Here is a 55,951-nt window from a genome sequence, read left to right on the forward strand (position 1 = left end):
TGGGGTTTTGTTTTGCCCGCAAAAAAAGCACGCTCCGCACGAGCACAAATTTGCACAGTTATTTTCGACTCAGGACACTAGAATAGGTCCAACTTTTTCGGAGTCAGTGCCTTTATGCCAGATCCGGTTGACGCCCCCGGGCTGTCAGAATTACCGCTGGACGACTTGGTGGCGTGCCATGAGTGCGACTTGCTGATGCGCAAGCCTAAGCTCGCCCATGGCGAGAAAGCCCTGTGCCCGCGATGCGGTTACGAACTCTATGCCCACCGGCACAATGTTGTGCAACGTAGTCTCGCCTTGGTCATCTCCGCGCTGTTGTTGTACATCCCGGCGAACTTTTTACCCATCATGCAGCTCAATCTACTCGGGCAGTCGTCGCAAGATACTGTCTGGAGCGGCGTTGTCGGCCTGTTCGATACCGGAATGCAAGGCGTCTCAGTGATTGTGTTCCTGTGCAGCATGGGGATCCCGTTGCTCAAGCTGCTTTGCCAACTGGCCGTGCTGCTGAGCATTCGTTTTGATATCGGCCGTAGCTACGGTTTGTTGCTCTATCGGATTTATCACCATCTACGCGATTGGGGGATGCTCGAGGTTTACCTCATGGGCGTGCTGGTGGCGATCGTCAAACTGGCAGATATGGCAGCAATCACCATCGGTCTCGGCCTGGCGTGCTTTATCAGTTTGTTGTTGGTCCAGGTCTGGTTGGAGGTCGTGATGTCGCCCCATCAGATCTGGCAGGCTTTATCAGGAGAGGATGCCCATGCGGGCGATTGATGCAGGCATTCTGATTTGTGCCGAATGCCATGAATTGAACAAGCAGGAAGCTGACACCGACGAGCAGGTCTGTACCCGCTGCGGTGCGCTGGTTCACGCCCGCCGCCCCAACAGCCTCGCTCGTACCTGGGCGTTGCTGATCACGGCGGCGATTCTCTACATTCCGGCCAACGTACTGCCGATCATGACGGTCAGTTCCCTCGGCCAGGGCGATCCCAGCACCATCATGTCCGGTGTGATCCAACTGGTTCAACACGGCATGATTCCCATCGCCGCCGTGGTTTTTATCGCCAGTATTCTGGTGCCCACGTTCAAATTGGTGGGCATCGCCTTGCTGCTGTTTTCGGTGCAGCGCCACCAGCCGCTTTCGGCTCGTCAACGGATTTGGATGTACCGCTTTATCGAGTTCATCGGTCGCTGGTCAATGCTCGATATCTTTGTGATTGCCATCCTGGTGGCGGTCGTGAATTTTGGACGGCTTGCCAGTGTCGAAGCCAATCTTGGCGCCATCGCTTTCGCCAGTGTGGTGATTCTGACGATGCTTGCCGCAGTAACTTTCGATCCCCGACTGATTTGGGATAACACGGAGTCGGACGACGACCATGACTGATTTGCCCACAGCGAAAACCCGACCGGCCTCGAACTGGTCAGCCATTTGGGTGTTGCCCCTGATCGCCTTGATCATCGGCGGCTGGCTCGGCTGGCGTGCCTACAACGAGACCGGCATCGAGATTCAGGTACGTTTTGAAAGCGGTGAAGGCATTCAGGCCAACAAGACCGAAGTGGTCTACAAAGGCATGTCGGTCGGCAAGGTGAAAACCCTCACGCTCGATGATGAAGGTGCCTCCAAAGGGGTGATCGCCACCGTTGAGATGAACAAGGACGTGGAGCAATACCTGCGGACCAGCACACGCTTCTGGCTCGTCAAGCCGAGCGTGACCCTGGCGGGTATCACTGGCCTGGAAACCCTGGTCTCCGGTAACTACGTCGCGATCAGTCCGGGGGAGGGTGAGCCCACACGCCGGTTCAAGGCCCTGGCTGAAGAACCGCCGCTGTCGGATGCCCAGCCCGGGTTGCACCTGACCATCAAGGCTGACCGCCTCGGTTCGCTGAACCGTGGCAGCCCGGTGTTCTACAAGCAGATCAAAGTAGGCCAGATCAAAAGTTACTTGCTGTCCGAAGACCAAAGCACAGTTGAGCTCAAAGTGTTCATCGAGCCCACCTACGCCAAGCTTGTACGCAAACACACACGTTTCTGGAATGCCAGCGGCATCAGCATCGACGCCAACCTGTCTGGTGTGAAAGTGCGCAGTGAGTCCCTGGCCAGCATCGTCGCCGGCGGTATCGCGTTTGCCACGCCGGAAAACCGCAGGGACAGCCCGCCCACCGATCCGAGCCTGCCGTTCCGTCTTTATGAGGACTTCGATGCGGCGGCGGCCGGTATACGGGTCAAGGTCAAACTCAGCGATTTCGAAGGCCTGCAGGCCGGTCGTACGCCGGTGATGTACAAAGGCATTCAGGTCGGCAATCTGAAAGCGTTGAAGATCGATCCCGATCTGTCCGGTGCTACCGCTGAACTGACCCTTGATCCTCTGGCCGAAGATTACCTGGTCGAAGGCACTCAATTCTGGGTGGTCAAACCGTCGATCTCCCTGGCCGGTATCACCGGGCTTGAAGCGTTGGTCAAAGGTAACTACATCGCTGTGCGTCCCGGCGATAAAGGCGCAGCACCACAACGTGAGTTCGTGGCAAGGGCCAAGGCGCCGCCGCTGGATTTGCGCTCGCCGGGCCTGCACCTGGTGTTGTTTACCGAAAATCTTGGTTCGCTGGAAGTCGGCAGTCCGATTCTCTACAAGCAGGTCAAGGTCGGTTCGGTCCAGAGCTATCAGTTCTCGCACAAGAAAAAACAGTTGGTGATCGGTGTACACATCGAAAAGGAATACGAAGGGTTGGTTAACGCCTCTACCCGATTCTGGAATGCCAGTGGCATTACGCTCACGGGCGGATTGACTGGCGGAATCCAGGTCAAAAGTGAATCGTTGCAAAGCCTGATGGCCGGCGGTATCGCCTTCGAAACCCCGCTGGCCAAAGCCCCGCTGCAAAAGAAAATCCCGCGTTTCCGTCTGTTCGCCAGCCATGACGAAGCCAACCAGAAAGGCGCCGTGATCACGATCAAGGTCGATCGCGCCGATGGCTTGCGCAGCGGCACACCGGTGAGATTCAAAGGTCTGGACGTCGGCAAGATTGAAGACGTCGACCTCACGGATGACCTGCAATCGGTGATGCTCACCGCCCGGATCACCGAAGTGCCGGAGCGTATCGCTCGGGCCGGCAGTCAGTTCTGGGTGGTCAAGCCCGAGCTGGGTCTGCTCAAAACGTCGAACCTGGAAACCCTGGTGACCGGCCAATATATCGAAGTGCAGCCGGCCGCGAAAAACCTCGGGTCGCAGAATAACTTCGTAGCGCTGGCCAATCCTCCTGAAACCGCCAAACAGGAAGCCGGGTTAAGTCTGGTTCTCAGCGCCGCTCGCCGCGGTTCGTTGAAAACCGGCGTGCCAGTGACGTATCGCGAAGTCACCGTGGGCAAGGTGACGGGGTATGAACTGGGCCAGACGGCTGACCGTGTGTTGATTCACATCCTGATCGAGCCGAAGTACGCGCCGTTGGTGCGCAGCGGCACACGATTCTGGAACACCAGCGGTTTTGGTTTCGACTACGGTTTGTTCAAAGGCGCGACGGTTCGTACCGAATCGCTGGAGACGCTGATTCAGGGCGGCATCGCGTTCGCCACGCCGGATGGGGATCGCATGGGTAACCCGGCGCGACCGGAGCAAACTTTCCCGTTGTTCGACAAGTTTGAAGATGAATGGCTGACCTGGGCGCCGAAGATATCGCTCGGTAAATAATCCATCGGCGTCATGGATGACGCCTTCGCGGGCAAGCCTCGCTCCTACAGATCAGCACCGAACCTGTAGGAGCGAGGCTTGCCCGCGAAGAGGTCCGGATAGCCAACACATAACCACCAGACAAAAAAAGGCCGCGATTGGATCGCGGCCTTTTTTATTGCCTTGGAATTAACGTCGATCAGACCGCATCCAGCTCCGGTTCATCCGCTTCAATATTAACCGCAGCCTTCACCTCATCGTGACGACGGATGTACTTCCAGTCCGCCTCATCGATGTAGATCCCGTTCGGCCCGCTACCCCCTTCCAGGTCAATCGCCACACTGGCGCAGACCTGCGGCTTCACACTCGCCAGAATCGGCACGAAGCCCAGTTGCAGACTGGTTTCCAGCAACGCTGCCTGGTTTTTCTCGTCGATGTCCGCCGCTTCGTCGAGGTAGTACGGCAGGCGCACGCGACCGGCCTGGTCGCGGTCCATCAAGTGCAGCAACAAGTACATGTTGGTCAGCGCCTTGATGGTCATCGTCGTGCCGTTGGACGCGGCGCCGTCGATGTCGGTGTGGATCACCGGTTGGCCATTGACCTTGGTGATCTCGAACGCCAGTTCGAACAAGTCCTTGAGGCCAAGCTGGTTGTGGTTCGCCGCTACCAGGCGCGCCAGGTATTCCTTGGCTTCTTCGTTCTTGTTGTCCTGATCGGCGCTTTGGCTCAGGTCGAACACGGAGAGGGTTTCGCCTTCTTCGTACTGACCAGCACTGTGGATGATCTGGTCGATGTGCTTGAGCGCTTCCTTGTTCGGCGCAAGCACGATGCGGAAGCTCTGCAGGTTGGAGACCTGACGCTTGTTGATCTCGCGGTTGAACAGCGCCAGTTGGTGCTCAAGGCTGTCGTAGTCGCTGCGGATGTTACGCAGGGTCCGGGCGATGTCGGTAACCGCGGCGCGGCGTGCCTTGCCGAGGGTCAGGGCTTCGTCGGTGCGGTGTGCATACGCGTTGATCAGCAGTTGCAGGCGACGCTCCATATCGTCCTCGCTGTCGAACTTGGCCACGCCTTTGAGGCGCACCTGAGCGTACAACGCGTCGATCTGGCCATCGCTGCGCAGCAAGCCCTGCCAGCTGTCCTGATAGTCGTTGAGCAGCGGCAACAGGTTGTCCATGGAATCGTCGATCGGGTCCATGAACGGCGTGCCGAACGGCAGGTCTGCCGGCAACAACTGACGGCGGCGCAGGGCGTCGTCGAGGGTGCGCTGCTTGGCTTCCATGTCGCCGATCTGCCGGCCGACCAGTTGCAGCTTGGCCGACAGTTGCTGGACGCGTTCGGTGAAGGCGTCGCTGGAGCGCTTCAGTTCTTCCTGCGCCGCTTCCATCTGCGCCAGTTGCTCAAGCTTGTCGTCTTCCTCGGCGCTCAGGGTTTGCGCGCGACGGAAATCTTCCAGGGCTTTCTGCGCGTCCAGCACTTGCTGGTACAGCGCTTCGGTCTGGGTCTTGCTCGCTGCGCGGTCGGCGACCACGGCAGCCTGGGTTTTCAGTTGCTTGAGTTCTTTTTCCAGGCGGTCTTTCTGATCGCGCAACGCGGCGCGGTCCGCCAGGGCCTGTAGCGCCGGAGGCTCAATGTGCGAGATATCGATGGACAGGCCCGGTACTTCGAAGCGCTCGCCTTTGAAGCCGTCGAGGATCAGTTCCATGGATTTGACCCACTGACCGTCCTCGTCCAGCGTGATGCCATGCTCGCCCAACGGCAGGCTGAACAGCGCGCTGTTGAACAGGCGCATCAGACGCTCGACATCCTGTTGCGAAAATTCTTCACGCAGACGGGCGTAACTGTTGTTGTCGGCGTGATCGAGTTGCTGTTTCACCGACTTCAGACGTTTTTCCAGATCGCGCAGACGCTCTTCCAGGTCTTCGGCAGAGAACTGCCGCGACTGTGCCAGCGCACCGGCCAGTTCATCGTGCGCGTCCTTGGCCGCGAGCAATTGCTGCTCAAGGACCTTGACGTCAGTCACCAACGCGAAGCGATGCTTGAGCACCGACAACTCGCCGAGCCAGCGCTGGATACCGGTGATTTCCCGCTCCAGACGCATCAGCTCCTGTGTGCCGCCACGCTGATCGTTTTGCAGCGCGTCCTGTTCGTTGCGGTAGTGCTCGGCCTGAATCGTCAGCTCTTCCTTGCGCGCACTGGCGTAGTCCGACCAGGTGCCGAGCAAGGAATCGAGCAGCGGCGAGATCCGGTGCAGCTTGCCGCGCAGGATATTGCGCTGGGCAACGCCTGCGGCCAGCGCTTCAACCAGCGGACCGGCGGTGACCAGCGAGTTGTAGTCCTGCTCCATGCGTCGTACATCGCGGAAGGCTTCTTCGCACGCAGCGATGTAATCGACGCTGCCGGAACGCAGGCTGTGTTCGAAAGCATCGAGGAACAATTGCTTGAGCTTGGCCGCGGTGATTTCGCGCATGTGCAGCAGGTTGATGAACAGCGCGCGGAAGGTCTTCAGGCTCTGCTCGCTGGTGGAGCGCAGAGGAATCAGGGTCAGGTCCAGCGGAATCGAGGTGTGGCCGCCGACCAGCAAACGACGCAGTTCATCCGGCTTGAGTTCGTAGGCTTTCAAGCCTTCGCGCTCAAGGTTGGTGAACAGTTCTTTCTGGCGCAGGCAGGTGTCGTTTTTCTGGTAATGGGCCAGGTCGAGTTTGCCGGCATAGGCAAAGAACTGGTGACCGAAACCACCGCCCGGGCCGCGACCGACCACGCCGATCACGTGCGGACCGTGGGGCAGCGAGACTTCAACCAGGATGTAACTGGTGTCCGAGGCGAAGTAGAAACGCCGGGATTGTTCCAGGCTGTACTTGCCGAAACTCATGTCCGACATGCGCGCCAGAATCGGGAACTGCAACGCGTTGATCGACGCAGATTTACCGAGGTTGTTCGCGCCGTAGACCGACAACGGTTCCTCCAGCGGAAACAGGCCGAGGCTGTAACCGGCGGTGTTCAAAAGGGCAAAGCGGCGAATGCCGTAGCGTTCCTTGCTCATGCGTCGGTCTCCTGTTCTTCGGCAATGGCGCGGGCCAGGGCGTCTTCTTCGCTTTCTTCAGCGAAGTCACTCAAGTCCAGCGGGTCATCGGTTTGCAGCAGTTTTTCGTCGCTGTCGTCGTCGATCAGTACCGGAACCGGCAGCGGCAGCACGCTGTGCAGGCTGGCGGCCAGGTCACGGTCCTGCTGAACCGACAGGCACACGTCGAGGAAACGGTGCATCGGCGGCAGGAAACGGTATACGCCGTTTTCTTCGCCGGCGAACCCAAGCTGTGTCATGCGGCGCATGATTTTTTCTTCGAGTTCTTCGACGGTCTGCACTTCGGCCTGGATGAACAGGTCGCGGTATTTTTCCAGCAACGACGGCAATTCATCGCGACCGAGGCTGCCGCCATCGAGCACGGCAATCGGGTCACGGCCCTGATCGGCCAGATGCTCGACGAGGATAAAGGTGAACAGCGCCAGACGCTGCGCGGTCTTGTTCACCGCAGCGGCGGCGAGGTCCGGCACAAAGTAGTAGAAACCGCGGGTGTCGCAGACCAGTTCAAAACCCAGTGCCTTGAACAGCGTGCGGTACTGGTCCTGGAAGTTCGACAGTTGCGCGTACAGCTCCGGATCGCGGCGGCTGACGTGGTAGCCCTTGAACAGCTCGCGAAAGATCGGTGCCAGCTGGGACAGTTCGGATAGATCAAGATGCATGTGGAATGCTCGCAGAATCCTCGGCGGCGGTGTCGCTGGCCGAGAGCAGGGCGAAGGAGCGCAGGCTGACCTGGTGCTCATGAGTGTGGTAATCGCGGCGTTCCAGACGCTCGCGTTTGAAGCGTTTTTCCCGCGACAGGCGCGAGAACCAGTACAGCAATTCGTCGGTGGCGCCGTTCGGTTCCTGTTCCAGCAGCCAGGTCATCAGGTCTGGCATCGGCAGCGCGTCTTCACAACGTTCAAGCATTTCGCGAACGGTACGTGGTGCGCGCGGCGCTTCGCCTTTCTGGGTCTTGTGGGCCTTGGGGAAACGCGCCGGTTTCGGCTCGAAACGGGCCAGCGCGTAGACGTAGGCTTCGACCTGACTGGCGCTGCCGAGGAAGGTGCTTTGCGGCCGGGTGAACATCGGCATCGCCGCTTGTGGCACCGCGTCGATGCCTTTGCGACGGATGGCCGACAAGGCCAGCGCTGCGCCACGGGTCACGGCGTTGTGACGGCGAGCTTCTTCACGCAGCGGCAGCAGCAGTTCGCGAGCATGACGCAGCGTCAACTGAGCGCTGGTCTGCATTTCAAGGATGCGCGCGTGGGTGCGCAGCAGCATGTCGTCGTCGACCAGGTGGCCGAGGCGTTGCTGCTCGGTGAGCATCTTCAACAGGACATTTTCGACCTTGCGCACGCCTTGTTCGAAGGCGCCGTCGGCGTTCACCAACTGAATCATCGGCTCGACGTATTCGTCCCAGGTCGCCAGTACTTCGGCGTAACGCTGACGCAGCGGAATCTGCCGGTCGCTGGTCTTGGCGCGTTCGGCGACGGCCACCAGGGCCTGTTCGTCGTTGGCGAGCTTCTTCAGTACATCGCGCACACGCATGTCGAGCAGGCGCAATTGGCGCGCCAGGTCGTGGCCGTCGCGGATGTCGAAGGCGTCCTGAATGTAACCGGCCAGGCGTTCGAGATGACGCAGATAGGCTTCGATTTCCAGGCACAGGCCCAGGCGGTGCTCACGGCGCAGGTAAGCGAGGAAGTCGTGGATCTGCGCGTTGAGCTCGAAACGGTTCGGGCTTTTCGCCACGGGAACCAGAATGTCGAGGCGGATCCACACGTCCAGCAGGCTGGTGATGTCCTGCGGCGTACTGTCGAGTTGCTGGGCGGCCAGTTGCGTGCGCAGTTCGTTGAGGCTCAGTGTGCCTTGGTCGAAGTGCTCGCACAGTGGCTCCAGAAGTGCCCAGTGTTCAGCGAGGGCGCGCAAGACGCGCTTGGGTTCGATCATCGGAATGGCCGGCTGGTTGGCGATTAAAAGCCGCGATTGTACTGCATCGGGACCGATGCGATTCACTCTCGGGACGGGCTGTAGCTGTTTCTAAGGGAAAGAGTATCGATCAAGCGCGGGCGATCTTGAGCGAAGGGCGGTAGAATCAGCGCACTTTAGTTATCCACAAGTGGCCGACCTTTGCTAATCGAGTCCCGTCGCCGCGCTTATTTGACCGCCATGCAGGTGGTCAATTGGCTGCCGCGCACCGAATTGCCCTTCGCCGCGCCCTCGCGGCCCGAGCTGCTGGAAATGCCGGAGCCGTTGGTCGTCGCGCCAGTGGCGCTGGCTCCAGTGGCCGATGCGCCTGCGGAACCTGTGGTCAAACCGGCCGAACGGGTAAAAATCGAGGTGCCGCGGCCATCGTTGGCCAGCACGCGCACCAACGCCAAGGTCGAAGAAGAAAAGGCACCGGTCGCGGTCAAGGCGCCGGACGTGCCGCCACCGCGATTTGCCCTGCAATTGCTGCGCGCCGGTCGTTGCCTGCTGCTGGTGGAGTTACCCACAGGCGAAACCTTCCAGACCCGCGATCCAGCGTATTTGCTGCTCAAGGACATGCTGCGCGCCGCCGGTCTGCCGGACAGCCCGCAAATTGTCGGCGAACCGGTGCGTTGGCCATTGTTGGTTCGCGGCACCATGGATCAAGGCCCGGAAGCGGCTCGTGACTTCGTACAAGGTTTTCTCTCGGCCCGGCTGGAAGACGCACCGTGCGTCTGCGTGTGGCTGATCGGCCTGCCGGCGGTGCGTTTTGCCGGCGAGGCCAACGCCGAATCCTTCAATCGTGAACTTCAGGTCGAAGGCCTGGGCGCGGTCTGGGCCCTGCCGGGCCTGGAATTATTAATGGAAGAGCCACAGCGTAAGGCTGATGTCTGGCAAGCCATGCGTCGGCTGATGGCGCGCTGGAAAGAATCGAATGAGTGACGCTGTATCGTTTCGCCCGATGACCGAGGCGGACCTGGACGCTGTCCTGAAAATTGAATTCGCGGCGTACAGCCATCCCTGGACCCGCGGGATTTTTCTCGATGGGCTGGGCAAGTACCAGATCTGGCTGATGTTTGAAGGTTCACAGCAGGTCGGGCACGGTGTGGTGCAGATCATTCTGGATGAAGCGCACCTGCTGAACATCACCGTCAAACCGGAAAATCAGGGCCGTGGCCTGGGTTTGACGCTGCTGGAGCACCTGATGTCGATTGCCTACAAGGCTGAGGCGCGGGAATGTTTTCTGGAAGTGCGCGACAGCAATCGCTCGGCGTTTCGGTTGTATGAGCGGTACGGGTTCAACGAGATTGGCCGGCGTCGGGATTATTATCCGGCGGTGGGTGGGCGCGAAGATGCCGTGGTCATGGCCTGCACTTTGGTGGATTGAGCCTTAAAAGCTTCGCGGGCAAGCCTCGCTCCTACGTCTGCAATGCAATTCCCCGTAGGAGCGAGCGGGCGGCGATCCGACTTGCCCGCGAAGGCGTCCTCATTGACACCCACGATCACCGATTCCCATCCAGCGGATCCAGCCGCGCCAGTTCTTCTTCATCCAACCCATTACCCCCGCCGATGTCATCTTCATCGACGATGCTCAAATCCCAATCGGCCCGGTAATCGTCACCGGCCTCATGCGCATCCCGCGCACCGTCTTCACGGATCAACGTTTCCGGGCTCATGTCATCATCGGTGGATTCATGATCAGCGGTCGAGGCGCCGGTCATGCCGGCTTCACGCACGCGCGCGCGCGGTATCAGTCGCTCGCGTTCCGTTTGCGTCAGTTCGTCGCCGATTTTCGCGCTGGGTTCTTCCTCGTCGAAATCCAGCTCCTGCAGCGAACCCATGCGGTCTTCGTTGTCGTCGATGGGCTCGGGTTGCGCCGCATCGTACGGACGTCGTGAATCATTCATGGTAATTCCTCATACTGTGAGCCTTACTACGGTAGACCCACTGGGCTGCCCGGAATTCCGCCGGCAGGGAACACCGGTAATATGCCTCATCGGCAATCTGCATCTTGCGCGTGACCCCGACGGGCGGTTGTCTGTCAAAGCAGCGCATCATTCTCGAGGCTTCATTGCATGAACGACTTACAAGATCTGATTGATAACAACGAGCGCTGGGCTGACGCGATCACCAAAGAAGATCCTGATTTCTTCGCCAAACTGGCGCGTCAGCAAACGCCGGAATTCCTCTGGATCGGCTGCTCCGACGCCCGCGTACCGGCGAACGAGATTGTCGGCATGCTGCCTGGCGACCTGTTCGTCCACCGCAACGTGGCCAACGTGGTGCTGCACACCGACCTCAACTGCCTGTCGGTGATTCAGTACGCCGTTGACGTGCTCAAGGTCAAACACATCCTCGTTACCGGCCACTATGGCTGCGGCGGTGTGCGTGCTTCGATGCAGGATCGCCAGTTCGGCTTGATCGATGGCTGGCTGCGGTCGATTCGTGACCTTTACTACGAGAAGCGCGAAGAACTCTCCAAACTGCCAACCGAAGAAGAGCGGGTCGACCGCCTCTGCGAGCTCAACGTGATCCAGCAAGTGGCCAACGTCGGGCACACCAGCATTGTGCAAAACGCCTGGCACCGCGGGCAGAAACTGTCGATTCACGGCTGCATCTATGGCATCAAGGACGGTCGGTGGAAGAGCCTGAATGCCACCATCAGTGGTTTCGAGCAGTTGCCGCCGCAGTACCGCCTGCGTCCATTCGAGCCGCTGTAAAAGCCCCCGGCGTCATCGGCGCCAATTCTGGAAGAACAACTGGCCATCGGCATTCGGCGATTCGTCGTAGCCGGTGATCCAGCCACGGCAGCAAGGACAACCGCAACGGCAGGCAAACTGCCGCTGCAGCCTGTTTTCCGTTGTGGCGAAATCCATGGTCAGCCGATCACCTTTTTTGATGTCTTTGAGCGCCCATAACCACAGCTCACTCATGTCGGGATAGACCTTGGGATCACAGGAGTGTCTGAGCAGGCCCAGGAAGCGCGGGTCATAGACATGAATGCCCGGCGCCATTTGCCGAGTGTGTCGGCAGCGATAGGGCAGCAAATGCCCGGAAATACGGCAGATTCGGCTGAACCGAGGGAATTCGCGCAAAGCGGCGACAGCGATTGGCTCTCCCTGGGCATTGTTGATGATTTGAAAGTCTTCCGTGGTAGGGAATCCCAGTCGAGGGGGCAATTCCATAAACGGATAGATGCCATTGAATGGCGGTGAGGTAATTCCTTGCTCAGCATGGGGTTTCATCACAATCCTTGTCGGCGGGGCGCTGCGACCTCCGTCAGCTGACATCCTGTCAGCCCTGCAGCACATGGGTACGCCTCAAGACTCTCGCAAAAAAAACCACCGGTCTACTGTCATAACTGACAGAGGAAAAGCGCGCGTTCCCACGTCAGCCAAGGCTCACGCAGGAACGCCGTTCAGTTTTTTACAGATGCGTAGCAGGCACTGCGGTCGCTGGCGTGGGGACCTTGAGCTGTTTGAGTTGAGCCTTGATCGGCGTCGTCGCGCATTTGGCCGTGGCTTGCCCAGGCGTCAGGTTGCGGATCGAGGTGTAGAACAGTTCGCAGGTTTTTTCTGCCTGGGCCACTTGCCAGGTCTGGGTGCAGCTTCTCAGTTCGATGTCTGGATTGCTGTCCAGGTCGCGGCCCATGGCAGCCTGCCAGCACGCGGCGCTCAAGTCCTGGCCCATGACTTTCAGGCCCGCTGCGTCGGCCTGGGCCTGGGCATCTTTACCGGTGTAGCTGTCCGGGTCGGCGGCGTACCAGATGTAGCTCGGGTGGTTGGAACCCAATACCGGCACTTTCACCCCGTCCTTCGGACTGATGGTTGCCAGGCCCAGTACGTTCACGGTCGGCCCGTATTGCTGCTTGATCCAGTTACGCACCGGCGCACCGAACGCGACCATCGGCAACGTGGCACCGCTGGCGTTCTGGCTGACTTCCTTGACCATGGTGGTCTGGTAGTCCTTGAAGTAGTCGTAGACGCCTTCCAGATCCTTGCCGGCGTTGGAGGGCGCGGCGATCGGCGCGATGTCGATGATGGTCTGGAAAGCCGGCGTCTGATCGGCAGGGATGCCGTTGATCGTCAGCAGCGTGGCCCAGCGATCGGTGGTCTTGGACTCCAGATAGTCCTGGGCCTGAGTCAGCGAGTAATCAGGCGGGAAGTGCAGCAGCTCGACACTTCTACGGTTCTCCAGGGCCATGCCCAGCGGCAGGAACAAGTACCAGCTGTAAGCCCACTTGCCGTCGGCATTCAACTTGCTGGCGCCGGTATAAGCCAGATCGCCGGCATCGAGCAGCGCTGCCAACGGCTTTTCATAGCCCCTGGGCACACCGGTGATTGCGGCATAGAGCTGATTGTTATCGGTTTTGACCTGCACCTTCGCATCGCTGTAACCATCACGCTGCACGCTCTGCGTCAGGTAATGCTCTACGGTTTGCTCCAGCGTCCAGTTGCGAAAGCAGATCACGTTGCAATTGTTGGGGTAAGCGAACAGCCGGGTGACGCGCTCGGTGCTGCCCAGCTTCAGATCGGCATCCGCCTGGGCGGCAGTGCTCAGGGTCAGGGCGGCAAGGGTGAGTGCTGCGAGTTTGAACATGCTCAGATCCTTTTCAGCGTGTGGGCCCCCGAAGCGGAGGCGAGTACAGTGCAATGCGACAGGTCAGCTTACAAGTGGCGCAGTGTTTACCTCACTCAAGCACTGCTAGACTGGCTCAATACTGCACTGGGTAAAGGTGAAAAATGAAGCCCTCCACCGCTCTTGATCTGCAACGAGCAGCCGTTCGCGAGGTTGTAGGCCGCTTTCGTACCGCCAACCCACGGGTGTTTGGTTCGGCGTTGCTTGGAACAGATAAAGAGGGGAGTGACCTCGATTTGCTGGTAGATGCACTACCTGGCGCCACTCTTTTCGATCTCGGCGGCCTTCAGGTCGAGCTTGAGGATTTGTTGGGAGTGAGTGTCGACCTGCTGACGCCCGGCGATCTTCCGTTGAAATTTCGCCAGCAGGTGCTAGAACAGGCTCGTCCCGTATGATCGAAAACCGTCTCGGCGACTACCTTGAGCACATGCGTCAGGCCGCTGTGGATGCGCTGGTTTTTGTCGAAGGATTGAGTAAAGAAGAGTTCTTCGAGGACAAGCGAACCCAGCAAGCCGTCATCATGAGCCTCATCATTATCGGAGAGGCCGCGACAAAAATCATGGACCGCTACGCCGAGTTCGCCACGCAGAACCCTCAGGTGCCTTGGCGCAGCATGCGGGGTATGCGCAATCGCATTGCTCATGGCTACTTCGATATCAATCTTGAAGTGGTATGGGATACGGTTCAGGCGGCCTTGCCTGAACTTCTGAAGGTGTTACCCACCGATCAAGCCTGATTGCACCTGCCTCACAGCAGATGCAATCAACTCCGTTTACGGCATAACCGGCGCCGTATACGTCAGCGTCGTCCCCAGCGCCCACAGCAGAAACAGCACCAGCGGCGTGTGCACCAGCAGTTGCACGAACGAAAACCCGATCAGGTCCCGCGCCTTCAAGCCCAGCACGCCCAGCAGCGGCAGCATGTAGAACGGGTTGATCAGGTTCGGCAGGGCTTCGGCGGCGTTGTAGATCTGCACGGCCCAGCCCAGGTGGTAGTTCAGGTCGGTGGCCACTTGCATCACATACGGCGCTTCGATGATCCACTTGCCGCCGCCCGACGGGATGAAGAAGCCGAGGATCGCCGAGTACACGCCCATCAGCAGCGCGTAGGTGTCGTGGGACGCGATTTGTACGAAAAAGGTCGAGATGTGGTGCGCCAGAGTCTGCGTGTCAGTGCCTTTGACCGTGGTCATCAGCGCGGCGATCGAGCCGTACAACGGGAACTGGATCAGCACGCCGGTGGTGGTCGGCACCGCGCGGGACACCGCATCGAGGAAACTGCGCGGGCGCCAGTGCAGCAAGGCTCCGAGCATGATGAACAGGAAGTTGTAGGTGTTCAGCCCGGAAATCGCACTGATCGCCGGTTTGGTCGAGAACTCGTGGAACAGCCACCCGGCCGCCAGCAGCACCAGCAAAATCGTCAGTAGCGGGCTGTGTTCCAGCCATTCGCCGGGGCGAGTGCGCGGTTGCAGCGGTGGCAGGTTGAAGCTCGGGTCGATGCCGCAGGCTTTGGCATCGCGGGCCGAGTTCGGGCCTGGGGCGGTGGCGTAGGCAATGATCAGCGAGATCACGATCAGCGCCAGCAACATGACGCCGGACTGCCAGAGAAAGATGGTTTGCGTGAACGGTATCACCCCGGTGATCGACAGAATCGACGGCGGCAAGCTGGCCGGGTTGGCCTGCAATTGCGCGGCGGACGACGACAGGCCCAGGGCCCACACCGCGCCAAGGCCCAGATACGCGGCAGCACCGGCGGCGCGATAATCCATTTTCAGGTCGACGCGGCGGGCGAGGGCGCGCACCAGCAAGCCGCCGAACACCAGCGACAAGCCCCAGTTCAACAGCGACGCGACCATGGAAATCAGCGCCACCCACGCCACGGCGGAACGGCCGTTCTTGGGGATGCGCGCCAGACGGTCGATCAGCTTGACGGCGGGCGGCGAGCTGGCGACTACATAACCACCGATTACCACGAACGCCATCTGCATGGTGAACGGGATCAGGCTCCAGAACCCGTCACCGAAGGCCATCGCGGCATCGGTGGGTTTGGCGCCCATGAACAGAGTGGCCACGGCGACGATGATCACCGCCAGCGCAGCAAACACCCAGGAATCAGGAAACCAGCGTTCGGCAAAACTTGAACAGCGCAGGGCAAAGCGGGCGGAGCGGGTATCTTCGATATCAGCGGCCACGGGAGTACCTCGAATTTTTATGATTGTTGTGGTCTTCAGGGCAGCAAAGGCCTAACGCCGTTTTTATTGTAGGAGCGAGCCTGCTCGCGATGGTCGTAAACGATGACGCGTGTTTACTGATTAAACGCGGCGTTCTCGAGTCCATCGCGAGCAGGCTCGCTCCTACAGTTTTTGATCGGCACTGGCTGCAACGCCCGTCTGGACAGGCGCCAACAGTAAATCAATCGGTCAGGATTTGTGACGAAGTTTTACCGATACGGGACTATGGTCTAACGGGTTGTCCGCTGGCGCGTTTGCGTAGACCATGGGCGCCTTGGTTTTTTGCCCATGCCAGAGTTCTTTTGATGACTGCCCTTAACGAATCGCGCCCGGCACCGTTCAGCCGCTCGGACTACAAGACCCTCGGCCTTGCGGCCCTCGGCGGCGCGCTGGAAATCTACGATTTCATCATCTTCGTGTTTTTCGCCCTGACCCTCAGTCAGCTGTTCTTCCCGCCGGAAATGCCTGAATGGCTGCGCCTGCTGCAAAGTTTCGGGATTTTTGTCACCGGTTACCTGGCACGGCCGTTGGGCGGGATTCTGATGGCACATTTCGCCGACCGGCTGGGGCGCAAGAAAGTCTTCAGCCTGAGCATTCTGATGATGGCGCTGCCGTGCCTGCTGATCGGCATCATGCCGACCTACGCCCAGATCGGTTATTTCGCACCCTTGCTGCTGTTGGTCCTGCGGGTGCTGCAAGGCGCGGCGGTCGGCGGTGAAGTGCCGAGCGCCTGGGTGTTCGTCGCCGAGCACGCGCCGGCCGGGCATCGCGGCTATGCACTGGGTTTCCTTCAGGCCGGGCTGACCTTTGGCTACTTGATCGGCGCGCTGACAGCGACCTTTCTGGCGCAAGCATTCACCCCGGCGGAGATCCTCGATTTCGCATGGCGTTACCCGTTCCTGCTGGGCGGCGTATTTGGCGTGATAGGCGTCTGGCTGCGCCGCTGGCTCAATGAAACCCCGGTGTTCATGGCAATGCAGGCGAAGCGTGATGCCGCCGTCGAACTGCCACTGCGCACGGTCCTGCGTGAGCATCGCCTGGCCATTCTGCCGGCGATGATTCTCACCTGCGTGCTGACTTCAGCCGTGGTGGTGTTTGTGGTCATTACCCCGACCATGATGCAGAAAACCTTCGGCATGACCGCCAGCCACACCTTTGGCCTGAGCGCATTGGGCATCGTGTTCCTGAACATCGGCTGCGTGCTCGCCGGTTTGCTCGTCGACCGTATCGGCGCCTGGCGCACCGTGATGCTGTACAGCCTGCTGCTGCCGCTGGGCATCGGCGTGCTTTATACCTGCCTGATCATCGGCGGCAACTGGATCGGTCTGGCGTACGCGATTGCCGGCCTGAGTTGTGGCGTGGTCGGCGCGGTGCCGTCGGTGATGGTCAGCCTGTTCCCGGCGCGGATTCGCGTCTCGGGGATTTCCTTCACGTACAACATTGCCTACGCCGCGTGGGCAAGTATCACGCCGCTGTTGCTGATCGGTCTGATGCCGTGGAGCCCTTGGATCTGCGTGATTTTCTGCGCTGTGATGGGCGCGGTGGGCGTGAGCAGCGCGCTGTATTTCGGTGCGCGTACGCCGAGCACAGGCACTTGCCCGGCGGCTGGCGCCATCTGATTGAAGGTGGCGCTGCGTCCATGACAATTATTTTTGTAGGACAACCCTGAAACACTCTTCAGAAAATATCCCCAAGGCCGATGGCTAGGCTGAATGCCGCTTTCTATCTCTGTCCATCGGTGCTTTCCCATGTTCAACAAACGCTTGAAGCAAGAGTTGTCGGCTCTTCGCGAAGAACTCTCCAGCCTTCAGCAAGTGAAGGAAAGTCTGGAAAGCGAGATGCTGGTCCTGACCCTGGATCCCGACGGGCGGATTCAATCGGTCAATCAGAATTTTCTCAGCGAGATGCTCTACAAGAGCCATGACCTGATCAATCGTCCTATCGAAGACATTGTTCCGGTTCACGTGAAGTCCGACGAATTCCATCACCGCTTCAAGGCTGCGCTGACCCGAGGCGAGCACTTTGCCGGTGCGGTGCGCTTGTTGCGTGGCGATGGCCAAGAGGCCTGGTTGCGTTCGATTGTGCAGCCGGTGCGCTCCGGGGACGGGCGGATCAAGCATTTCTCGATTTACTCCAGTGACCTGACCCGCACCATCGAGGCATCCCGTGAACACGAGAACCTGATCGGCGCGCTGGTGCGCTCGACGGCGGTGATCGAGTTCGACCTCGCTGGCAACGTGTTGTCGGCCAACGACCGCTTCCTCAACGGCATGGGTTACAGCCTCGCGCAGATCAAAGGCAAACATCACCGTCTCTTCTGTGAAGCGCAGGAGCACACCAGTGCCGAGTATCAGGACTTCTGGCGTCGCCTGAATTCCGGCGAGTTCGTGGCCGGCCGTTTCAAGCGCGTGGATAGCCACGGGCGTACGGTCTGGCTGGAGGCGTCCTACAACCCGGTGGTCGACGCCAATAACAAACTCTACAAAGTGGTGAAGTTCGCCACGGTGATTACCGATCAGGTCAATCAGGAGCTGGCCGTCGCTGAAGCGGCGAACATTGCCTACGGCACCTCGCAGCAAACCGATCAAAGCGCCCAGCGCGGCACGGCCGTGGTGACGCAAGCGGTGAACGTGATGCGCGACCTGGCCAAGCACATGCAAACGGCCGGCGAGGGCATCGAGGCCTTGAACGAGCAGTCGCTGGTGATCGGCACCATCGTCAAAACCATCAGCGGCATCGCCGAACAGACCAACCTGCTGGCACTCAACGCGGCGATCGAAGCGGCCCGTGCCGGTGAGCAGGGTCGTGGTTTTGCCGTGGTCGCGGACGAGGTCCGACAATTGGCTTCGCGCACCAGTCAGGCCACCGATGAAATTGTCGTGGTGGTGCGTCAGAACCAGGACATGGCGCGTAATGCGGTGTCGCTGATGACCGACGGCAAAACTCAGGCAGAGCAGGGGCTGGCGCTGGCGGCAGAGGCGGGTACGGTGATTGTCGAGATTCAGGATGGTGCGCAGAAAGTGGTGAACGCGGTCGGGCAGTTTGCCAACCAGCTAACGACTTGATGCCTGCGAACCGGGCGGATATCGCTACAATCGGCTCTTTTCCCAGGAGCAGATCCCATGAGCGCTTCCCATCGCCGTCCGGTTCCCTTGTCCAAGGCTTATCGCCTGCTCAACCATGGGCCGACCGTGCTGGTCAGCGCGGCCCATGACGGGCAGCGCAACATCATGGCGGCGGCCTGGGCCATGCCGCTGGATTTCGAACCGCCGAAAATTGCCGTGGTGCTGGACAAGTCCACCTGGACCCGGCACCTGCTGGAAGCGTCGGGCACATTCGTATTGAACGTACCCTGCGCTGCCCAGGCCGATATCGCGCAAACCGTCGGCTCGACCTCGGGCCTGGAGCTGACTCAAGGCCAGGGCCGGGACAAGTTCCAGACCTATGGCTTGCAGACCTTCAGCGGCGAGTTGATCGACGCGCCGATGCTCGAAGGTTGCGTGGCCTGGCTGGAATGCCGGTTGCTGCCGGAACCGAACAACCACCAACAATACGATCTGTTCCTGGCCGAAGTGATTGCGGCCCAGGCGGACGAGCGCGTGTTCAGCGATGGTCGCTGGCACTTCGAGGGGCACGATGCGTTACGCACCTTGCACCACGTGGCGGGCGGGCATTTTCTGACCATCGGTGATCCGGTGGACGGCAAAGCCTTGCAGCCGTAGGACTTCAGACCCAGAGGTCATTCTCCGCCGTGCGCTCGCCACCCTTATTGCCGGTGTTCAACACGCCCCGGGGTTCGATCAGCAGGAGTTTCACCTCTTGCTCGGCGAACGGCTTGTGCTCGACACCCTTGGACACCACGTACATTTCGCCGGCGTTCACCAGCACGTGACCATCACGAAAATCGATGCGCAACTGGCCTTCGAGCACGATGAAGGCTTCGTCGGTATCGAGGTGATCGTGCCAGATGAAATCCCCCAGCAGCTTCACCACCTTGAACTGGTAGTCGTTCATTTCGGCAATGACGCGCGGTGTCCAGTGCGAGTCGATTCGTGAGATTTTTTCGGCGAAGTTCAGGCTTTCGTAAGCTTTCATGAAGCAGCTCTCGTGGTTGATCGTAGAACCACGGTAACCAGCGCAACGGCGCGCTTCTTGTACGATTGTGCGTGGCTCAGCGCCGGTGCATTTTCATCCAGCGCGCCGGTGACAAGCCGTAGGTCTTGCTGAACTGGCGGGTCATGTGGCTCTGATCGGTGAAGCCGGCGATCAGCGCGGCACTGACCAGCGACTGGCCCTGAATCAGCAGCGAACGGACCAGGTCCAGGCGACGTATGGTCAGGTATCGATAAGGGCTGGTGCCGAACAACAGGCGAAAGTCCCGTGACAGGCTCCAGCGATCCCGCCCACTGTGGTGCGCCAGTTCTTCCAGGGTCACGGTGCGATCCAGGGCGCTGTGCATGTACTCCCGCGCGCGTTCCGCTGCCACATAGTCGAAGCTTGGGCGCGTGGTCGTCACTCCGCCCACAGTGTTCAAGGCTTGCGCCAGATCGAACAGCGCGTCCTGTTCTTCCAGCGGTTCGAGCGGGCAATCGAGACTGCGCAGCAGCACTTGGGTGGCGGCGAACAGGCGTGGATCGGTCGACAACCCGTTCTTGATGAACGGCAACGGCTGACCGCCGAGCATCTGCTGGATCAGCGCCGGTTCGATGTACATCATCCGGTAGTGGAACCCGCTCTCGGTCCCGGCCTCGCCATCGTGGACTTCGTCCGGGTGCAGCACCATCGTCCCGCCGGGCAGGCTGTGGCGCCAGGCGCCGCGGTACTGATAACTCTGCACGCCGGCCAGAGTGTGACCGATGGCGTAGGTGTCGTGGCGGTGCAAGTCGTAGCCGTGACCGGCAAAAAACGCTTCGAAACGCTGCAGGCCGGAAACGTCGGGCGCGCGGTGGAACCAGTCATTGCGAGGCGGGTGTCGAGCCATGGTGATCGTTATCTTGAGCTTGATGCCGAACACGTTAGCTCAGTGACCGGTCGTCTGTCTTCTGGCGGATGGAAGGTCTCGCGCGAGTAGAAAACCGAGTGCAAATGTTGCAATGTGTTGCGCATCCTCTGCAGCCAAGAAGGCGACCTACATTATGGAAATATCCCACGTGAGTTACGCCGCTCCGTTGTTGTCGCTGGCGCTGTTGTGGACGGTTGCGGTGGTGACTCCGGGGCCGAACTTCTTCAACATCGCGCAATTGGCAGCCAGTCAATCCAAACGTCACGGCGTGGTGGCTGCGCTGGGCGTCGCCACCGGCACGGTGCTCTGGGGGCTGGCGGGCGGGTTGGGCATCAAGTCGCTGTTCAGCGCGGCGCCGACGCTTTACCTGAGTTTCAAGATTGCCGGTGGTTGTTACCTGATCTATCTCGGCTTGAAGCAGTTCAAGCGCAAACCGCCGGTTGCTGCGGGCGACAGCCGCTTGCTTGACGGCGCGGGGCGCACATTGTGGTCGGTGTATGGCCAGGGTTTTCTGGGCAACATGACCAACCCAAAATCCGCACTGTTCGTGGCGACGATCTTCGCAACCGCCATGCCCGCGACGGTGCCCCCGACATTGCTGGCGCTGGCCGTATCGACCATGGCGACGTTGTCGTTCAGTTGGTATTGCAGCGTGGCGCTGGTTTTCTCCAGCCGTCGGATGGCGCGGGTATACGACCGTTCGCGCCAATGGCTGGATCGCTTTGCCGGCAGTTGCTACCTGTTGTTCGGTGCGCATCTGGTGGCCAGTCGCTGAGGAGTTCTGAATGAGCAAACTGCGGGTAGGCATTATTTTTGGCGGCCGTTCGGCGGAGCACGAAGTGTCGCTGCAATCGGCGAAAAACATCGTCGATGCACTGGATCGTTTGCGCTTCGATCCGGTGTTGATCGGTATCGATAAACAGGGTCATTGGCACTTGAACGACCCGTCGAATTTCCTGCTCAACCAGGAAAACCCGGCGCTGATCGCCCTCAACCAATCCAACCGCGAACTCGCCGTGGTGCCGGGCAAAACCCGTCAGCAATTGGTGGAGACTTCCAGTCAGGAACTGCTGGGCCACGTTGATGTGATCTTCCCGATCGTCCACGGCACGCTGGGTGAAGACGGTTGCCTGCAAGGGTTGCTGCGCATGGCCGATCTGCCGTTTGTCGGCTCCGATGTGCTGGGCTCGGCGGTGTGTATGGACAAGGACATCAGCAAACGCCTGCTGCGCGATGCCGGGTTGGCGGTGACGCCGTTCGTGACCCTGACCCGCGCAACCGCCAAGCGCACCGGGTTTGCCGAGGTCCGGGGCAAACTCGGGCTGCCGCTGTTCGTCAAACCGGCGAATCAGGGCTCTTCGGTGGGAGTGAGCAAGGTCAACGATGAGGCCGAGTACACGGCAGCGATCGAATTGGCCTTGGGGTTCGATGAGAAAGTGCTGGTCGAATCAGCCGTCAGCGGTCGGGAGATCGAATGCGCGGTGCTCGGCAACGAAGACGCTATCGCCAGTGGCTGTGGCGAAATCGTCGTGCGCAGCGGGTTTTATTCCTACGACAGCAAGTACATCGACGCACAGGCCGCGCAAGTGGTGGTTCCGGCTGACATCAGCACCGAAGCCAGCGAACGCATTCGTGCCCTGGCCGTCGAGGCGTTTCAGGTGCTCGGCTGCTCCGGGCTGGCGCGGGTCGATGTGTTCCTGACGGACAGCGATGAAGTGCTGATCAACGAGATCAACTCGCTGCCCGGTTTCACCCGCATCAGCATGTACCCCAAGTTGTGGCAGGCCACGGGCATGACGTACAGCGAGCTGGTCAGTCGTCTGATCGAGCTGGCGTTGGAGAAGCACAAGGCACGGCAGTCTTTGAAAATCTCTCGCTAAGTAAAACTAACTATTTGAGGAGACAACACCATGAAGGTCAGCGCGCGTAACGTTTTCAAAGGCACCATCAGTCAATTGCAACCAGGCGCGGTCAACGCCGAGGTATCGCTGAAACTGGCGGGCGGCAATCAGTTGGTGGCGGTGGTCACCATGGAAAGCGTGAAAAGCCTCGGCCTGGCGGTCGGCAAGGAAGCCATCGCATTGGTCAAAGCGCCGTGGGTCATGTTGATGACCGAATCCAGTGACATTCGCCTGTCGGCGCGCAACTGCCTCGAAGGCAAAGTCACCAGCGTCATCGATGGCGCGGTGAACGCCGAAGTGGTGATCCGGCTCGATGGCGGTGACGAGGTTTACTCGATCGTGACACGCCAGGCTGTTGCAGAACTGGGCCTGGCGCCGGGTGTGAGTGCGACGGCGGTGATCAAGGCGTCGCATATTATTTTGGGTGTGCCGGCGTAATTTGAGGTTTCAACTGCAGGCAGGATAAAGGTCAAGCCTGCTTCACAGGCTTGATCAAGCTCTCGGCAGGTATGCCGAATAGATCATGAAGTTTCCAGATCATAGGAAGCGTTAATGCACGCTTGCCGTTGAGCACTTCGTAGACTCGGTTTGTCCGGCCTATGGCGGGCGCAAGGTCTGCGGCGGACAGACCAGATTGCTCCATGCGAAATTTGATTGCATCGATCGGATTGGGCAAATCGACAGGAAACTGCTTCGATTCATACGCTTCAATAAGCGTGATCATGATGTCGAAGTAGTCACCCTCAGGGGTGCCAGGCTCTGGTTCATTGTCGAACATTGCTGACACGCTCTTAAGGGCTGCACGGTAGTCCTCGTCGGTGTGAATCGGACGAATATTCATGGGTTACTCCATCTCGACAGTGTTGGCGTCGACTGCGTCGTACTGTTTGTGGGTGCCGACAAATTTTATGTACACGGCGCCGAAGCGATAGGCCACGGCAACTACCAGTCGAAAGTCATTGCCTTTGATGTTGAACACAACTCTGCGGCTTTTGAGAATACTGGCGGTCGTAAAATGAGCCTTTATGTCCGCTGGCGTTTTCCACTCAGCGATTTTTGCCTCGTCAATCCAGGCCAGGAATGGTTGTTCCGAGTCCGGATATTTCTCCCAAAACCTTTTTAACTGGCTGATAGCGATGATTCTCATGGCACGATCCTAGTCCCATGATGGGACTGATGCAAATCTAAAGAGATTGTCGGGACGCGAGTTCGATTTCTTTAATCAAGTCTCGCTGACGCTGTTTTGATGGGGCGGGCCTGGTCGGCTTCGGGAAATAGGTCTTCAAACTCTATCTTGGAAGCATTCATCTGCGGGTAGGAAAAGGCTGCGCAAGCTGGACGATCAGGATGGGTTCTCCATAAAAAAGGCTTACCTCCCGGTAAGCCTTTTCCCTGCCATGTAGGACTCAATCCCCCAACGCTTCCCCCTCACGCCTTGGATCTGCTCCACCCGCCAGAGACGCTTTCCCCTGCGCATCCCTGACCCGGACAATCGCCTGCGTCCCGCTGGTCATGTCTATCTCGCTCACGTTGTGCCCCTTGTCCTTCAGCGCCTGAATCAGCTCAGCGCTGAACTGCCCGCGTTCCAGTTCGGTCGGGCCGTTGCGGCTGCCGAAGTTGGGCAGGTTGATGGCGGTTTGCGGGTCGAGGTTCCAGTCGAGCAGGCCGAGGGTGGATTTGGCCACGTACTCGATGATTTGCGAGCCGCCGGGAGAGCCGATGGTGGCGAGGAATTCGCCGCTCTGGCGGTCGAAGATCAGGGTCGGCGCCATGGACGAGCGCGGGCGTTTACCGGGTTCGACGCGGTTGGCGACCTTTTGCCCGTTTTCTTCGGGGATGAACGAGAAGTCGGTCATCTGGTTGTTGAGCAGAAAGCCCTGGACCATCAGGTGCGAGCCGAACGCGGATTCGACCGTGGTGGTCATCGACACTGCACCGCCCAGGTCATCGACCGCCACCACCTGAGAGGTGGAAATGCGCAGTGGCGAGCGGTCCGGCGCGTAGGCGACCTGAATGCCTGGCGGCGTGCCGGGTTTGGCCGTGCCCATGCTGCGATCACCGATCAGAGCGGCGCGGCTGGCCAGATAAGTCGGGTCCACCAGGCCTTTGACCGGGACGGGCACGAAGTCGCTGTCGGCGACGTACTGTGCACGGTCGGCGTAGGCGAGGCGCTCGGCTTCGGAGATCAGGTGCACGGCTTCAGGGGCCGGTTCGATGCCGGCGGGTTGGGGGCTTTTGACAGGCTTCAGTGGCGCCAGGGCATAACGCGGGTCGCGGGCTTCCAGTGCCTGCAAGCTGCCGAGAATCTGCGCCACGGCGATTCCGCCCGACGACGGTGGCGGCATGCCGCAGACTTGCCAGCGTTTGTAATCGGTGCACAGCGGCGCGCGTTCCTTGGCGGTGTAACCGTTGAGGTCGTTCAGCGACAGCGTGCCGGGGTTGGCGTGGCCCTGAACCTTGGCGACGATTTCCTGCGCGATGGGGCCTTTGTACAGCGCATCGGGACCTTCCTTGGCGATGCGTTTGAACACGGCGGCCAGTGCCGGATTTTTCAGTGAGGTGCCGACGGCTTTCGGGCTGCCATCCGCGTTCAGGAAGTACGCCATCATGTCCGGCGAGCGCTGCATGGACGAATCCGAAGCAATCAACTGATGCAGGCGCGGCGAGATGGCGAAGCCTTGTTCCGCGAGTTTGATCGCCGGCTCGAACAGCTGCGCCCAGGGCAGGCGACCGTGTTTTTGATGGGCCAGTTCCAGCGCCCGCAACACGCCCGGCGTGCCGACCGAGCGACCGCCAATCTGCGCCTGAGTGAACGGCATCGGTTTGCCGTCTGCCTGCAGGAACAACTTCTCGGTGGCGCCGGCCGGTGCGGTTTCGCGACCGTCGTACGTGCGCACGGCTTTGCCATCCCACAACACGATCAACGCGCCACCACCGATACCCGACGATTGCGGCTCGACCAGCGTCAGCACTGCTTGCATGGCGATGGCGGCATCAATCGCCGAACCGCCTTGGCGCAGCATCGCCCGCCCGGCTTCGGCGGCGAGTGGGTTGGCTGCTGCTGCCATGTGTTTCGAGGCGTGGCGGGTTTGCAGGTCTGTGCGATAGCCCGAGGCGGTTTCCGGTGCGACCGGTAAGGTCGAGGAGGGCGGGGCACTGCACGCCGCGAGGATTAATGCACTGGCAATCAGCGAAAGGGCTGACAGGCGATAGCGGCTCAAATGAAGGGTTGAGAACACGCGGGGCACTCCGTCCGTGGGAAAAGTTCAGGGGACTTTATCGGCCGACAGGAAGCGACGCAAACCACAGGACGTTTTGTCCTTCATCCATTGACGGATTTTCTGTAGGGTCGAGGGCAACAGGCAGGCCAGAAAACAAACAAGAGGCAGACATGCAGACCGACTTTCCCACCCAGCCCGGCTATCGCACCCAGCGTGAACAGTTTCTGGCCGCAGCGACCACGGCCGGCGCGACGCTGACTGAGTACCCGCACCCGCTCAAAGGGCCGTTCGGTGAGCCGTTGAGCACCGATGTGGCGGTGCTCGGTGATCCGGGCGCCAAACGCTTGCTGATCGCGTTGAGCGGCACTCACGGGGTCGAAGGTTTCTATGGTTCGGGCTGTCAGATCAAATGGATGCAGGAATTGGGCAAGCGTTCACTGCCGGCCGATGTCGCCGTGGTGTTCGTTCATCTGATCAATCCCTGGGGCGCGGCGTGGTTGCGTCGGGTCAACGAAGACAACATCGACCTGAACCGCAATCACCTGAACTTTGAACATCCACTGCCGGACAACCGGGCCTACGCCGCGCTGCATGAAATCTATGCCTGCACTGAATTGACAGGCCCCGAGCGTGATCACGCCGATGCGCTGCTTAACCAGCAGATCCACGATCATGGCTGGCCGGCGGTGATGTCGATTGTCGAGGGCGGCCAGCACAGTCATCCCGATGGTCTGTTCTATGGCGGGCGGGCACCGGCCTGGTCGAACCGTACGTTGCACCAGATCCTGCAAAAGCATGTCGCCCACGCCGAGGTCGCGATGTGCTTTGACCTGCACACCGGCGCCGGGGAGTACGGCCATCCGATGTTGCTGACCATCACCGAGTCGGCCTACCCGGCGCTGCCCGAGGCGCAGGCCATTTACGGGCCATGGCTCTACACGCTGCTGACCGGTGCCGATACGCTGAGCGAAACCGGCGTGGCCGCGACGGCAACCGGCTACACATCCCAGGCGCTGATCGATGCGTTGCCGCAGGTGCGCCTGATGCCCTTCGTGATTGAGTGCGGGACGTATCCGGGGGCAGAGGTTCATCGTCATCTGCGTGACGATCATTGGCTGCATCTGCACGGCAATCCGAGTGATGCGGTAGGGCGCGAGATCAAACTGAATCTGCTGGAGCAGTTCTATCCTGCCGACAGCGACTGGCAGGCGATGGTCTGGTTGCGTACGTGGCAGATATGGGAGCGGGGGTTGTCGGCGCTGGCGGCGATGCGTTCCTGACAGGCGTTGTGGTCTGGTTCAGGTTTTGTGGTGCCTGTCAGGTCGCCATCGCCAGCAAGCCGGCTCCTACAGGTTTTGCGTTGATCGAAGAGTTTGCGCACGACACATGTCCATGTAGGAGCCGGCTTGCCGGCGATGGCGTGCTCGCAATCGATACAAGGCTCGAGGCCCTCATCGCCGGCAAGCCGGGCTCCTACAGGTTTTGTGTCGGGCAAAGAATCCGTGCACTTTTCTCCGGGCATAAAAAAACGGCCTACCTTTCGGTAAGCCGTTTTTAGTACTTGGTGGCTACACAGGGACTTGAACCCCGGACCCCAGCATTATGAATGCTATGCTCTAACCAACTGAGCTATGTAGCCAAGTGGCGCGCATTATTCACCGGTAATGCAGATGCGTCAAGCGTAAATCTAAAATATTTCTCTACACTTTCAACCGCTTATCCTCCAGAGCCGAAAAACCGGACCGGGGGAGGGCGTCAACCGAGCTGGAATCTCCCGGTATTGGCACTCAGGGCCTTGCTGCCTTGGCTCAAGGTGTCCGCCGCCAGGTTCACCGCCCGCGCGCCTTCGAGCAAACGGACAGCCGCCTGATCGACCTGCTGGATGTTGCCGCTGACTTCGTCGGCAGTGGTCGCTTGCTCGTCGACCGCCGTGGCAATTTGCGCCAACGTGTCGGTGACACTCTGCACGGCGCTGGCGATTTCCCCCAGTCGTTCGCCGAGGCCAGTGACTGCTTGCGCATCGGATTGCGCCTGGCCACAGGCGGCTTCCATCAGGCTCACGGCTTCGTTCACCGTGTTGCGCAGGCTGTCGACGGTGCCGGCGATCTGCGCAGTGGACGATTGGGTGCGCTGCGAGAGGCTGCGCACTTCATCGGCCACCACCGCAAAGCCACGGCCCTGTTCACCGGCACGTGCGGCCTCGATAGCGGCGTTGAGCGCCAACAGGTTGGTCTGCTCGGCGACACCGCGAATGGTGTCGACCACCAACTGAATCTGCTGCCCTTGTTCGCTGACCCGTCCGAGTGCGGCCGCCGTGTCGTTCAAACGCTGATTGAGCTGCTGGATGCTCGCCGTTGTACGCTGGCTGTCACGGCTGCTGTCGGCGGCGATGCGCTGGGTATGCTGAGCGCTGCCGGAGGCCTGTTCGCAACTCTGGGCAACCCCTTGGGAAGTGGCGGCCAATTGCGTTGCCGCTGCCGCGATCTGACTGATCTGCAACTGCTGCGCTTCAACCTCGCCCAACGCGCCACTGGAGTGATGGTTGAGCGTGCGCACCGCGTTACTCAGCTGCAAGGTTTCATGATCGACCCCCAACAGACTGTTGCGCAGTTGCACCACCGCAACGTTGAGCGCGGTGCTGATCGCCGCCAGTTCGTCGCGGCCTTCAACCGGTACTTGCAGGCTCAGATTGCCGTCGCGCAAGGCTTCGGCCAGCAGCGTGATGCCGCTGGCGCTGCGGCGGATCGAAGCCTGCAAGCAGATAAACAGGTACAACGCGGCCAGCAGTAGGCAACCAAAGATCACGGCCACCAGAATGAACTGGCGGATCGCCGAGCCATGGTAGTAATCCAGACGCTGATCCAGCGAGACCAACGACTGCTGACGCAGCGAGGCGAGGTCGGTGAGCAGGCTGTCCAGGCTGCGTTCGAACTCCTCGGGTTTGAGTTTGATGCTGCCGCCAAACACGCCGTCATCGAGGACTTTCAGCTCGGCGTCGAGGTGTTTGAGGTTGTCATGGTACTGCCCGGCCCACGCCTGCAAGGCACTGGGCAGGCGCGCTTCCAGCAGACCAGCGGTTTTGACAAGCTGCTCACGGGCGTCGCCGATGCGGCTGCGCAGGTCGCGCAATTGCAGGCGGCTTTGCAGGGTGAATTGCCCCGACACCACCGACGCCTGGCCGACGCTGGCCAGACGGCCGACGCGCTCGATCAGGTCCGGTGCGTGTTGCGTTGAGATCTGCGTCAGCAGGTAGGTTTCCAGCCACGGCGCGAGGGTCAGGCGATTGTCCATGGCGATCTGCTCGCGCAGGGCCTGCAGGGCACTCAAGGCGTTAGTGAAACGGTCGTAACCGTCCGGCCACCAGCCGACGCTGCTCAGGCTTTTCGAGTCGAGGCCGTTGAGCGCGGTTTGCAGCGCTTGGTAGCGAGTGAGGGTTTCGCCCTCGGCGCCTTCGGTTTGCAACGCGTTGCCAAGGTCCGTGGTGGCTTGCGCGACCGCCGGCTGAACGGCATCGAACGCCGCCATCGCGGCGAGGGTGGCCGGTGTCGGTTGGCGATTGGTCTCGGTGGCACGCCAGCGCGCGGCGCGATCACGCTGGGCGGCGAGCAGGTTATCCAGCGCATCCAGCGCGAGCAGCTGCCTAACCCCGGCACGTTCGCCGGAAATCAGGTTCAGTTTGGCGCGATAGTCCTGGCCGATCATCAGCAGGCTACCCGCCAGTGGCAGGATAAACAGCAGAAACAACAACTGAAATTTACGGGCGAAGCCGAAACGCCCCAGCAACCCGATCCCCGGAGATAAAAAAGCCTGCATGCCCCATGACTCCTCTGGACACCACGCACCAATGGCGTGCGTCGAGGTCGTTGCGACCGCGACTCGTGCCCTTTTTAAAGGCCTCGAAAGTTCACCCTCGCCAGCTCTGTAGGCCGACTCTGTAGCGAAACTTCCCATTCTCGGCGCCCTTTGTAAGGGCGTCGCGTTGAAGCGGATAACAAGGCAAGATTCAGACCATGGCGTTGCGCTATTACCGGGACTTGCCTGTAGGAGCGAGCTTGCTCGCGATGGGTGATAGGCACCGCGTTAATTCAGAAGTACGCGTCATCGTTAACGACCATCGTCGGAACGCCGCCCGGAGACAAGCTCGCTCCTACAGGAAGGGGAAAATAGTTCGTTAGCTGGCTAAGGGGATGGCGCTGCTGCACTGAAAAATGGCACATTGACGCACCTGCCCGTGTGCACCCATCTGTTGTACGGAAACTCCCATGGCTATCAGCAATGCCCAGACCGGCGCGACGCCGGCATCCGCGACGTCACAAAGCAGCCCTCTGGTCATGCGCATCATCGGCGCCGTGGCGCTGGCGCATTTGATCAACGACCTGATTCAGTCGGTGCTGCCGTCGATCTACCCGATGCTCAAGGCCAACTACGGCCTGACCTTCACCCAGGTCGGCCTGATCACCCTGACCTTTCAACTGACGGCCTCGCTGTTGCAACCGTGGGTCGGTTACCACACCGATCGTCATCCCAAACCCTGGCTGCTTCCGGCCGGTACGGTGTGTACGTTGATTGGTATTTTGATGATGTCGGTGGTCGGCAGCTTTCCGATGATCCTGCTGGCGGCAGGGCTGATCGGCATTGGTTCCTCGACCTTTCACCCGGAAGCCTCCCGTGTGGCGCGACTGGCTTCGGGCGGGCGCTTCGGTCTGGCGCAATCGACGTTCCAGGTGGGCGGTAACGCGGGTTCGGCCTTTGGTCCATTGCTGGCGGCGGCGATCATCATTCCGTTCGGTCAGGGCCATGTGGCGTGGTTCGGCTTGTTCGCGGTGTTTGCGCTGTTCGTGCTCTACCGGATCAGCCGTTGGTACGCCAATCACTTGAACCTGTTCAAGCTCAAGCAAGGTCAGGCGGCCACTCATGGCTTGTCGAAGGGTAGGGTCACCAGTGCGTTGGTGGTGCTTGGGCTGCTGGTGTTCTCCAAGTATTTCTACATGGCCAGTCTGACCAGTTACTTCACCTTTTACCTGATCGAGAAATTCGACCTATCGGTGGCCAGTTCGCAACTGCATTTGTTCCTGTTTCTGGGGGCGGTGGCGGCGGGGACTTTCTTCGGCGGGCCGATTGGCGACAAGATCGGGCGTAAGGCGGTGATCTGGTTTTCGATCCTTGGGGTTGCGCCGTTCACCCTGATCCTGCCGCATGTTGATTTGTTCTGGACCAGCATTCTGAGCGTGGTGATTGGCTTCATCCTGGCCTCGGCATTCTCGGCCATTGTGGTTTATGCACAGGAATTGGTGCCGGGTAATGTCGGGATGATTGCCGGGGTGTTCTTCGGGCTGATGTTCGGTTTCGGCGGGATTGGCGCGGCGTTGCTGGGGCATCTGGCGGACGTGCACGGCATCGAATACGTGTACTTCCTGTGCTCGTTCCTGCCGCTGTTGGGCGTGTTGGCGATCTTCCTGCCAAGAACCAAAAAGGCCTGAACACCACTGACCTGTAGGAGCGAGGCTTGCCCGCGAAGAACGATGACGCGGTGATTCAGGTAAACCGCGTTATCGTTCTTCGCGGGCAAGCCTCGCTCCTACAGTATTGGGTGTTGCCCGGATTTCAGGCACAAAAAAGCCGCGTATCAAACGCGGCTTTTTCTTGGGCTGCTGTCTTACACGTTAAAACGGAAGTGCATCACGTCGCCGTCTTTAACGATGTAGTCCTTGCCTTCCAGGCGCCATTTACCGGCTTCTTTGGTGCCGGCTTCGCCCTTGTACTGGATGAAGTCGTCGTAGGCGATGACTTCGGCGCGGATGAAGCCTTTTTCGAAGTCGGTGTGGATCACGCCAGCGGCTTGCGGTGCGGTGGCACCAACGCGGACGGTCCAGGCGCGGACTTCTTCGACACCGGCGGTGAAGTAGGTCTGCAGGTGCAGCATTTCGTAGCCGGCGCGGATCACGCGGTTCAGGCCAGGCTCTTCGAGGCCCAGGGCTTCGAGGAACATGTCTTTTTCTTCGCCGTCATCCAGCTCGGCGATTTCCGCTTCGATCTTGTTGCACACCGGAACAACCACGGCGCCTTCTTCTTCGGCGATGGCGCGGACCACGTCCAGGTGCGGGTTGTTTTCGAAACCGTCTTCAGCGACGTTAGCGATGTACATGACCGGTTTGGTGGTCAGCAGGTGGAAGCCCTTGATCACCGCTTTCTCATCGGTGCCCATGTTCTTCATCAGGCTGCGCGCTGGCTTGCCTTCGGTGAAGTGAGCGATCAGTTGCTCCAGCAGGCCCTTCTGGACCACTGCGTCCTTGTCACCGCCCTTGGCGTTGCGTGCGACTTTCTGCAGTTGCTTCTCGCAGCTGTCGAGGTCGGCGAAGATCAGTTCCAGGTCGATAATTTCGATGTCGCGTTTCGGGTCGACGCTGTTGGAGACGTGAATCACGTTCTCGTCTTCGAAGCAGCGGACCACGTGGGCGATGGCATCGGTTTCACGGATGTTGGCCAGGAACTTGTTGCCCAGGCCTTCACCTTTCGAGGCGCCGGCAACGAGGCCCGCGATGTCGACGAATTCCATGGTGGTCGGCAGGATGCGCTTTGGTTTGACGATGGCCGCCAAGGCGTCCAGACGCGGATCCGGCATCGGCACGATACCGCTGTTCGGCTCGATGGTGCAGAAGGGGAAGTTCTCGGCCGCGATCCCGGATTTGGTCAGGGCGTTGAACAGGGTGGACTTACCGACGTTAGGCAGGCCGACGATGCCGCAATTGAATCCCATGGTGTTTTCCCCGAGGAGTAGAGTCAGGCCTTCTGGCTGTGCAGGTTTTTCATCGCGCGGTTCCATTCCCCGGCGAGGATATCCGGCAGCACGCCGAGGGCAAAGTCGATGCTGGCATCGAGTTTTTCCTGTTCGGCGCGTGGCGCACGACCCAGGACGAAATTTGAAACCATACTGGCTACGCCCGGATGGCCAATGCCAAGCCGCAAGCGGTAGAAGGTATTCTGATTGCCCAGTTGCGCGATGATGTCGCGCAACCCGTTGTGACCGCCATGGCCGCCGCCCTGTTTGAGTTTGGCAACGCCCGGAGGCAGGTCGAGTTCGTCATGCGCCACGAGGATTTCTTCAGGCTTGATGCGGAAGAAACCGGCGAGTGCCGCCACGGCCTGGCCGCTGCGGTTCATGTACGTGGTGGGAATCAGCAGACGAACATCCTGACCCTGATGCGAATAGCGCCCGGTCAGGCCGAAATATTTGCGGTCCGCCACAAGGTTGACGCCTTGTGCGTTCGCGATGCGCTCAACAAAAAAGGCCCCTGCGTTATGCCGGGTCTGTTCGTATTCAGCGCCTGGATTTCCCAGGCCAACGATCAGTTTGATGGCAGTCACGATAGGGGCCCTTCTTTGGAGTGGTGGATAACATCGCCGCAATCCGGGTGTGCGGCGAAAGTGGACGACAAGTGCTCATTTACCATTATGTAAACTCCGCGTTCTCGCCCGCTTTCTCGCTACGTTCCAGTCCGCGATGTTACCGGGTCACTCCGGCATCACAGAGTGAATTACTCTGCAGCGCCTTCAGCAGCTTCTGGAGCAACACGTGGAGCGTGGACGTTGGCAACAGCCTTGTCATCGCCGTGTGCCAGAGCAACAAACTCAACGCCTTTAGGGGCTTTGAGGTCGGACAGGTGAATGATCGAACCGATTTCGGCGTTAGCCAGGTCGACTTCGATGAATTCAGGCAGGTCTTTTGGCAGGCAGGTCACTTCGATTTCAGCAACAACGTGCGAAATCTCGCCGCCTTTCTTCGCTGGTGCTTCTTCGTTGATGAAGTGCACTGGAACGATAGCGGTCAGCTTTTGGCCGGCAACTACGCGTACGAAGTCAGCGTGCATCACGTGGCCTTTGGCCGGGTGACGCTGCAGAGCTTTGATGATTACGTTTTGCTTGGTTCCACCAACGTTCAGCTCGATGATGTGGCTGTAAGCCGCTTCGTTTTCGAGCAGTTTGGCAACTTCTTTAGCCAGCATGCTGATGGATTCAGGGGCTTTTTCGCCACCGTAAACTACAGCTGGTACCAGGCTTGCGAGACGACGCAGGCGGCGGCTCGCACCTTTCCCCAGGTCGGAACGCACTTCAGCATTCAGAGTAAAATCGTTCATGTTGTATCTCCAAAATAACCACATTCGCCCCAGCGTTTGCGACCAGCGCTAAAGGCGATATGGGCAAAAAAGCCCCGCCCCGACAGGAATGCCGGGGCGGGGCGCTTTTCGTCAACGAGCTGTTCGAGAAGGGCAGGGCCCTTAACGGAACATCGCGCTGATCGATTCTTCATTGCTGATGCGGCGAACCGCTTCGGCAACAACCGGCGCGATATCCAGTTGACGGATACGCGAGCAGGCTTGAGCAGCAGCGGACAACGGGATGGTGTTAGTCACCACCAGTTCGTCCAGCATGGAATTTTCAATGTTTTCGATCGCCCGACCGGACAGCACAGGGTGTGTGCAGTAGGCGAAAACCTTGGCAGCGCCATGCTCTTTCAAAGCCTTTGCCGCGTGGCACAGAGTGCCGGCGGTATCGACCATGTCATCGACCAGAATACAGGTGCGCCCTTCGACATCACCGATGATATGCATCACTTCAGAGTGATTGGCTTTCTCACGGCGTTTGTCGATGATCCCGAGATCCACGCCCAGGGATTTGGCAACGGCACGTGCACGCACGACGCCGCCAATGTCCGGGGACACGATCATCAGGTTTTCGAAGCGCTGATCTTCAATGTCATCCACCAGAACGGGGGAGCCGTAGATGTTATCTACCGGAATATCGAAGAAACCCTGGATTTGGTCAGCATGCAGATCAACCGTGAGAACACGGTCGATGCCGACTACGGTAAGCATGTCAGCAACGACTTTCGCGCTGATAGCCACACGTGCGGAACGCGGACGGCGATCCTGACGGGCATAACCAAAGTAAGGAATAACAGCAGTAATACGAGTAGCCGAGGAGCGGCGGAAGGCATCAGCCATCACTACCAGTTCCATCAGGTTATCGTTGGTCGGAGCGCAAGTCGGCTGAATAATGAAGACATCTTTACCGCGGACGTTTTCATTGATCTCGGCTGTAATCTCGCCGTCGGAAAACTTACCGACAGAGATGTCACCGAGAGGGATATGCAGCTGACGTACGACACGCCGAGCCAGATCGGGGTTAGCATTCCCCGTAAAGACCATCATCTTGGACACGCGCAGTACCTAGAGGCTGAGGGTAACCTGGATGAGTATAGAAAATGGCAGGGGCGGCTGGATTCGAACCAACGCATGGCAGGATCAAAACCTGCTGCCTTACCGCTTGGCGACGCCCCTGTATCTGTTGCAACGATTACCCAGTAATCGGTTCCTTTAGAGCAGACTTTGCAGCTTGCGATGCAACATCGAAACGTTGCTTCCCTTTGCTACAAACCCTGTAAGGGTCTCTGTAAGAAGGGCCGAGACTTTATCAGCTTCAGCTTTGCTTGGGAAGCCCCCAAACACACAACTTCCAGTTCCGGTGAGTTTTGCTTCGGTAAAATTACCTAACAAATTCAATGCGTTACGTACATCTGGATAACGCCTTGCTACCACCGGTAAGCAGTCATTTCGACTGTTTCCCTTGGGAACGGGGCGCACTTTAATGGGAGAAGAGTTACGTGTCAACAACGGATCTGAAAAAATTTCTGCTGTACTTACAGATACTTGCGGCACAAGCACGAGATACCACGGTTCTTCGGGGTCTACAGGGGTGAGTTTCTCCCCCACACCCTCGGCGAAAGCCGCGTGGCCACGCACGAAAACCGGGACGTCGGCGCCCAGCGTCAGGCCCAGTGCGGCCAGTCGATCCTCATCCCAACCCAGTTGCCAGAGGTGATTGAGCCCGAGCAAAGTCGTCGCGGCATTTGAACTGCCGCCACCGATGCCGCCGCCCATGGGCAGGATTTTTTCGATCCAGATGTCGATGCCGAGCGAACAACCGGATTGCTCCTGAAGTTTTTTCGCGGCTCGAACAATCAGATTGCTGTCGTGCGGTACGCCGTCGAATTCGGTGTGCAGTTGAATCACGCCGTCGTCGCGCACGGCGAAAGTGATTTCATCGCCGTAGTCGAGAAACTGAAAAATCGTCTGTAACTCGTGGTAACCGTCTTCACGGCGACCGAGGATGTGCAGCATCAGATTGAGTTTGGCCGGGGAGGGCAGCGTCAAGCGTGGGGTCGTCATGTTCATTGCCCCAATTTGCGCGGTTGCCATTCCTTGATCACCAGCGTGACATCAAGGTCGGTGCCATGCAGTTTGATCCGCTCAGGCAGCCAAAAACCGTTTTGCTCGGCGTAACTCAGGTATTCGACTTGCCAGCCATCCTGCTCCAGATTGGCCAGTCGGCTATCGGTATCCAGGGTCAGGCGGCTCTTGCTGTCCGGTGCCGGGAGTCCGCGGACCCACCATGCCAGATGGGATACCGGCAACTTCCAGCCGAGCTGTTCTTCGAGCAGCACTTCCGGCGTCGGCGCTTCATAGCGCCCCTGATTGGCGACTTCCAGCGAAACCTTTCCGGGGTGTCCGGTCAGGCGTGCGGCGCCGCGACCCAGGGGGCCCGAAAGGCGAATGTCGTAATAGGACTGGCGCTGCAACCAGAACAGCGTGCCGCTGCCCGAGTCTTTTGGCGCGCGAATGCCGATCTTGCCGTTGATCTGCCAGCCGTCGAGGCCGGTCAGTTGTTCTTTGTGAACGCGCCACAGGCCGGCGTCGCCCTGACCCTGTACCGATTCGCGGGCACCGAAGCCCGCACAACCGGCGAGCAGGGCGATGAAACTGAAAACGATGAAGTGGCGCAAAAACATAAGCTTAAAGAGTCTCTGATCCGGTCAGGCGCTTGATGGTGCCGCGCAGGATTGGGCTGTCGGGTTGTTCCTTGAGGAACTTGCCCCAGATTTGTTTGGCTTCGCGTTGTTTGCCATTGGCCCACAGTACTTCGCCGAGGTGAGCGGCCACTTCCTGGTCGGGAAAGCGATCGAGCGCCTTGCGCAGCAGTTTTTCCGCTTCGTCGAGATTACCCATGCGGAAATTCACCCAGCCGAGGCTGTCGAGTACCGCCGGGTCTTCCGGATTGATCTGGTGCGCCTGTTCGATCAGGGCCTTGGCTTCGGCATAACGCGTCGTGCGGTCGGACAAGGTGTAGCCGAGGGCGTTCAGCGCCATGGCGTTGTCCGGGTCGCGCTTGATGATCAGCCGCAGGTCTTTTTCCATCTGCGCCAGGTCATTGCGTTTTTCCGCCTGCATGGCGCGGGTGTACAGCAGATTCAGATCGTCCGGGTATTGCTGCAAGGCTTTATGCAGAACATTCCAGGCCTTGTCCCCCTGTTTATTGGCGGACAGGGTTTCGGCTTCGATCAGATACAGCTGAATCGCGTAATCAGGTTGTTCGTCACGCTCTGCCGCCAGGCGGCTTTGCGCTTCGGCGGTCTTGCCGTTGTTCATCAGGATATCGGCCTGGCGCAACTGTGCCGGCAGGTAGTCGTTGCCCGGGCCGACCTTGGCGTATTCGATCAGGGCGCCCTGGGGATCGTTGCGCTCTTCAGCGATACGGCCGAGGTTCAGGTGTGCCGAGTCGACATGGCTTTCACGGGCGATCAGGTCTTCCAGGTAGCCCTTGGCCTCGTCCCAGGCCTTGGCTTCCAGACACACCAGCGCCAGGGAGTAACGCAATTCGTCGTCTTCGGGGTACTGCTGAACCAGGCTCGAAAACTCGACTTTGGCGTCGTCCATCCGGTCCTGTTCGACCAGCATGCGGGCATACGTCAGGCGCAGGCGTTTGTCGTCCGGATATTTCTTGATGCTTTTTTGCAGCAGCGGCAACGCTTCATCACCACGATTGAGCGTTTGCAGCAGGCGTGCGCGCAGCAGAATCGGAGCTATTTCGCCGTCGTCCGGAGGGTTGTCTTCCAGCAGCGTCAGTGCGCCTTTGCTGTCGCCGTCCTGTTGCATCAACAAGGCCTTGCCGAAAATCAGCTGGCTGTTGTTGGGGTGACGCTGCAACAAACGGTCAAAACTTTTCATCAGGCCGTTGCGGGTTTCCTGATCGGTATCGGCCGCAGACAGGGCCAGAAAATCGAAATGCGTGTCGCCCTTGCCTTGCAGGACTTTCTCCATATAGGCCATGGAGTCGTCATAACGCCCGGCGCGCGCCAGTTGCACGGCAGCGGCCCGTTGCGCCTCGAGGTCGTCCGGGGCGTTTTTCGCCCAGATCAGCGCGGTATCCAGGGCAGCCTGATCGGCGCCCAGATACTCGGCGATGCGAAACGCCCGTTCTGAGATGCCCGGATCCTGGGTGTTGATGGCCTGGGTCACGTAGTTGTCCAGCGCAATGTCGAAACGATTGCGTTGGCCAGCCAGTTCGGCGCTCAACAGGCTGAAGATGGTTTCTTCGCTGAACGAGCTGTAGACCTTGGGCTTTTCAGGGGCCGGAGTGCTGTCTTCGACCGGCGACGTACCGTCCGACGAAACGGGTGCCAAGGCCTGGCAGCCGCTGAGGAAGACAAAAGCGAGGAGCAACGCGGAAGATCTATTCATATAGGAAGAGGACGACTAACCTGCGGTCAGATCATCATGACACAAGCCTTCGGCCAAACATAACCGGCCGGGCATTTTCCCTGACGCACGCGACAAACCCTTGTAGGAGCCGGCTTGCTGGCGATGGACTTGCAGGCGCCGCATCCTTTCCAGGAATAAATGCGTCATCGTTCACGACCATCGCCAGCAAGCCGGCTCCTACAAAGGTTGCGTGGAAGTTGTGTAAACGAGAACCGCTCGCAAGCCCGGGCATCGGCTACCAGGTCAATAGAGATCGAGTAGTTGTTCTGAATCTGTCGAAGTAGGACAATTGCCGGCTTCACGTCACCATCAGCGACCTTGAATGGCCTTCCTTGCACTCGGTATTAACCACAAGACTGCTTCAGTAGACGTCCGCGAGCGCGTGGCCTTTACCCCTGAGCAGCTGGTGGAGGCCTTGCAGCAGCTCTGCCGACTCACCGACAGCCGCGAAGCTGCGATCCTCTCCACCTGCAATCGCAGTGAACTCTATATAGAACAGGATCACCTTTCGGCGGACATCGTGCTGCGCTGGCTGGCCGATTATCACCATCTGAGCCTCGACGAGCTGCGCGCGAGCGCTTATGTGCACGAAGATGATGCGGCAGTTCGTCACATGATGCGGGTCGCCTCCGGGCTCGATTCGCTGGTGCTGGGCGAACCGCAGATCCTCGGCCAGATGAAATCCTGCTACGCCGTGGCCCGCGAGGCCGGCACCATCGGTCCGCTGCTTGGGCGTCTGTTTCAGGCGACATTCAATGCGGCCAAACAAGTGCGCACCGACACCGCCATCGGCGAGAACCCGGTGTCCGTGGCGTTTGCCGCGGTCAGCCTGGCGAAACAGATTTTCAGCGACCTGCAACGCAGCCAGGCCTTGCTGATCGGTGCCGGCGAGACCATCACCCTGGTCGCCCGCCATCTGCACGAACTGGGGGTAAAACGCATCGTCGTCGCCAACCGCACCCTGGAGCGCGCAAGCATTCTGGCCGAGCAGTTTGGCGCCCATGCCGTGTTGCTCTCGGACATTCCGGCCGAACTGGTGCGCAGCGACATCGTCATCAGTTCCACCGCCAGCCAGTTGCCGATCCTCGGTAAAGGCGCGGTGGAAAGTGCCTTGAAACTGCGCAAGCACAAACCGATCTTCATGGTGGACATCGCCGTACCGCGCGATATCGAGCCTGAAGTCGGCGAGTTGGACGACGTTTACCTTTATAGCGTCGACGATCTCCACGAAGTGGTCGCCGAAAACCTCAAGAGCCGTCAAGGCGCTGCGCAAGCGGCGGAAGAGATGGTTTCGGTCGGCGCCGAAGATTTCATGATCCGTCTGCGCGAACTGGCAGCGGTGGATGTTCTCAAGGCCTATCGCCAACAAAGCGAACGCCTGCGTGACGAAGAATTGCAGAAGGCCCAACGCATGCTGGCCAATGGCAGCAGCGCCGAAGATGTGCTGGTGCAACTGGCGCGCGGCTTGACCAACAAACTCTTGCACGCCCCGAGCGTGCAGTTGAAAAAGCTCTCAGCCGAAGGTCGCCTCGACGCACTGGCCATGGCCCAGGAACTCTTTGCCCTCGGTGAGGGCTCATCGGATAGCTTTTCGGATAAAAAACCGCAATGAAAGCGTCACTGCTCAATAAGCTGGACATCCTCCAGGACCGTTTCGAGGAATTGACCGCCTTGCTTGGCGACGGCGAGGTCATTTCCGACCAGACCAAATTCCGCGCCTATTCCAAGGAATACGCGGAAGTCGAGCCGATTGTCGACGCCTATAAACAGTTGCTCAAAGTACAGAGCGACCTCGAAGGCGCCCAGGCACTGCTCAAGGACAATGACCCGGACATGCGTGAAATGGCCGTGGAAGAAGTCCGCGAAGCCAAAGAGCAATTGATCGAGATCGAAGCCAGCCTGCAACGCATGCTGCTGCCCAAGGACCCGAACGACGGGCGCAACGTGTTCCTTGAAATCCGTGCCGGCACCGGCGGTGACGAGGCGGCGATCTTCTCCGGCGACCTGTTCCGCATGTATTCGCGTTACGCCGAGCGTCGCGGCTGGCGTGTGGAAATCCTCTCGGAAAACGAGGGCGAACATGGCGGCTATAAAGAAGTCATCGCCCGCGTCGAAGGCGACAACGTCTACGGCAAGCTGAAATTCGAATCCGGCGCGCACCGCGTGCAACGGGTTCCGGCCACTGAATCCCAGGGGCGTATCCACACTTCGGCGTGCACCGTGGCGGTATTGCCCGAGCCGGACGAGCAGGAAGCGATCGAGATCAATCCGGCGGACCTGCGGATTGATACCTACCGTTCTTCCGGTGCCGGTGGCCAGCACGTCAACAAGACGGACTCGGCGATCCGCATCACGCACTTGCCGTCCGGTATCGTCGTCGAGTGCCAGGAAGAACGTTCCCAGCACAAGAACCGCGCCCGGGCGATGTCCTGGCTGTCGGCCAAGCTCAATGATCAGCAGACCAGCGCAGCGGCGAATGCCATCGCCAGCGAGCGTAAGTTGCTGGTCGGTTCGGGTGATCGCTCCGAGCGCATCCGCACCTACAACTTTGCCCAGGGCCGGGTCACCGACCACCGGGTCAACCTGACGCTGTATTCCCTCGACGAAATTCTCGCGGGCGGTGTCGATGCGGTGATCGAACCGTTGCTGGCCGAATACCAGGCCGACCAATTGGCAGCGATAGGTGACTAAATGACGATCATTGCCAGTTTGTTGCGCGCCGCTGATTTACCCGACTCGCCGACGGCGCGTCTGGATGCCGAATTGCTGCTGGCGGCGGCGTTGGGCAAGTCCCGCAGTTTTCTGCACACCTGGCCGGAGCGCATCGTTCCAAGCGACGCCGCGCTGAAGTTTGCCGAGTACCTGCAACGCCGTCGTGGCGGTGAGCCGGTGGCTTACATTCTGGGCCAGCAAGGTTTCTGGAAGCTGGATCTGGAAGTTGCGCCGCACACCTTGATCCCGCGCCCGGACACCGAATTGCTGGTGGAAGCCGCGCTGGAATTGTTTCCCGCCACCCCCGCGAAGGTCCTCGATCTCGGCACCGGCAGCGGCGCCATTGCGTTGGCCCTGGCCAGCGAGCGTCCGGCGTGGAGCGTCACCGCTGTGGATCGTGTACTCGAAGCCGTGGCTTTGGCCGAGCGCAATCGTCAGCGTTTGCACCTGAACAACGCCACCGTGCTGAGCAGTCATTGGTTCAGCGCCCTGGAAGGTCAGCGTTTTCAACTGATCATCAGCAACCCGCCGTACATTGCATCCGCCGATCCGCATCTGGTGGAAGGCGATGTGCGCTTCGAACCGGCCAGTGCCTTGGTAGCTGGAGTCGACGGGCTCGACGATTTGCGTTTGATCGTCGCCCAGGCCCCGGATTATCTGGAAGCGGGCGGCTGGCTGATGCTCGAACACGGTTATGATCAAGCCGAAGCCGTGCGCGATTTGTTGCAGACCCGCGGCTTTGAAGAAGTCCACAGCCGCACCGATCTGGGCGGTCACCAACGGATCAGCCTGGGGCGCCTGCCGTGCTGAATGATCAGGAATTGTTGCGCTACAGTCGGCAGATTCTGTTGCAGCACGTCGACATCGACGGCCAGTTGCGATTGAAAGAAAGCCGCGTGTTGATCATCGGTCTCGGCGGGCTCGGTTCGCCGGTTGCGTTGTACCTCGCCGCCGCGGGCGTCGGTGAGCTGCATCTGGCGGACTTCGACACCGTCGACCTGACCAACCTGCAACGCCAGATCATTCACGACACCGACAGCGTCGGCCAGACCAAGGTTGATTCGGCGATCCGCCGCCTGAGCGCGATCAACCCCGAGATCAAGCTGGTCGCCCATCGTGCCGCGCTGGACGAAGATTCCCTGGCCGCTGTGGTGGCCACAGTGGACCTGGTCCTCGACTGTTCCGACAATTTTTCCACCCGCGAAGCGGTCAACGCTGCGTGCGTGGCGGCTGGCAAGCCGTTGGTCAGCGGCGCAGCGATTCGTCTTGAAGGGCAATTGTCGGTGTTCGATCCGCGCCGTCCGGACAGTCCGTGCTACCACTGTCTATACGGGCACGGCAGCGAAGCTGAATTGACGTGCAGTGAAGCGGGCGTCGTCGGTCCTTTGGTGGGACTGGTCGGCAGCCTTCAGGCGCTGGAAGCCATGAAACTGTTGGCCGGTTTCGGCGAACCGCTGGTAGGGCGCCTGTTGTTGATCGATGCCCTGGGTTCGCGCTTCCGTGAATTGCGCGTCAAGCGTGATCCGGGCTGCAGCGTCTGTGGGCCGAAACATGCGTGAAGCGCCCATTGGCGTGTTCGACTCCGGGGTCGGTGGGCTGTCGGTGCTGGCCGAGGTCCAGCGTTTGCTGCCCAACGAGTCTCTGCTGTACGTCGCCGATTGCGGCAATATTCCCTACGGCGAGAAAACCCCGGAATTCATTCGCCATCGTTGCAGCGTGATGGCCGAATTTTTTCAGCAGCAAGGCGCCAAGGCCCTGGTGCTGGCCTGCAACACGGCGACAGTGGCCGGTGTTGCCGATTTGCGGCGCGACTTCCCCGAGTGGCCCATCGTCGGCATGGAGCCTGCGGTCAAACCGGCCGCCGCCGCGACCCGCAGCGGCGTGGTCGGTGTCCTCGCCACCACCGGCACCTTGCAGAGCGCCAAGTTCGCTGCGCTGCTCGACCGTTTCGCCACCGATGTGCAGGTGATCACTCAGCCGTGCCCAGGGCTTGTGGAGCTGATTGAAAACGGCGATCTGCACAGTCCCGCTTTGCGTGAGTTGCTGGCCCGCTATGTCGGGCCGCTGCTCGCCGCAGGCTGCGACACGATAATTCTCGGCTGCACGCATTACCCCTTCCTAAAGCCGTTGCTTAAGCAGATGATCCCCGAGGACATCAGCCTGATCGATACCGGCGCCGCCGTCGCGCGACAACTTCAGCGGCTGTTGGCCGAGCGTGAATTGCTGGCTGAAGGTCCAGCTCGCGCAGCGCAATTCTGGACGAGTGCCGATCCGGAACATTTCAGAAATATCTTGCCGATACTGTGGAATACCGCTGGCGTTGTGCAAAGCTTCAATAGGTAGTTTGGGGAAACGGGTAATTGGGGTGAACTTCTGATTAAGCGTCGACTTCTATTGCGGTAAGCAAAAAAAAACCATACGAAATCGTACGGAAAAGGATGTTTCTATGAAGCGACTATTCTGCTTGGCCGCGATTGCGGCTGCATTGATGGGGCAAAGTTTTACCGCACAGGCGGCAGGCGTGGAGTTCGGGGTCGGCCAGACCAGCGATTCGACCATGACCTATCGATTGGGCATGCAATTCGATTGGGACAAGAGCTGGTTGCAAAGTGACGTCGGTCGTTTGACCGGTTACTGGAGTGGTGCCTACACCTATTGGGAAGGCGACAAGACTTCCAGCAACCACAGCCTGTCTTTCTCGCCGGTGTTTGTTTATGAGTTTGCCGGTCAGAACGTCAAGCCCTATGTAGAACTCGGGGTTGGCGTGGCGTTGTTCTCCCACACCGAACTTGAAGACAACAAACTGGGCACTGCCTTTCAGTTCGAAGACCGTTTCGGGTTTGGTCTGCGTTTTGCGGGCGGGCATGAAGTCGGGATTCGTGCGACGCACTATTCCAATGCGGCGCTCAGCAGCCCGAACGATGGTGCAGAAAGTTACGCGCTGCACTACACGATGCCGTTGTAAGGTCAAAAGCTTCGCGGGCAAGCCTCGCTCCTACAGGTTTTGAGTCGATCCCATCATCGTGGAACGACTCAAAACCTGTAGGAGCGAGGCTTGCCCGCGAAGGCGTCCTCAATGACTCACCGATACGCCGTGCTAATCCCCTGGCGCTCTTCGATGCACTCCGGTGCGCCCATCTCGAACTCCCGGCAGATCAGCGGGCGTTTTTCGTAGATCGTGCACATCATCGTGTTGCGATCCAGCGCGGCGCACCAGCCGTCGTCCAGGCGCAGCATGACTTCCCCACCCCAATCATCGGTATCGATAAAACGTTCGGGCACGCCCGTGTCGGTGATCAGCATCACTTCGAGCTGGCAGCAGCAGGCCGCGCAGGTCGAGCACGTGACCGCAGGCTCGGTGATTTGCGTGTGGGGAATGGTTTTCATGGCACGCAGTGTAAGTCAGTCGGTCGGTGCTGTGTGAAAGGCCGGACGGACGCTCAGTCGTGGGTGTCGGACGACGCCAGGCGCCGGGCCATGAAATGCAGCGTGGGAAACAGCAGCGCCCAGAGTAATCCGATGCCGATCAGCGTCGGTAATTGGCCGTAAGGGAATTGCACCCCGGCCAGTTGTCCTCCCGCGTAATACGACAACGGCCCACCCACGGCGCCCAGCAAGCTGCCCAGCCACCAGGGCGTTGCGCTCCATTGCAGGCAATGGCGCAACGTCGTGGCCAGCAACGCCCACAACAGCATCAGCCATAGCGGAATCAGCGGCGCGACATCGTTGAACTCGAACACCCCCAGCCAGCGCAATGAACTGTCGACGGTCGTGCCCAGCAGCACAACGCTGAGAATCAGCCGGCCTTCGTCCGCCCAACGACTTATCCACAGCAGATGAATCACCAAAGCGCCCAACGCCACCAATAACCACAGACTGTTGCCGCCGATCACGCAGGCAAGCCAGCCAAGCTGGAACAGCACAGCGTTGGCCAGGCGTTCAAGCATCGAAACGGCCGAGCAGCGGCGCGGTGATCGCCGAAGGTTTGGCCAGCAGCAACTGCGCGGTGCCGATGGTGCGCTCCAGGAAACCACCTTCGCAGTAGCACAGGTAAAACTCCCACAGCCGCAGGAAATAATCGTCGTAGCCCAATTCGCTCAAGCGGCCTTGGGCGCGGCGAAAATTCTCATGCCACAGGCGCAAGGTTCGCGCGTAGTGCAGGCCGAAATCCTCCATGTGCAGCAAGTTCATGTCGGTGTCGCGGCTGACGATCTCGAGCATTTTCTGCACGCAGGGCAGGGCGCCGCCGGGGAAGATGTAGCGCTGAATGAAGTCGACACTGCCCTTGGCCTGCTCGTAGCGCTGTTCGCGGATGGTGATTGCCTGCAACAGCATCAAACCATTGCTCTTGAGCAAGTGCGCACACTGCTTGAAGTAGGTCGGCAGAAAGCGATGGCCCACGGCTTCGATCATCTCGATCGACACCAGTTTGTCGTACTGCCCGGTGAGGTCGCGGTAATCCTTGAGCAACAACGTGACCTGATCTTGCAACCCGAGGGTTTCGATCCGTTGCGCGGTAAACGCGTACTGCTCCCTGGACAGCGTGGTGGTGGTGACTTTGCAGCCATAATTCTGCGCCGCGTACAGCGCCATGCTGCCCCAGCCGGTGCCGATTTCCAGCAGATGATCGCTGGGTTTGAGGTCGAGTTTCTGGCAGATCCGCTCCAGTTTGTTCAGCTGCGCCTGTTCCAGACTGTCCTCGGGACTTAGAAACTGTGCGGCCGAATACATCATGGTCGGGTCGAGAAACTGTTCGAACAGGTCGTTGCCCAGGTCGTAGTGAGCGGCGATGTTTTTCTGCGAACCCTTGCGTGTATTGCGATTGAGCCAGTGCAGGCCTTGAACGAAGGGCCGGCCGAGTTTCGCCAGGCCACCTTCCAGCGAATCAAGTACTTCAAGGTTACTGACGAACACGCGAACCACCGCCGTCAGGTCCGGCGAGCTCCAGTAACCGTGGATAAATGCCTCGCCCGCGCCGATCGAACCGTTACTCGCCACCAACCCCCACGCCGCTGCGTCGAGGATGTGGATTTCCCCCTGCAAATGACTGCCAGCGGTGCCGAAGACCTGCCGCTCGCCATCCTCGATCACCACCAGTTGCCCGTGCTTGAGGTGCGCCAGTTGCCGCAGCACACCGCGACGCAGCAACGTCCCGGTCAAGCCGTTAGTGCTGAGTAGAGTGGCTTTGGCCGAGACGCTAGAGGATTTCATGGCGGCGATCCTTGGGCGGAACGGTGGCGGTTTGAAAGCTGCCGTCGGCAGCTTGATGAGCAAATATCGGCACGCGTTTGAACAGCAGGCGCAGGGCTTGCCAATAAATCGCCAGGCAGGTTTTTGCGGTCATCCACGGAAAGCGCCGCAGGTACCGGTGCAGGCTGGCGCGACTCAGGGCTTCGCGTTTCAGGTTGAGCGTGGCGTCGAACAGCTTCAGTTCGCCCTGCCAGTCGGCCATGTGCACGCCGAGTTTTTTCGCGACCGGGCTGAAGCTCATGCGGTGTTCGAGATCGCGTGGCAGAAACGGCGACACATGAAAGGCCTTGGCCACGGCGAAATGCTGATGGAAATCGCGCAGGTCATCCGGCGTCCTGGCCGGCAACACGTAGTGATAACGCTCGCGCCACGGGGTATTGGTGACTTCGGCAACGATTGCCGCCAGTTGGCCGTCGGCTTCGTAACAATAAAAAAAGCTCACCGGGTTGAACGCCAGGCCCCAACTGCGAGGCTGGGTCAGCAGGCAGACTGAACCTTGTGGCGCATGACCAATGGCCTGGCGGACCTGTTCGCGCACCGCATCGATCAGGCGCATGCCGTTGCCGGTGAAGGCTTTGAGGTAGTCGCTTTCGCGAAACGAAAACGGCGAGAAGCGGCGGTTGCCCGACAGCGGCGATAACCCGAGTACGGCGTCCTGTTCATCGAGATCGAGGTACAGCAGGCCGATCCGGTAACGGAATTCATGGCGCCTTGGGGCAAACCGCCGATGGGCGATCCAGCCGCTGTAGAACGCGCTGTTCACAGCACTTCCCCGAACGAGCGGGCCACGCGCAACGCGCTGACCACGCCATCTTCATGGAAACCGTTGGCCCAGTAGGCGCCGCAATAAAAGCTGTGTTGCGCGCCATTCAATTCTTCCCAGCGCTCCTGCGCTGCCACCGCCGCCAGGCTGTATTGAGGATGGGCGTAGGTGAATCGGCCGAGCACCATGGCCGGGCTGATGCCGGCGCTCTGGTTGAGGCTGACGCAAAACGTGGTGTCGCTCTGGATGCCTTGCAGGATGTTCATGTCGTAGGTGACCGCCGCCAGCGTATGGCCGGCGCCACCGAGGCGGTAATTCCAGCTGGCCCGGGCGAGTGTGCGCGAAGGCAGCAGGCGCGTGTCGGTGTGCAGCACCACTTCGTTGTCGGCGTAGGGCAGGGCGCCGAGGATCGACTGTTCGGCATCGCTCGGTTTGGCCAGCAGTTTCAGCGCCTGATCGCTGTGGCAGGCGAACACCACTTTGTCGAAGCGTTCGCTGCCGGCGCTGCTGTGGATCACGACGCCATCGGCATCGCGCTCGACCTGCATCACGGGGCAGTTGAGGCGGATTTTCCGGTTAAAGGTTGCGGTCAAGGGTGCGATGTAAGCACTCGAGCCGCCCTCGATCACACGCCATTGCGGGCGATTGTTGACCGACAGCAAACCGTGATTCTTGAAAAACCGCACAAAGAATTGCAGCGGAAAATTCAGCATGTCGGCCATCGGCATCGACCAGATCGCCGCGCCCATCGGCACGATGTAATGCAGGATGAACCGCTCGCCGTAACCGCCGGCCTTGAGGTATTCGTCGAGCGTGGTGTGCGCCGCGATCCGGCCCTCGGACAGGTCGAGCCGGGCGCGCTTGTTGAAGCGCACAATGTCGCGCAGCATGCCCCAGAACCCCGGTGACAGCAGGTTGCGGCGCTGGGCGAACAGGCTGTTGAGGTTGTTGCCGTTGTACTCCAGGCCGCTGTCCGGATCGGTGACCGAAAAACTCATCTCGGTCGCTTTGAAACCCACGCCGATCTGACCCAGCAAGCGAATGAAGTTCGGGTAGGTCCAGTCGTTGAACACGATGAAGCCGGTGTCCACGGCATGACGCTCGCCATCGACCTTCACGTCCACGGTGTGGGTATGGCCGCCGACCCGGTCGCCAGCCTCGAACAGGGTGATCTCGTGGCGGCGATTCAGCAGGTAAGCACTGGTCAGCCCCGAGATGCCGCTGCCGATGATGGCGATGTTCACGGCACGTCCTTGATCGGCGGACTGCTGCGGACCATGCGTTTGCCGATGGCGAGCTTCACCCGGTTGGGCGTTTTCGACAGCGGCCAGAGCGCCGCCATGAACAGCGCCGGGAACGCGATCTCCAGTGGCCGATGCTTCAGTTTTTCGAAGATGTGCCGCGCCGCTTTGCCCACCGGCCAACTGAGCGGCATCGGGAAATCGTTCTTCGCCGTCAGCGGAGTCTCGACGAACCCCGGGCTGACTACGGTGACTTCGATGCCTTCGGGCGCCAGGTCAATACGCAACGATTCGAACAGATAACGCAGCCCGGCCTTCGACGCGCCATACGCCTCCGCCCGTGGCAGCGGCAGGTAAGTCACCGAACTGGCGACGCCCACCAGATGCGGCGCAAGGCCTTTGCGCAACAGCGGCAGGGCGGCTTCGATGCAGTAACTGCTGGCCAGCAGATTGGTGCGCACCACGTGCTCGACGAGCGACGAATCGAACTGCTGAACGTCGACGTATTCGCAGGTGCCGGCATTGAGAATCACCGTATCCAGCGAGCCCCAGTCTTGCGCGATCTGCTCGCCGATTTCGCGTACGGTCTGGCTGTTGGTCAGGTCACCCGCCACCACCAGCACTTGCCCGGGATAGCGTTGCGACAAGACTTTCATCGGCGCCAGCGAACGTGAACTGACCGCCAGATGGGCGCCGGTTTTCAGAATCTCCTCGGCCAGCGCGGCGCCAATGCCACTGCTGGCGCCAGTCAGCCAATATCGTCGTGGAGGTGTAAGGCTCATCCCATTCTCCTTTTCAACCAGGCGATAGCCCGGCCCAATACGGGTACATGTTCGTAAAGCAGCGCCCCGGCATCGAAGTAATCCCGGTGGCGATAAACCTTGTCACGCCAGAGCAGGTGCGAGCAGCCCTCCACCCGAATCAAGCGCCCGCCGGCCAGGTGCGGATGGCGGTAGCTCATGACCCAGCGCAGATAACCTTCGCCTTCGCCGATCTGGTCGAAGCCGTGAAAATCAAAGCGCAGTTCGCTGACATTGGCGTAGAGCTCGCTGAAATAACTGCGCAAATGCGCGAGGCCCTGTACTTCGTGCAGCGGATCGGTGAAGTGCACGTCGTCGGCGTACAGCTCATTCAGGCGCTGCAGGTTGTCTTTGTTCAGCTCGGCAAACTGCCAGGCGAAGCGGCGCAGGAAATCACTCATAACCGCCTCCCGCGTTCTGTCGCGACGGCAGGTTTTTGAACGCCGTCAGCGCGCGTGTACGGGATGTACTTAGATTGACGATCGGCGACGGATAACCTGCCACGCCAAACAACCCGCCGAGGTTCGCCGGGTTGTGCACGTCTTTCTTGTTCAGCCCGGCCAGCTCCGGCAACCAGTGCTTGATGAACAGGCCTTCGCTGTCGAATTTTTCCGATTGGCTGAGCGGGTTGAAAATCCGGAAATAGGGCGCCGAATCGGTGCCGGTGGATGAGCTCCATTGCCAGCCACCGTTATTCGCCGCGAGATCGCCATCGATCAGGTGCCGCATGAAAAAACGTTCGCCTTCACGCCAGTCGATCAGCAGGTTTTTGGTGAGGAACATCGCCACCACCATGCGCAAACGGTTGTGCATCCAGCCGGTTTCAAGCAGTTGGCGCATCGCCGCGTCGATGATCGGCAGACCGGTGCGCGCCTCTTGCCAGGCTGCCAATTCGTCGGGGGCATCGCGCCAGGCCAGGGCTTCGGTTTCCGGGCGGAAGGCGCGGTGACGGGAGACGCGCGGGTAGCCCACCAGAATGTGTTTGTAGAACTCGCGCCACAGCAATTCGTTGATCCAGGTGACGGCGCCGACTTTGCCGCTTTCGAACTCGCCCTGATTGCTTTGCAGGGCGGCATGCAAGCACTGGCGCGGGGAAATGACGCCGGCCGCCAGGTAAGCCGAGAGCTGACTGGTGCCGGGTTTGGCCGGGAAGTCACGCTCACTTTTGTAGTAGTCGATCTGCGCATCGGCGAAGGTGTCCAGACGGCGTCGGGCTTCGGCTTCACCGGCGGGCCAGAGCGCGCGCAAGGTGTCGCTGGGCGTGTCGAAGCCTGCAACGCTTGAAGGGATTTCATCGCTGTCGATGTTCAGCTTCGATTGCAGCGCTGGCGCCCTGACGAGACTCGGCAATGAACGGTGCAGACGGTCGTAGCAGACTTTGCGGAACTGACTGAAGACCTGGAAATAGGTGCCGGTCTTGGTCAGCACGGTGCCGGGGCTGAACAGCAACTGATCGAGGTAGCTATAAAAGTCGACGCCTATGGTTTTCAGTGCTTCGGCCACCGCTGCATCACGACGGCTTTCGTGAATGCCGTATTCCTCGTTGACGTGCACCGCGTCGATCTTCAATTGCTGGCACAGGTCGAGCAGAACCTTCGGCGCTTCATCCCAGCGAGAGGCCGTGCGAATCAGCAACGGGATGTTCAACTCGCCAAGTGCACGGCTCAGTTCACGGAGGTTGCGCAGCCAGAAATCCACTTTGCACGGCGCGTCGTCATGCTCGCGCCATTGTTCCGGGCTCAACAGGTACACCGCCACGCTCGGCCCCCGGGAGGCGGCGGCCGAGAGGGCGGTGTTGTCATGTAGACGCAAGTCGCTGCGCAGCCAGATCAATTGCATGGTGGTGTCCGTACGATTCATTTAAATAAGCCCGCGCTGTACCAGGTCCTGATGCGCCGATAACGGATCTTCGGCCAGGAACAATTCAGCAATCTCTGTGGTTTTTACGGACAACTCGGCGTGGTGGATGCATACCGTTGGTCCGGCAATCATTTTTGGGCAACTGACACCGTTGAAAAGTTTCGGCAGCTGCGCAAGGTTCATGGCTTTGCTGGAATACAGCAGTACGCCGCGGGCTTGCAGGTGATCGACCGCCAGCGCGAGCTCACCCGCCGGCAACGGCCAGTCGAACACTTCCACCGGGCAATCGGCGCTGCTGATCAACCACGCGGTGAGCCACAGATGCGGTTCCAGCGGCAGGTCGGAGTGATTGATCAACAGCAGCGGTGCGGTGCGCAGTTGACGGTTGTTATGGTAGATGCGCGCGCCGAATTTGCTGCGTAACCAGGAGTGAAAAAACACTCGCTCCATCTGCGCGCCAAACTGGCCTTGCCAGCGTTGTTCAAGTTCGGCCAGCAACGGCATCAACAGTTGTTCGCACAAAGTCCGCGGCGGGTACAACGCAATCGCCTGGTTGACGGTGTCATCGAGGGTGCGTTCGTTGAGCCGAGTGACTGCTTGCAGCAGCGTGTTGCACAGCACCTTCCAATCGTTTTCGACCGATTCGCCAAAGGCTTGCGGGGTGTCGAGCAGTTGCTTGACCTGGCTGACGGCCACGCCGCGATTGAGCCAGGTGAGGATTGTCAGGATGCGTTGTACGTGTTCGGCGCTGAACAGCCGATGCCCTTTGGGCGTGCGTTGCGGCACGATCAAACCGTAACGCCGTTCCCAGGCGCGCAAGGTGACGGCGTTGACGCCGGTCTGCCGGGCCACTTCACGAATCGGCAGCCAGCCTTCATCGAGGGCTTTCTTGAAGTCGGCGCCGAGGTCTTCGCGGGCACTGGTGTCGAGTGGGATTTTCATCAGATCGCGTTTCGCAGGCTGAGGTTTTCCGGGTGCGGTTGCAGGTAAACCTGTTGCGCAATGTACGGATCCGGGTGTTGGCGAAAGTGATGTTTGAGCAGCGTCAGCGGCACCACCAGCGGCACGATGCCGTGGCGGTACTGGCCGATGACGTGTTGCACTTCCTGTTTGTCTTCAGTGCTGATGACCTGCTTGAGGTAACCGCTGATGTGTTGCAGAACGTTGGTGTGGGTGCGGCGCGTGGCGCACTTTTTCAAGGCCGCCATCAGTTCGCTGAAATAACGTGGGCCGAGTTCTTTCGGGTCGATCCGGCCCATGTTGCCCAGCAGATTGCCCAGGGTTTTGTACTGCACCGGGTTGTGGGCCATCAGCAGGTATTTGTAGCGCGAGTGAAATTCCGTCAATCCGCGGCGAGTCAGGCCTGCTTGCAGCAACTGTTGCCAGGCGCTGTAGGCGAACACACGGGTGAGAAAGTTTTCCCGCAGCACCGGGTCGTTGAGCCGGCCGTCTTCTTCCACCGGCAGGTCCGGGTGCAGCGCACAGAAAGCCTGGGCATAGATGCCACGGCCACCGCCGTCTACCGGTGCACCGTTGGCGTGGTAGACCTTGACCCGATCCAGTCCGCACGACGGCGATTTCTGCATGAAGATGTAGCCGCAGACATCGTTCAGCTCGGCGGCCATCTTCCGGGCGTAATCGGCCAGCGGCCGGGTGACATTCAGTTCGGGGTGAACAGTGCCGATGGCTTCGGGGCGTTCAGCGTCACCGACCAGTCGAATGGGCTGGCGAGGAATGCCCAGGCCGATGGCGACTTCCGGGCACACCGGGACGAAATCGAAATACTCGGTGAGGGTGCGGCTGCACAGCCGCGATTCTTTGTGCCCGCCATTGAAACGCACCTCGGCGCCCATCAGGCAGGCGCTGATGGCGATTTTCGGTTTCGCGCTGGCGTGGGGCATCGGAGCACCTCGAATCCAAACCTGTACAGGATTTAATTTCTGTACAACATGTGTTTCATCATAGATTCAAAGGTGTACAAGTCAAATTGTTTGTATAAGTATTTGGCGTGCTGTAGGAGCTGGCTTGCCGGCGATGAACGATGACGCGGTGTTCCTGAATGATCGCGGCGTTTGGATCGCCAGCAAGCTGGCTCCTACAGGGAGCTAGTTCCAGCCCAGTAACCAGGCGTTGCTGTTTTTCAGGGTTTGCCAGCTCAGGCGTTGATTGCGCTTGGTCAGCACTGCCTGCAATTCGACGTCCAGCACCGTGCCTTCCTCGTCGCGGAACAACTCGATGACCAGAAAATGTTTTTCGCGGTTTTGCGGGTGGGCTGCTGTCCACTTCGACAGCAGCAATTTGCTCGGGTTAATGCGGTTCACTGCAAGTGCGCATGCAGGCGACGGGCAGCTTCCTGTCCACTGAGCCAGGCACCTTCGACCCGGCCCGACAGGCACCAGTCGCCGCACACATACAGGCCCAGGTCGGCGTCAGCCAGTACACCCCATTCATGACTGCTGGCAGGGCGCGCGTAGAGCCAGCGATGGGCGAGGCTGAAGGTCGGAGCCGGCATTGAATCGTGTAACAGTTCAGCAAATGCGCCGTGCAATTGTTCGATCACGGCTTCCTTGGACAGGTCGATATGTTGTCGGCTCCAGGCGCTGGTCGCGTGCAGCACCCAAGTGTCCAGCGTGTTGTCGCGTCCCGGTTTGCTGCGGTTGCGTGCCAGCCAGTCGAGCGGGCTGTCCTGCACGAAGCAGCCTTCCATGGGCGTGTCCAGTGGCGTTTCGAAGGCCAGGGCGACGGCCCAGGTCGGGTCCATTTTTACCCCTGCGGCAGCACCGGCGAGTTTCGGTGCGGAGGCCAGCAAAGCAGTCGCTTGAGGTGCCGGTGTGGCGATCACCACATGGCCGAACGGGCCATGAGTGAAACCTTCGGCATCCTGCAGATGCCAGTGTTCTTCACCGCGATAGACCTCGGTAATGCGGCAGGCAAAATGCACTTCCAGATCGCCAATCAGGCCACGGGTGATGGCGCTCATGCGTGGCGTGCCGACCCAGCGCGTCTGCTCGTCCGGCGACAGGTTGAGCTGGCCGCCGTGGTAGGTATAAAGCTGCGGCGCCCATTCGGCGACCCAGCCTTTGGCTTGCCAGCGCTGGACTTCAGTGACAAAGCGGCGATCACGCGCAGTGAAATATTGCGCGCCCATGTCCAGCGCACCCGCATCGCTGCGCTTGCTCGACATGCGTCCGCCACTGCCGCGGCTTTTATCGAAAAGTTGAACGACATGCCCTGCGTCCGTGAGGGCCTGGGCGGCTGAGAGTCCGGCAATGCCGGTGCCGATGATTGCGATAGGTACAGTCATAGGGGCCTCGTTTACCTTTCTGTACAGACTACGCCGTGGTTGAAACCTGTACAATATTGTTTTTCGGTATAACTTTTAGCGTTCTCGTTCTGACAGCTTGGCCTATTGTTAAACACAGACCCTGCCCGATATCAAAGATCCCTGCTTATAAAAATAGACTAGTGATCAGGGTAAAACGCCACGCGAGGAAGAAGTCATGCACATATTGCTGACCGGCGGTACTGGTTTGATAGGACGTCAGCTCTGCCGCCACTGGTTGAGTCAGGGACATCGTCTGAGCGTCTGGAGCCGGACGCCGGCCAAAGTCGCGAAAGTCTGTGGCGCCCAGGTGCGCGCGGTGGCCCGACTCGAAGACCTCGGTCAGGAACCTGTGGATGCGATTATCAACCTCGCGGGTGCGCCAATTGCCGATCGGCTCTGGACTCACCGACGTAAAGCCTTGCTGTGGAGCAGCCGTATCACGCTGACGGAAACCTTGCTGGCGTGGCTCGAAAGCCGTGAACAGAAACCGCAGGTGTTGATTTCGGGCTCTGCCATTGGCTGGTATGGCGACGGTGGTGAGCGGGAGTTGACTGAACATTCCCCTCCGGTGATCGATGATTTTGCCAGTCAGTTGTGCATTGCCTGGGAAGAAACCGCCCAGCGTGCCGAAGCCTTGGGTGTTCGTGTGATCTTCGTTCGCACCGGCTTGGTGCTGTCGGCCGAGGGCGGCTTTTTGTCGCGGCTGTTGCTGCCGTTCAAACTGGGGCTGGGCGGGCCTTTGGGCACTGGTCGGCAGTGGATGCCGTGGATTCATATCAAGGATCAAATCGCTCTGATTGATTTTCTTCTGCATCAGAAAAACGCCAGCGGTCCTTATAATGCCTGCGCGCCCAAACCGGTGCGCAATCGTGAATTTGCCAAGACGCTGGGCAGCGTGCTGCATCGCCCGGCGTTCATGCCCATGCCGGCCCTGGCTTTGAAGGTGGGCCTGGGCGAGTTGTCATTGCTGTTGCTGGGTGGCCAGAAGGCTGTCCCGGCGCGCTTGCTGGAAGCGGGCTTCACCTTCCAGTTCACTGACCTGCGTGCGGCTCTGGACGACTTGTCCAGCCGCCTCTGAAATAGGACGTTGCATGACCGATCACGCGTTGCTTCTGGTCAACCTGGGTTCACCTGCCTCCACCTCGGTGGCGGATGTGCGCAGCTACCTCAATCAATTTCTGATGGACCCGTATGTGATCGACCTGCCATGGCCGGTGCGCCGTTTGCTGGTCTCGCTGATTCTGATCAGACGCCCGGAGCAGTCGGCCCACGCCTACGCCTCGATCTGGTGGGAGGAGGGCTCGCCACTGGTGGTGCTCAGCCGCCGCTTGCAGCAGGCCATGACCACACAGTGGACGCACGGGCCGGTGGAGCTGGCGATGCGTTATGGCGAGCCGTCGATTGAGTCGAAACTGCTGCAACTCGTCGCCCAGGGCCACAAGCGCATTACCCTCGCGCCGCTTTATCCCCAGTTTGCCGACAGCACCGTGACCACGGTGATCGAGGAAGCCAAGCGGGTGGTGAGCGAGCACAAACTCGACGTGCAGTTCTCGATACTCGAGCCGTTCTACGATCAGCCGGAATACATCGATGCCCTGGTGGCCAGCGCCAAGCCGCATCTGGAACAGGATTTCGATCATCTGTTGCTGAGCTTCCATGGCTTGCCGGAGCGGCATCTGAAGAAGCTCAACCCGGGGCACAGTTTTGAAGGTGGCGGCGATTGCTGCGCC

Annotated in this window: 55 protein-coding genes, 2 tRNA genes and 2 pseudogenes (1 of these 59 cut by a window edge); 25 read left to right on the plus strand and 34 right to left on the minus strand. The window is 59.8% G+C overall.

Annotated elements, in window-relative coordinates:
- The first annotated feature begins 114 nt into the window (after positions 1–114).
- From PMI32_RS23745 to PMI32_RS23735, 3 genes are read left to right on the plus strand one after another with little or no spacing between them, the layout of a single operon-like run.
- On the plus strand, positions 115–774 hold the full coding sequence (locus PMI32_RS23745; RefSeq protein WP_008025803.1) for a paraquat-inducible protein A: 660 nt from the start codon (positions 115–117) through the stop codon (positions 772–774).
- Positions 761–1,384, plus strand: coding sequence for a paraquat-inducible protein A (locus PMI32_RS23740; protein WP_008025805.1), 624 nt, complete (start codon positions 761–763; stop codon positions 1,382–1,384). Before PMI32_RS23745 ends, PMI32_RS23740 begins: the two co-directional genes overlap by 14 nt.
- Positions 1,377–3,680, plus strand: coding sequence for a PqiB family protein (locus PMI32_RS23735; protein ID WP_008025808.1), 2,304 nt, complete (start codon positions 1,377–1,379; stop codon positions 3,678–3,680). The genes PMI32_RS23740 and PMI32_RS23735 overlap by 8 nt, the downstream gene beginning before the upstream one ends.
- Positions 3,681–3,858: 178 nt before the next feature.
- Here PMI32_RS23735 and mksF read toward each other — a convergent pair whose 3' ends face one another.
- Genes mksF through mksB form a run of 3 tightly spaced genes read right to left on the minus strand, consistent with a single transcriptional unit; the run spans position 3,859 to position 8,664 of the window.
- The gene (gene mksF, locus PMI32_RS23730; RefSeq protein WP_008025810.1) at positions 3,859–6,699 is read right to left on the minus strand and encodes an Mks condensin complex protein MksF; all 2,841 of its coding nucleotides are present in this window, start codon (positions 6,697–6,699) and stop codon (positions 3,859–3,861) included.
- Positions 6,696–7,397 (minus strand): Mks condensin complex protein MksE, encoded by a 702-nt coding sequence (mksE, locus tag PMI32_RS23725; protein ID WP_008025812.1) that lies wholly within the window; start codon positions 7,395–7,397, stop codon positions 6,696–6,698. The genes mksF and mksE overlap by 4 nt, the downstream gene beginning before the upstream one ends.
- Positions 7,387–8,664 carry an Mks condensin complex protein MksB gene (mksB, locus tag PMI32_RS23720; protein ID WP_008025814.1) on the minus strand — a complete coding sequence of 426 codons (1,278 nt, stop codon included), beginning with the start codon at positions 8,662–8,664 and terminating at the stop codon, positions 7,387–7,389. Before mksB ends, mksE begins: the two co-directional genes overlap by 11 nt.
- A gap of 219 nt (positions 8,665–8,883) precedes the next feature.
- On the opposite strand from mksB, the gene PMI32_RS23715 reads away from it, so the two are divergent.
- Both PMI32_RS23715 and rimI read left to right on the plus strand, forming a co-directional pair.
- Positions 8,884–9,624 (plus strand): hypothetical protein, encoded by a 741-nt coding sequence (locus PMI32_RS23715; protein ID WP_008025816.1) that lies wholly within the window; start codon positions 8,884–8,886, stop codon positions 9,622–9,624.
- Positions 9,617–10,069, plus strand: coding sequence for a ribosomal protein S18-alanine N-acetyltransferase (rimI, locus tag PMI32_RS23710; RefSeq protein WP_008025817.1), 453 nt, complete (start codon positions 9,617–9,619; stop codon positions 10,067–10,069). The genes PMI32_RS23715 and rimI overlap by 8 nt, the downstream gene beginning before the upstream one ends.
- 115 nt (positions 10,070–10,184) lie before the next feature.
- Here the strand turns inward: rimI and PMI32_RS23705 are convergent, their stop codons facing one another.
- Entirely contained in the window at positions 10,185–10,589 is a 405-nt protein-coding gene (locus PMI32_RS23705) for a hypothetical protein (RefSeq protein WP_008025818.1), read from the minus strand.
- 168 nt (positions 10,590–10,757) lie between these two features.
- Here PMI32_RS23705 and can point away from each other — a divergent pair, with 168 nt between their 5' ends.
- Positions 10,758–11,402, plus strand: coding sequence for a carbonate dehydratase (gene can, locus PMI32_RS23700; RefSeq protein WP_008025819.1), 645 nt, complete (start codon positions 10,758–10,760; stop codon positions 11,400–11,402).
- A gap of 12 nt (positions 11,403–11,414) precedes the next feature.
- Here can and PMI32_RS23695 read toward each other — a convergent pair whose 3' ends face one another.
- Positions 11,415–11,927 carry an SET domain-containing protein gene (locus PMI32_RS23695; protein ID WP_032828602.1) on the minus strand — a complete coding sequence of 171 codons (513 nt, stop codon included), beginning with the start codon at positions 11,925–11,927 and terminating at the stop codon, positions 11,415–11,417.
- Positions 11,928–12,108: 181 nt separating this feature from the next.
- A complete protein-coding gene (locus PMI32_RS23690) occupies positions 12,109–13,281 on the minus strand; it encodes a hypothetical protein (RefSeq protein ID WP_008025821.1) in 1,173 nt (390 codons plus the stop codon).
- 143 nt (positions 13,282–13,424) lie between these two features.
- On the opposite strand from PMI32_RS23690, the gene PMI32_RS23685 reads away from it, so the two are divergent.
- Both PMI32_RS23685 and PMI32_RS23680 read left to right on the plus strand, forming a co-directional pair.
- Positions 13,425–13,715, plus strand: a complete 291-nt coding sequence (locus PMI32_RS23685) for a nucleotidyltransferase family protein (protein ID WP_008025823.1) — start codon at positions 13,425–13,427, stop codon at positions 13,713–13,715.
- A complete protein-coding gene (locus PMI32_RS23680) occupies positions 13,712–14,056 on the plus strand; it encodes a HepT-like ribonuclease domain-containing protein (protein WP_008025825.1) in 345 nt (114 codons plus the stop codon). Before PMI32_RS23685 ends, PMI32_RS23680 begins: the two co-directional genes overlap by 4 nt.
- Positions 14,057–14,092: 36 nt before the next feature.
- On the opposite strand, the gene PMI32_RS23675 is transcribed toward PMI32_RS23680, so the two are convergent.
- The gene (locus PMI32_RS23675; RefSeq protein WP_008025827.1) at positions 14,093–15,511 is read right to left on the minus strand and encodes a short-chain fatty acid transporter; all 1,419 of its coding nucleotides are present in this window, start codon (positions 15,509–15,511) and stop codon (positions 14,093–14,095) included.
- A 344-nt stretch (positions 15,512–15,855) separates the two neighbouring features.
- On the opposite strand from PMI32_RS23675, the gene PMI32_RS23670 reads away from it, so the two are divergent.
- From PMI32_RS23670 to PMI32_RS23660, 4 genes and pseudogenes are all read left to right on the plus strand, one after another.
- Complete coding sequence (locus tag PMI32_RS23670) at positions 15,856–17,169, plus strand: MFS transporter (RefSeq protein WP_008025829.1); 1,314 nt, start codon at positions 15,856–15,858, stop codon at positions 17,167–17,169.
- Between the two features lie 219 nt (positions 17,170–17,388).
- A pseudogene (locus PMI32_RS31040) lies at positions 17,389–18,021 on the plus strand (PAS domain-containing protein); the annotation flags it as partial.
- 159 nt (positions 18,022–18,180) lie between these two features.
- Positions 18,181–18,615, plus strand: a pseudogene (locus tag PMI32_RS31045) (methyl-accepting chemotaxis protein); the annotation flags it as partial.
- A 57-nt stretch (positions 18,616–18,672) separates the two neighbouring features.
- Positions 18,673–19,272, plus strand: a complete 600-nt coding sequence (locus PMI32_RS23660) for a flavin reductase family protein (RefSeq protein ID WP_008025833.1) — start codon at positions 18,673–18,675, stop codon at positions 19,270–19,272.
- A gap of 4 nt (positions 19,273–19,276) precedes the next feature.
- Here the strand turns inward: PMI32_RS23660 and PMI32_RS23655 are convergent, their stop codons facing one another.
- Both PMI32_RS23655 and PMI32_RS23650 read right to left on the minus strand, forming a co-directional pair.
- Positions 19,277–19,645 carry a cupin domain-containing protein gene (locus PMI32_RS23655; protein WP_008025835.1) on the minus strand — a complete coding sequence of 123 codons (369 nt, stop codon included), beginning with the start codon at positions 19,643–19,645 and terminating at the stop codon, positions 19,277–19,279.
- A 76-nt stretch (positions 19,646–19,721) separates the two neighbouring features.
- A complete protein-coding gene (locus PMI32_RS23650; RefSeq protein ID WP_032828608.1) occupies positions 19,722–20,531 on the minus strand; it encodes an AraC family transcriptional regulator in 810 nt (269 codons plus the stop codon).
- A gap of 154 nt (positions 20,532–20,685) precedes the next feature.
- Here PMI32_RS23650 and PMI32_RS23645 point away from each other — a divergent pair, with 154 nt between their 5' ends.
- The 3 genes from PMI32_RS23645 to PMI32_RS23635 are packed head-to-tail and all read left to right on the plus strand — an operon-like array spanning position 20,686 to position 22,891.
- Positions 20,686–21,327 (plus strand): LysE family translocator, encoded by a 642-nt coding sequence (locus tag PMI32_RS23645; protein WP_008025837.1) that lies wholly within the window; start codon positions 20,686–20,688, stop codon positions 21,325–21,327.
- A gap of 10 nt (positions 21,328–21,337) precedes the next feature.
- A complete protein-coding gene (ddlA, locus tag PMI32_RS23640) occupies positions 21,338–22,432 on the plus strand; it encodes a D-alanine--D-alanine ligase (RefSeq protein WP_008025838.1) in 1,095 nt (364 codons plus the stop codon).
- Between the two features lie 30 nt (positions 22,433–22,462).
- On the plus strand, positions 22,463–22,891 hold the full coding sequence (locus tag PMI32_RS23635) for a TOBE domain-containing protein (protein ID WP_008025839.1): 429 nt from the start codon (positions 22,463–22,465) through the stop codon (positions 22,889–22,891).
- Positions 22,892–22,922: 31 nt separating this feature from the next.
- Here PMI32_RS23635 and PMI32_RS23630 read toward each other — a convergent pair whose 3' ends face one another.
- The 3 genes from PMI32_RS23630 to ggt form a co-directional block, all read right to left on the minus strand.
- Positions 22,923–23,294: a helix-turn-helix domain-containing protein gene (locus PMI32_RS23630; protein WP_008025840.1), complete on the minus strand. Its 372-nt coding sequence runs from the start codon at positions 23,292–23,294 to the stop codon at positions 22,923–22,925.
- Positions 23,295–23,297: 3 nt separating this feature from the next.
- Positions 23,298–23,600: a type II toxin-antitoxin system HigB family toxin gene (locus PMI32_RS23625; RefSeq protein ID WP_008025841.1), complete on the minus strand. Its 303-nt coding sequence runs from the start codon at positions 23,598–23,600 to the stop codon at positions 23,298–23,300.
- A 259-nt stretch (positions 23,601–23,859) separates the two neighbouring features.
- A complete protein-coding gene (gene ggt, locus PMI32_RS23620; RefSeq protein WP_008025842.1) occupies positions 23,860–25,692 on the minus strand; it encodes a gamma-glutamyltransferase in 1,833 nt (610 codons plus the stop codon).
- 152 nt (positions 25,693–25,844) lie between these two features.
- Between ggt and PMI32_RS23615 the strand changes: the two genes are divergently transcribed.
- Positions 25,845–26,954 (plus strand): DUF2817 domain-containing protein, encoded by a 1,110-nt coding sequence (locus PMI32_RS23615; RefSeq protein ID WP_008025843.1) that lies wholly within the window; start codon positions 25,845–25,847, stop codon positions 26,952–26,954.
- A 282-nt stretch (positions 26,955–27,236) separates the two neighbouring features.
- On the opposite strand, the gene PMI32_RS23610 is transcribed toward PMI32_RS23615, so the two are convergent.
- Positions 27,237–27,313 (minus strand) — tRNA-Met (locus PMI32_RS23610).
- Between the two features lie 116 nt (positions 27,314–27,429).
- A complete protein-coding gene (locus tag PMI32_RS23605) occupies positions 27,430–29,487 on the minus strand; it encodes a methyl-accepting chemotaxis protein (protein WP_008025845.1) in 2,058 nt (685 codons plus the stop codon).
- A 449-nt stretch (positions 29,488–29,936) separates the two neighbouring features.
- On the opposite strand from PMI32_RS23605, the gene PMI32_RS23600 reads away from it, so the two are divergent.
- Positions 29,937–31,154 (plus strand): MFS transporter, encoded by a 1,218-nt coding sequence (locus PMI32_RS23600; RefSeq protein WP_008025846.1) that lies wholly within the window; start codon positions 29,937–29,939, stop codon positions 31,152–31,154.
- A 176-nt stretch (positions 31,155–31,330) separates the two neighbouring features.
- Here the strand turns inward: PMI32_RS23600 and ychF are convergent, their stop codons facing one another.
- The 8 genes from ychF to PMI32_RS23560 form a co-directional block, all read right to left on the minus strand.
- Positions 31,331–32,431, minus strand: coding sequence for a redox-regulated ATPase YchF (gene ychF / locus PMI32_RS23595; protein ID WP_008025847.1), 1,101 nt, complete (start codon positions 32,429–32,431; stop codon positions 31,331–31,333).
- 23 nt (positions 32,432–32,454) lie between these two features.
- Entirely contained in the window at positions 32,455–33,039 is a 585-nt protein-coding gene (pth, locus tag PMI32_RS23590; RefSeq protein WP_008025848.1) for an aminoacyl-tRNA hydrolase, read from the minus strand.
- 170 nt (positions 33,040–33,209) lie between these two features.
- Complete coding sequence (locus PMI32_RS23585; protein ID WP_008025849.1) at positions 33,210–33,809, minus strand: 50S ribosomal protein L25/general stress protein Ctc; 600 nt, start codon at positions 33,807–33,809, stop codon at positions 33,210–33,212.
- A 141-nt stretch (positions 33,810–33,950) separates the two neighbouring features.
- A complete protein-coding gene (locus PMI32_RS23580; RefSeq protein WP_003208392.1) occupies positions 33,951–34,892 on the minus strand; it encodes a ribose-phosphate pyrophosphokinase in 942 nt (313 codons plus the stop codon).
- Between the two features lie 45 nt (positions 34,893–34,937).
- A tRNA-Gln gene (locus PMI32_RS23575) sits at positions 34,938–35,012 on the minus strand.
- A gap of 36 nt (positions 35,013–35,048) precedes the next feature.
- Complete coding sequence (gene ispE / locus PMI32_RS23570) at positions 35,049–35,900, minus strand: 4-(cytidine 5'-diphospho)-2-C-methyl-D-erythritol kinase (protein WP_032828609.1); 852 nt, start codon at positions 35,898–35,900, stop codon at positions 35,049–35,051.
- A 2-nt stretch (positions 35,901–35,902) separates the two neighbouring features.
- Positions 35,903–36,520, minus strand: a complete 618-nt coding sequence (lolB, locus tag PMI32_RS23565; RefSeq protein WP_008025852.1) for a lipoprotein insertase outer membrane protein LolB — start codon at positions 36,518–36,520, stop codon at positions 35,903–35,905.
- Positions 36,521–36,524: 4 nt separating this feature from the next.
- Positions 36,525–38,249 (minus strand): tetratricopeptide repeat protein, encoded by a 1,725-nt coding sequence (locus PMI32_RS23560; RefSeq protein ID WP_008025853.1) that lies wholly within the window; start codon positions 38,247–38,249, stop codon positions 36,525–36,527.
- A gap of 343 nt (positions 38,250–38,592) precedes the next feature.
- On the opposite strand from PMI32_RS23560, the gene hemA reads away from it, so the two are divergent.
- The 6 genes from hemA (at position 38,593) to PMI32_RS23530 (ending at position 43,947) form a co-directional block, all read left to right on the plus strand.
- Entirely contained in the window at positions 38,593–39,882 is a 1,290-nt protein-coding gene (gene hemA / locus PMI32_RS23555) for a glutamyl-tRNA reductase (RefSeq protein WP_008025854.1), read from the plus strand.
- Positions 39,879–40,961 carry a peptide chain release factor 1 gene (gene prfA, locus PMI32_RS23550; RefSeq protein WP_008025856.1) on the plus strand — a complete coding sequence of 361 codons (1,083 nt, stop codon included), beginning with the start codon at positions 39,879–39,881 and terminating at the stop codon, positions 40,959–40,961. Before hemA ends, prfA begins: the two co-directional genes overlap by 4 nt.
- The gene (gene prmC, locus PMI32_RS23545) at positions 40,962–41,792 is read left to right on the plus strand and encodes a peptide chain release factor N(5)-glutamine methyltransferase (protein ID WP_008025857.1); all 831 of its coding nucleotides are present in this window, start codon (positions 40,962–40,964) and stop codon (positions 41,790–41,792) included.
- The gene (locus tag PMI32_RS23540) at positions 41,786–42,541 is read left to right on the plus strand and encodes a molybdopterin-synthase adenylyltransferase MoeB (RefSeq protein WP_008025859.1); all 756 of its coding nucleotides are present in this window, start codon (positions 41,786–41,788) and stop codon (positions 42,539–42,541) included. Before prmC ends, PMI32_RS23540 begins: the two co-directional genes overlap by 7 nt.
- Positions 42,534–43,325, plus strand: coding sequence for a glutamate racemase (murI, locus tag PMI32_RS23535; protein WP_008025861.1), 792 nt, complete (start codon positions 42,534–42,536; stop codon positions 43,323–43,325). Before PMI32_RS23540 ends, murI begins: the two co-directional genes overlap by 8 nt.
- A gap of 103 nt (positions 43,326–43,428) precedes the next feature.
- Complete coding sequence (locus tag PMI32_RS23530; protein WP_008025862.1) at positions 43,429–43,947, plus strand: acyloxyacyl hydrolase; 519 nt, start codon at positions 43,429–43,431, stop codon at positions 43,945–43,947.
- Between the two features lie 116 nt (positions 43,948–44,063).
- On the opposite strand, the gene PMI32_RS23525 is transcribed toward PMI32_RS23530, so the two are convergent.
- The 12 genes from PMI32_RS23525 to PMI32_RS23470 all read right to left on the minus strand — a co-directional run bounded on the left by PMI32_RS23525 (position 44,064) and on the right by PMI32_RS23470 (position 54,200).
- Positions 44,064–44,369 (minus strand): YkgJ family cysteine cluster protein, encoded by a 306-nt coding sequence (locus PMI32_RS23525; protein WP_008025864.1) that lies wholly within the window; start codon positions 44,367–44,369, stop codon positions 44,064–44,066.
- A 53-nt stretch (positions 44,370–44,422) separates the two neighbouring features.
- Complete coding sequence (locus PMI32_RS23520) at positions 44,423–44,929, minus strand: DUF2878 domain-containing protein (protein ID WP_008025865.1); 507 nt, start codon at positions 44,927–44,929, stop codon at positions 44,423–44,425.
- Positions 44,922–46,193 (minus strand): SAM-dependent methyltransferase, encoded by a 1,272-nt coding sequence (locus PMI32_RS23515; protein WP_008025867.1) that lies wholly within the window; start codon positions 46,191–46,193, stop codon positions 44,922–44,924. Before PMI32_RS23515 ends, PMI32_RS23520 begins: the two co-directional genes overlap by 8 nt.
- Positions 46,180–46,995, minus strand: coding sequence for a DUF1365 domain-containing protein (locus PMI32_RS23510; protein ID WP_008025869.1), 816 nt, complete (start codon positions 46,993–46,995; stop codon positions 46,180–46,182). Before PMI32_RS23510 ends, PMI32_RS23515 begins: the two co-directional genes overlap by 14 nt.
- Positions 46,992–48,239, minus strand: coding sequence for an NAD(P)/FAD-dependent oxidoreductase (locus PMI32_RS23505; protein WP_008025872.1), 1,248 nt, complete (start codon positions 48,237–48,239; stop codon positions 46,992–46,994). Before PMI32_RS23505 ends, PMI32_RS23510 begins: the two co-directional genes overlap by 4 nt.
- Positions 48,236–49,018 carry an SDR family NAD(P)-dependent oxidoreductase gene (locus PMI32_RS23500; RefSeq protein WP_008025874.1) on the minus strand — a complete coding sequence of 261 codons (783 nt, stop codon included), beginning with the start codon at positions 49,016–49,018 and terminating at the stop codon, positions 48,236–48,238. The genes PMI32_RS23505 and PMI32_RS23500 overlap by 4 nt, the downstream gene beginning before the upstream one ends.
- Positions 49,015–49,437 carry a nuclear transport factor 2 family protein gene (locus PMI32_RS23495; protein WP_008025876.1) on the minus strand — a complete coding sequence of 141 codons (423 nt, stop codon included), beginning with the start codon at positions 49,435–49,437 and terminating at the stop codon, positions 49,015–49,017. The genes PMI32_RS23500 and PMI32_RS23495 overlap by 4 nt, the downstream gene beginning before the upstream one ends.
- Positions 49,430–50,875: a deoxyribodipyrimidine photo-lyase gene (phrB, locus tag PMI32_RS23490; RefSeq protein WP_008025878.1), complete on the minus strand. Its 1,446-nt coding sequence runs from the start codon at positions 50,873–50,875 to the stop codon at positions 49,430–49,432. Before phrB ends, PMI32_RS23495 begins: the two co-directional genes overlap by 8 nt.
- Before the next feature lie 21 nt (positions 50,876–50,896).
- On the minus strand, positions 50,897–51,838 hold the full coding sequence (locus PMI32_RS23485) for a MerR family transcriptional regulator (protein ID WP_008025880.1): 942 nt from the start codon (positions 51,836–51,838) through the stop codon (positions 50,897–50,899).
- Entirely contained in the window at positions 51,838–52,797 is a 960-nt protein-coding gene (locus tag PMI32_RS23480) for a YbgA family protein (protein WP_008025882.1), read from the minus strand. The genes PMI32_RS23485 and PMI32_RS23480 overlap by 1 nt, the downstream gene beginning before the upstream one ends.
- Before the next feature lie 204 nt (positions 52,798–53,001).
- The gene (locus PMI32_RS23475; RefSeq protein ID WP_008025883.1) at positions 53,002–53,217 is read right to left on the minus strand and encodes a TIGR02450 family Trp-rich protein; all 216 of its coding nucleotides are present in this window, start codon (positions 53,215–53,217) and stop codon (positions 53,002–53,004) included.
- Entirely contained in the window at positions 53,214–54,200 is a 987-nt protein-coding gene (locus PMI32_RS23470) for an NAD(P)/FAD-dependent oxidoreductase (RefSeq protein ID WP_008025886.1), read from the minus strand. Before PMI32_RS23470 ends, PMI32_RS23475 begins: the two co-directional genes overlap by 4 nt.
- Before the next feature lie 196 nt (positions 54,201–54,396).
- Here PMI32_RS23470 and PMI32_RS23465 point away from each other — a divergent pair, with 196 nt between their 5' ends.
- Together PMI32_RS23465 and hemH are read left to right on the plus strand one after the other, a co-directional pair.
- Complete coding sequence (locus PMI32_RS23465; protein WP_008025887.1) at positions 54,397–55,299, plus strand: TIGR01777 family oxidoreductase; 903 nt, start codon at positions 54,397–54,399, stop codon at positions 55,297–55,299.
- Positions 55,300–55,312: 13 nt separating this feature from the next.
- Positions 55,313–55,951, plus strand: partial view of a ferrochelatase gene (hemH, locus tag PMI32_RS23460; protein ID WP_008025889.1) — the 5' portion only. The gene runs 384 nt beyond the window's last position; the window shows 639 of its 1,023 coding nt (coding positions 1–639); it begins with the start codon at positions 55,313–55,315; the stop codon falls past the right edge of the window.

This window comes from Pseudomonas sp. GM60, assembly GCF_000282415.1.
In the GTDB taxonomy this organism is placed as follows: Bacteria; Pseudomonadota; Gammaproteobacteria; order Pseudomonadales; family Pseudomonadaceae; genus Aquipseudomonas; species Aquipseudomonas migulae.

Coding starts and splice junctions, on each gene's coding strand:
- mksB (WP_008025814.1), bottom strand. CDS start 8,664: ATGATCGAACCCAAGCGCGTCTTGCGCGCCCTCGCTGAACACTGGGCA.
- prmC (WP_008025857.1), top strand. CDS start 40,962: ATGACGATCATTGCCAGTTTGTTGCGCGCCGCTGATTTACCCGACTCG.
- PMI32_RS23680 (WP_008025825.1), top strand. CDS start 13,712: ATGATCGAAAACCGTCTCGGCGACTACCTTGAGCACATGCGTCAGGCC.
- PMI32_RS23485 (WP_008025880.1), bottom strand. CDS start 51,838: ATGAAAATCCCACTCGACACCAGTGCCCGCGAAGACCTCGGCGCCGAC.
- PMI32_RS23635 (WP_008025839.1), top strand. CDS start 22,463: ATGAAGGTCAGCGCGCGTAACGTTTTCAAAGGCACCATCAGTCAATTG.
- phrB (WP_008025878.1), bottom strand. CDS start 50,875: ATGCAATTGATCTGGCTGCGCAGCGACTTGCGTCTACATGACAACACC.
- PMI32_RS23470 (WP_008025886.1), bottom strand. CDS start 54,200: ATGACTGTACCTATCGCAATCATCGGCACCGGCATTGCCGGACTCTCA.
- PMI32_RS23660 (WP_008025833.1), top strand. CDS start 18,673: ATGAGCGCTTCCCATCGCCGTCCGGTTCCCTTGTCCAAGGCTTATCGC.
- can (WP_008025819.1), top strand. CDS start 10,758: ATGAACGACTTACAAGATCTGATTGATAACAACGAGCGCTGGGCTGAC.
- rimI (WP_008025817.1), top strand. CDS start 9,617: ATGAGTGACGCTGTATCGTTTCGCCCGATGACCGAGGCGGACCTGGAC.
- ychF (WP_008025847.1), bottom strand. CDS start 32,431: ATGGGATTCAATTGCGGCATCGTCGGCCTGCCTAACGTCGGTAAGTCC.
- PMI32_RS23480 (WP_008025882.1), bottom strand. CDS start 52,797: ATGCCCCACGCCAGCGCGAAACCGAAAATCGCCATCAGCGCCTGCCTG.
- PMI32_RS23630 (WP_008025840.1), bottom strand. CDS start 23,294: ATGAATATTCGTCCGATTCACACCGACGAGGACTACCGTGCAGCCCTT.
- PMI32_RS23645 (WP_008025837.1), top strand. CDS start 20,686: ATGGAAATATCCCACGTGAGTTACGCCGCTCCGTTGTTGTCGCTGGCG.
- lolB (WP_008025852.1), bottom strand. CDS start 36,520: ATGTTTTTGCGCCACTTCATCGTTTTCAGTTTCATCGCCCTGCTCGCC.
- PMI32_RS23525 (WP_008025864.1), bottom strand. CDS start 44,369: ATGAAAACCATTCCCCACACGCAAATCACCGAGCCTGCGGTCACGTGC.
- PMI32_RS23615 (WP_008025843.1), top strand. CDS start 25,845: ATGCAGACCGACTTTCCCACCCAGCCCGGCTATCGCACCCAGCGTGAA.
- PMI32_RS23530 (WP_008025862.1), top strand. CDS start 43,429: ATGAAGCGACTATTCTGCTTGGCCGCGATTGCGGCTGCATTGATGGGG.
- PMI32_RS23705 (WP_008025818.1), bottom strand. CDS start 10,589: ATGAATGATTCACGACGTCCGTACGATGCGGCGCAACCCGAGCCCATC.
- PMI32_RS23465 (WP_008025887.1), top strand. CDS start 54,397: ATGCACATATTGCTGACCGGCGGTACTGGTTTGATAGGACGTCAGCTC.
- PMI32_RS23520 (WP_008025865.1), bottom strand. CDS start 44,929: ATGCTTGAACGCCTGGCCAACGCTGTGCTGTTCCAGCTTGGCTGGCTT.
- PMI32_RS23685 (WP_008025823.1), top strand. CDS start 13,425: ATGAAGCCCTCCACCGCTCTTGATCTGCAACGAGCAGCCGTTCGCGAG.
- PMI32_RS23655 (WP_008025835.1), bottom strand. CDS start 19,645: ATGAAAGCTTACGAAAGCCTGAACTTCGCCGAAAAAATCTCACGAATC.
- PMI32_RS23495 (WP_008025876.1), bottom strand. CDS start 49,437: ATGAGTGATTTCCTGCGCCGCTTCGCCTGGCAGTTTGCCGAGCTGAAC.
- PMI32_RS23515 (WP_008025867.1), bottom strand. CDS start 46,193: ATGAAATCCTCTAGCGTCTCGGCCAAAGCCACTCTACTCAGCACTAAC.
- prfA (WP_008025856.1), top strand. CDS start 39,879: ATGAAAGCGTCACTGCTCAATAAGCTGGACATCCTCCAGGACCGTTTC.
- PMI32_RS23600 (WP_008025846.1), top strand. CDS start 29,937: ATGGCTATCAGCAATGCCCAGACCGGCGCGACGCCGGCATCCGCGACG.
- ispE (WP_032828609.1), bottom strand. CDS start 35,900: ATGACGACCCCACGCTTGACGCTGCCCTCCCCGGCCAAACTCAATCTG.
- PMI32_RS23605 (WP_008025845.1), bottom strand. CDS start 29,487: ATGCAGGCTTTTTTATCTCCGGGGATCGGGTTGCTGGGGCGTTTCGGC.
- ddlA (WP_008025838.1), top strand. CDS start 21,338: ATGAGCAAACTGCGGGTAGGCATTATTTTTGGCGGCCGTTCGGCGGAG.
- PMI32_RS23690 (WP_008025821.1), bottom strand. CDS start 13,281: ATGTTCAAACTCGCAGCACTCACCCTTGCCGCCCTGACCCTGAGCACT.
- PMI32_RS23695 (WP_032828602.1), bottom strand. CDS start 11,927: ATGAAACCCCATGCTGAGCAAGGAATTACCTCACCGCCATTCAATGGC.
- PMI32_RS23715 (WP_008025816.1), top strand. CDS start 8,884: ATGCAGGTGGTCAATTGGCTGCCGCGCACCGAATTGCCCTTCGCCGCG.
- murI (WP_008025861.1), top strand. CDS start 42,534: ATGCGTGAAGCGCCCATTGGCGTGTTCGACTCCGGGGTCGGTGGGCTG.
- PMI32_RS23745 (WP_008025803.1), top strand. CDS start 115: ATGCCAGATCCGGTTGACGCCCCCGGGCTGTCAGAATTACCGCTGGAC.
- PMI32_RS23735 (WP_008025808.1), top strand. CDS start 1,377: ATGACTGATTTGCCCACAGCGAAAACCCGACCGGCCTCGAACTGGTCA.
- mksF (WP_008025810.1), bottom strand. CDS start 6,699: ATGAGCAAGGAACGCTACGGCATTCGCCGCTTTGCCCTTTTGAACACC.
- PMI32_RS23625 (WP_008025841.1), bottom strand. CDS start 23,600: ATGAGAATCATCGCTATCAGCCAGTTAAAAAGGTTTTGGGAGAAATAT.
- PMI32_RS23500 (WP_008025874.1), bottom strand. CDS start 49,018: ATGAGCCTTACACCTCCACGACGATATTGGCTGACTGGCGCCAGCAGT.
- PMI32_RS23740 (WP_008025805.1), top strand. CDS start 761: ATGCGGGCGATTGATGCAGGCATTCTGATTTGTGCCGAATGCCATGAA.
- mksE (WP_008025812.1), bottom strand. CDS start 7,397: ATGCATCTTGATCTATCCGAACTGTCCCAGCTGGCACCGATCTTTCGC.
- hemA (WP_008025854.1), top strand. CDS start 38,593: ATGGCCTTCCTTGCACTCGGTATTAACCACAAGACTGCTTCAGTAGAC.
- PMI32_RS23560 (WP_008025853.1), bottom strand. CDS start 38,249: ATGAATAGATCTTCCGCGTTGCTCCTCGCTTTTGTCTTCCTCAGCGGC.
- PMI32_RS23650 (WP_032828608.1), bottom strand. CDS start 20,531: ATGGCTCGACACCCGCCTCGCAATGACTGGTTCCACCGCGCGCCCGAC.
- PMI32_RS23670 (WP_008025829.1), top strand. CDS start 15,856: ATGACTGCCCTTAACGAATCGCGCCCGGCACCGTTCAGCCGCTCGGAC.
- PMI32_RS23585 (WP_008025849.1), bottom strand. CDS start 33,809: ATGAACGATTTTACTCTGAATGCTGAAGTGCGTTCCGACCTGGGGAAA.